The sequence below is a fragment of the Winslowiella iniecta genome, from assembly GCF_001267535.1.
Classification (GTDB): Bacteria; Pseudomonadota; Gammaproteobacteria; order Enterobacterales; family Enterobacteriaceae; genus Erwinia; species Erwinia iniecta.
The window spans coordinates 100398-158068 of sequence record NZ_JRXE01000007.1 but is presented as its reverse complement, the minus strand read 5'-3'; the positions used below and the strand labels follow the sequence as shown (position 1 = coordinate 158068).

43 protein-coding genes (1 of these 43 only partly in view) are annotated in these 57671 nt (G+C 53.9%); 18 read left to right on the top strand and 25 right to left on the bottom strand.

The features are described from left to right. A protein-coding gene (tsgA, locus tag NG42_RS06715; RefSeq protein ID WP_052898496.1) for an MFS transporter TsgA crosses the window boundary here: on the top strand, nt 1-299 show its 3' end. It extends 883 nt beyond the left edge of the window; the window shows 299 of its 1182 coding nt (coding positions 884-1182); the start codon falls outside the window, past its left edge; it ends in the stop codon at nt 297-299. Between the two features lie 43 nt (nt 300-342). Here tsgA and NG42_RS06710 read toward each other — a convergent pair whose 3' ends face one another. Together NG42_RS06710 and NG42_RS06705 are read right to left on the bottom strand one after the other, a co-directional pair. After that, entirely contained in the window at nt 343-615 is a 273-nt protein-coding gene (locus NG42_RS06710; protein ID WP_052898495.1) for a hypothetical protein, read from the bottom strand. A gap of 96 nt (nt 616-711) precedes the next feature. Next, the gene (locus NG42_RS06705) at nt 712-1995 is read right to left on the bottom strand and encodes a cytosine deaminase (RefSeq protein WP_052898494.1); all 1284 of its coding nucleotides are present in this window, start codon (nt 1993-1995) and stop codon (nt 712-714) included. Nucleotides 1996-2237: 242 nt separating this feature from the next. Between NG42_RS06705 and nirB the strand changes: the two genes are divergently transcribed. Genes nirB through cysG form a run of 3 tightly spaced genes read left to right on the top strand, consistent with a single transcriptional unit; the run spans nt 2238 to nt 6496 of the window. Further along, nucleotides 2238-4784 carry a nitrite reductase large subunit NirB gene (gene nirB / locus NG42_RS06700; RefSeq protein WP_052898493.1) on the top strand — a complete coding sequence of 849 codons (2547 nt, stop codon included), beginning with the start codon at nt 2238-2240 and terminating at the stop codon, nt 4782-4784. Then, nucleotides 4781-5107, top strand: coding sequence for a nitrite reductase small subunit NirD (gene nirD / locus NG42_RS06695; RefSeq protein ID WP_052898492.1), 327 nt, complete (start codon nt 4781-4783; stop codon nt 5105-5107). Before nirB ends, nirD begins: the two co-directional genes overlap by 4 nt. Before the next feature lie 24 nt (nt 5108-5131). Continuing rightward, nucleotides 5132-6496 (top strand): siroheme synthase CysG, encoded by a 1365-nt coding sequence (gene cysG, locus NG42_RS06690; RefSeq protein WP_052898491.1) that lies wholly within the window; start codon nt 5132-5134, stop codon nt 6494-6496. Nucleotides 6497-6584: 88 nt separating this feature from the next. On the opposite strand, the gene trpS is transcribed toward cysG, so the two are convergent. The 12 genes from trpS to pilM all read right to left on the bottom strand — a co-directional run bounded on the left by trpS (nt 6585) and on the right by pilM (nt 16676). Next, nucleotides 6585-7589, bottom strand: coding sequence for a tryptophan--tRNA ligase (gene trpS, locus NG42_RS06685; RefSeq protein WP_052898490.1), 1005 nt, complete (start codon nt 7587-7589; stop codon nt 6585-6587). Between the two features lie 18 nt (nt 7590-7607). Next, on the bottom strand, nt 7608-8285 hold the full coding sequence (locus NG42_RS06680) for a phosphoglycolate phosphatase (protein WP_052898489.1): 678 nt from the start codon (nt 8283-8285) through the stop codon (nt 7608-7610). Then, on the bottom strand, nt 8269-8955 hold the full coding sequence (gene rpe, locus NG42_RS06675) for a ribulose-phosphate 3-epimerase (protein ID WP_052898488.1): 687 nt from the start codon (nt 8953-8955) through the stop codon (nt 8269-8271). The genes NG42_RS06680 and rpe overlap by 17 nt, the downstream gene beginning before the upstream one ends. Before the next feature lie 89 nt (nt 8956-9044). Beyond that, entirely contained in the window at nt 9045-9857 is an 813-nt protein-coding gene (dam, locus tag NG42_RS06670) for an adenine-specific DNA-methyltransferase (protein WP_052898487.1), read from the bottom strand. A 100-nt stretch (nt 9858-9957) separates the two neighbouring features. After that, nucleotides 9958-10956: an SPOR domain-containing protein gene (locus NG42_RS06665; RefSeq protein WP_052898486.1), complete on the bottom strand. Its 999-nt coding sequence runs from the start codon at nt 10954-10956 to the stop codon at nt 9958-9960. An 88-nt stretch (nt 10957-11044) separates the two neighbouring features. Beyond that, the gene (gene aroB / locus NG42_RS06660) at nt 11045-12133 is read right to left on the bottom strand and encodes a 3-dehydroquinate synthase (RefSeq protein ID WP_052898485.1); all 1089 of its coding nucleotides are present in this window, start codon (nt 12131-12133) and stop codon (nt 11045-11047) included. Nucleotides 12134-12326: 193 nt separating this feature from the next. Further along, complete coding sequence (gene aroK, locus NG42_RS06655; protein WP_017802997.1) at nt 12327-12848, bottom strand: shikimate kinase AroK; 522 nt, start codon at nt 12846-12848, stop codon at nt 12327-12329. Between the two features lie 400 nt (nt 12849-13248). Then, the gene (gene hofQ / locus NG42_RS06650) at nt 13249-14496 is read right to left on the bottom strand and encodes a DNA uptake porin HofQ (protein ID WP_072133214.1); all 1248 of its coding nucleotides are present in this window, start codon (nt 14494-14496) and stop codon (nt 13249-13251) included. Continuing rightward, nucleotides 14438-14824 carry a HofP DNA utilization family protein gene (locus NG42_RS06645; RefSeq protein ID WP_053115769.1) on the bottom strand — a complete coding sequence of 129 codons (387 nt, stop codon included), beginning with the start codon at nt 14822-14824 and terminating at the stop codon, nt 14438-14440. Before NG42_RS06645 ends, hofQ begins: the two co-directional genes overlap by 59 nt. Next, complete coding sequence (locus NG42_RS06640) at nt 14814-15311, bottom strand: HofO family protein (RefSeq protein WP_053115770.1); 498 nt, start codon at nt 15309-15311, stop codon at nt 14814-14816. The genes NG42_RS06645 and NG42_RS06640 overlap by 11 nt, the downstream gene beginning before the upstream one ends. After that, a complete protein-coding gene (locus NG42_RS06635) occupies nt 15304-15849 on the bottom strand; it encodes a PilN domain-containing protein (RefSeq protein WP_053115771.1) in 546 nt (181 codons plus the stop codon). Before NG42_RS06635 ends, NG42_RS06640 begins: the two co-directional genes overlap by 8 nt. Further along, the gene (gene pilM, locus NG42_RS06630) at nt 15849-16676 is read right to left on the bottom strand and encodes a pilus assembly protein PilM (protein WP_052898484.1); all 828 of its coding nucleotides are present in this window, start codon (nt 16674-16676) and stop codon (nt 15849-15851) included. The genes NG42_RS06635 and pilM overlap by 1 nt, the downstream gene beginning before the upstream one ends. A 137-nt stretch (nt 16677-16813) precedes the next feature. On the opposite strand from pilM, the gene mrcA reads away from it, so the two are divergent. Further along, nucleotides 16814-19366 carry a peptidoglycan glycosyltransferase/peptidoglycan DD-transpeptidase MrcA gene (mrcA, locus tag NG42_RS06625; RefSeq protein ID WP_052898483.1) on the top strand — a complete coding sequence of 851 codons (2553 nt, stop codon included), beginning with the start codon at nt 16814-16816 and terminating at the stop codon, nt 19364-19366. Between the two features lie 75 nt (nt 19367-19441). Here the strand turns inward: mrcA and nudE are convergent, their stop codons facing one another. Beyond that, nucleotides 19442-20008 carry an ADP compounds hydrolase NudE gene (gene nudE / locus NG42_RS06620; protein WP_052898482.1) on the bottom strand — a complete coding sequence of 189 codons (567 nt, stop codon included), beginning with the start codon at nt 20006-20008 and terminating at the stop codon, nt 19442-19444. Between the two features lie 409 nt (nt 20009-20417). Here nudE and NG42_RS06615 point away from each other — a divergent pair, with 409 nt between their 5' ends. From NG42_RS06615 to pckA, 5 genes are all read left to right on the top strand, one after another. Further along, nucleotides 20418-22556: an intracellular growth attenuator family protein gene (locus tag NG42_RS06615; protein WP_052898481.1), complete on the top strand. Its 2139-nt coding sequence runs from the start codon at nt 20418-20420 to the stop codon at nt 22554-22556. 56 nt (nt 22557-22612) lie between these two features. Further along, nucleotides 22613-23284, top strand: a complete 672-nt coding sequence (gene yrfG / locus NG42_RS06610; RefSeq protein ID WP_052898480.1) for a GMP/IMP nucleotidase — start codon at nt 22613-22615, stop codon at nt 23282-23284. 29 nt (nt 23285-23313) lie between these two features. Beyond that, a complete protein-coding gene (gene hslR, locus NG42_RS06605) occupies nt 23314-23715 on the top strand; it encodes a ribosome-associated heat shock protein Hsp15 (protein ID WP_052898479.1) in 402 nt (133 codons plus the stop codon). 22 nt (nt 23716-23737) lie between these two features. After that, nucleotides 23738-24616, top strand: a complete 879-nt coding sequence (hslO, locus tag NG42_RS06600; RefSeq protein ID WP_052898478.1) for an Hsp33 family molecular chaperone HslO — start codon at nt 23738-23740, stop codon at nt 24614-24616. 343 nt (nt 24617-24959) lie between these two features. After that, nucleotides 24960-26579, top strand: coding sequence for a phosphoenolpyruvate carboxykinase (ATP) (pckA, locus tag NG42_RS06595; RefSeq protein ID WP_052898477.1), 1620 nt, complete (start codon nt 24960-24962; stop codon nt 26577-26579). A gap of 107 nt (nt 26580-26686) precedes the next feature. Here pckA and envZ read toward each other — a convergent pair whose 3' ends face one another. After that, complete coding sequence (gene envZ, locus NG42_RS06590) at nt 26687-28048, bottom strand: two-component system sensor histidine kinase EnvZ (RefSeq protein ID WP_052898476.1); 1362 nt, start codon at nt 28046-28048, stop codon at nt 26687-26689. Further along, complete coding sequence (gene ompR, locus NG42_RS06585; protein WP_001157751.1) at nt 28045-28764, bottom strand: osmolarity response regulator transcription factor OmpR; 720 nt, start codon at nt 28762-28764, stop codon at nt 28045-28047. Before ompR ends, envZ begins: the two co-directional genes overlap by 4 nt. Before the next feature lie 279 nt (nt 28765-29043). Between ompR and greB the strand changes: the two genes are divergently transcribed. The 3 genes from greB to NG42_RS06570 all read left to right on the top strand — a co-directional run bounded on the left by greB (nt 29044) and on the right by NG42_RS06570 (nt 33775). Continuing rightward, nucleotides 29044-29517, top strand: a complete 474-nt coding sequence (gene greB, locus NG42_RS06580) for a transcription elongation factor GreB (protein ID WP_052898475.1) — start codon at nt 29044-29046, stop codon at nt 29515-29517. Between the two features lie 109 nt (nt 29518-29626). Then, entirely contained in the window at nt 29627-31960 is a 2334-nt protein-coding gene (locus NG42_RS06575; protein WP_052898474.1) for a Tex family protein, read from the top strand. Nucleotides 31961-32077: 117 nt separating this feature from the next. Beyond that, nucleotides 32078-33775 carry an alpha-amylase family glycosyl hydrolase gene (locus NG42_RS06570; RefSeq protein WP_052898535.1) on the top strand — a complete coding sequence of 566 codons (1698 nt, stop codon included), beginning with the start codon at nt 32078-32080 and terminating at the stop codon, nt 33773-33775. A 22-nt stretch (nt 33776-33797) separates the two neighbouring features. Here the strand turns inward: NG42_RS06570 and NG42_RS06565 are convergent, their stop codons facing one another. Beyond that, on the bottom strand, nt 33798-34067 hold the full coding sequence (locus NG42_RS06565) for a YdgH/BhsA/McbA-like domain containing protein (protein ID WP_052898473.1): 270 nt from the start codon (nt 34065-34067) through the stop codon (nt 33798-33800). A 180-nt stretch (nt 34068-34247) separates the two neighbouring features. Then, nucleotides 34248-35024 (bottom strand): pimeloyl-ACP methyl ester esterase BioH, encoded by a 777-nt coding sequence (bioH, locus tag NG42_RS06560; RefSeq protein ID WP_052898472.1) that lies wholly within the window; start codon nt 35022-35024, stop codon nt 34248-34250. Between the two features lie 46 nt (nt 35025-35070). Between bioH and gntX the strand changes: the two genes are divergently transcribed. The 3 genes from gntX to NG42_RS06545 all read left to right on the top strand — a co-directional run bounded on the left by gntX (nt 35071) and on the right by NG42_RS06545 (nt 43493). Continuing rightward, on the top strand, nt 35071-35754 hold the full coding sequence (gene gntX, locus NG42_RS06555) for a DNA utilization protein GntX (protein ID WP_052898471.1): 684 nt from the start codon (nt 35071-35073) through the stop codon (nt 35752-35754). Nucleotides 35755-35812: 58 nt separating this feature from the next. After that, nucleotides 35813-36388, top strand: a complete 576-nt coding sequence (gene nfuA / locus NG42_RS06550; RefSeq protein ID WP_052898470.1) for a Fe-S biogenesis protein NfuA — start codon at nt 35813-35815, stop codon at nt 36386-36388. 274 nt (nt 36389-36662) lie between these two features. After that, a complete protein-coding gene (locus tag NG42_RS06545; protein WP_052898469.1) occupies nt 36663-43493 on the top strand; it encodes a coiled-coil domain-containing protein in 6831 nt (2276 codons plus the stop codon). Between the two features lie 39 nt (nt 43494-43532). Here NG42_RS06545 and malQ read toward each other — a convergent pair whose 3' ends face one another. Both malQ and malP read right to left on the bottom strand, forming a co-directional pair. Beyond that, entirely contained in the window at nt 43533-45602 is a 2070-nt protein-coding gene (malQ, locus tag NG42_RS06540) for a 4-alpha-glucanotransferase (RefSeq protein ID WP_052898468.1), read from the bottom strand. An 82-nt stretch (nt 45603-45684) separates the two neighbouring features. Further along, the gene (gene malP, locus NG42_RS06535; RefSeq protein ID WP_052898467.1) at nt 45685-48093 is read right to left on the bottom strand and encodes a maltodextrin phosphorylase; all 2409 of its coding nucleotides are present in this window, start codon (nt 48091-48093) and stop codon (nt 45685-45687) included. A gap of 524 nt (nt 48094-48617) precedes the next feature. Here malP and malT point away from each other — a divergent pair. Next, complete coding sequence (malT, locus tag NG42_RS06530; protein ID WP_052898466.1) at nt 48618-51335, top strand: HTH-type transcriptional regulator MalT; 2718 nt, start codon at nt 48618-48620, stop codon at nt 51333-51335. A gap of 40 nt (nt 51336-51375) precedes the next feature. Here malT and NG42_RS06525 read toward each other — a convergent pair whose 3' ends face one another. The 3 genes from NG42_RS06525 to glpE are packed head-to-tail and all read right to left on the bottom strand — an operon-like array spanning nt 51376 to nt 53358. Next, nucleotides 51376-52134 (bottom strand): DeoR/GlpR family transcriptional regulator, encoded by a 759-nt coding sequence (locus NG42_RS06525; RefSeq protein ID WP_052898465.1) that lies wholly within the window; start codon nt 52132-52134, stop codon nt 51376-51378. A 24-nt stretch (nt 52135-52158) separates the two neighbouring features. After that, complete coding sequence (glpG, locus tag NG42_RS06520; protein WP_241488318.1) at nt 52159-52986, bottom strand: rhomboid family intramembrane serine protease GlpG; 828 nt, start codon at nt 52984-52986, stop codon at nt 52159-52161. Nucleotides 52987-53028: 42 nt separating this feature from the next. Further along, the gene (gene glpE, locus NG42_RS06515; protein ID WP_052898463.1) at nt 53029-53358 is read right to left on the bottom strand and encodes a thiosulfate sulfurtransferase GlpE; all 330 of its coding nucleotides are present in this window, start codon (nt 53356-53358) and stop codon (nt 53029-53031) included. 230 nt (nt 53359-53588) lie between these two features. Here glpE and glpD point away from each other — a divergent pair, with 230 nt between their 5' ends. Then, entirely contained in the window at nt 53589-55097 is a 1509-nt protein-coding gene (gene glpD, locus NG42_RS06510; protein ID WP_052898462.1) for a glycerol-3-phosphate dehydrogenase, read from the top strand. Nucleotides 55098-55158: 61 nt separating this feature from the next. Here the strand turns inward: glpD and glgP are convergent, their stop codons facing one another. Further along, nucleotides 55159-57606 carry a glycogen phosphorylase gene (gene glgP / locus NG42_RS06505; protein WP_052898461.1) on the bottom strand — a complete coding sequence of 816 codons (2448 nt, stop codon included), beginning with the start codon at nt 57604-57606 and terminating at the stop codon, nt 55159-55161. Nucleotides 57607-57671: the final 65 nt, after the last annotated feature.

The window sequence follows — 57671 nt, the reverse complement described above, 5'->3', positions numbered from 1 at the left end:
CGATGCTGAAGTGGATCATTATGATTCTCGGCTTTAGCTCCAGCGCTATCTACACCACGATTATCACGCTGGGCTCACTACAGACTAAGGTCTCGTCGCCGAAGCTGGTGAACTTTATTCTTACCTGCGGCACCGTTGGCACCATGCTGACCTTTGTGGTCACCGGCCCGATTGTTGCCCAGGGTGGCGCGCATGCGGCACTGGCAACCTCTAACGCGCTGTACGCGGTGGTATTTGTGATGTGTATCTTGCTGGGTATGGTAACCAGGCATCGCAGCCACGGGCATGTAATGCATTAATTGCTGTTGAATGGGCGGCAGATTGTCGCCCATTATCTTCTGGCTATCGTGACAACCGGCAAGCCTGCCAGTATCCCGATAAAATAATCAACGCGGTAGACAGCATTACCAGCGCACCATGGCGCTGAAGCATAAACAACGACATAAGATGATTTAACGTCAGTATCGCCAGCACCATGCCGCCTGCAACCAGCACTGCCAGTAATTTCCAGAAAACATATTTGATAGCGTCTTCGGACTGATATGTCGCCCACTCTCTGAGCAAAATCAACACTGCCAGCAGTGGGATGATCACTGTCAGGATCTTTTTTCCCATCAGAGAATTTTCCAGAACCAGATTTCACGTCTGTGACAAGCGCAGCGGCGTCGATTTGCACATTTTGCAGAGAATACACGCCTTCTGCGCGGAACATCACCGCCGGAAGCTGACCGCTTCCACCTCATCAAGAAATATTTCACTCTGCGCTGGCTGCGTAGCGGCAATCACCCGCCCGTGACGAATGGAAAAACGCGTGGCCACCTGTCGGCGCAGCGCATCAAAACCGTTATCGGCGGGCAGAATCACCAGGTTAGCGCTGTTACCGCTCTGAATACCGTAATCATCCAGCTGTAACGTTCTGGCGCTGTGACTGGTGACCAGATTGATGCCGGCATCGATCTGGTCATAGCCCATCAACTGACAGACATGCAACCCCATATGCAGCACCTGCAACATATTGGCGGTTCCAAGCGGATACCAGGGGTCAAACACATCATCATGACCAAAACAGACGTTAATTTCCGCTTCCAGCATCTCTTTTACCCGCGTAATACCACGCCGTTTCGGATAGCTGTCAAAGCGCCCCTGCAAGTGAATATTAACCAGCGGATTGGCGACAAAGTTAATGCCGGACAGCTTTAGCAGGCGGAATAAGCGCGAGGTATAAGCGCCATTATAAGAATGCATCGCGGTGGTATGACTGGCGGTGACGCGCGCGCCCATATTTTCGCGCAGTGCGAGCGCGGCCACCGTTTCGACAAAGCGCGACTGCTCGTCGTCGATCTCATCACAGTGAACATCCACCAGCCGGTGATATTTCTTTGCCAGCGCAAAAGCGATATGCAGCGATTCCACGCCATATTCGCGGGTAAACTCAAAATGCGGAATGGCACCGACCACATCGGCTCCCAGCTGTAATGCCTGCTCCAGCAGCGCCGCGCCATTGGGATAGGAGAGAATCCCCTCTTGCGGAAAGGCCACAATCTGAATATCGATCCACGCTGCCATTTCCGCCTTCACTTCCAGCATCGCTTTCAGCGCGGTCAGGCTGGGATCGGACACATCGACATGGGTGCGCACATGTTGTATGCCGTTAGCGATCTGCCACTTAAGCGTTTGCTTCGCACGCTGTTTAACATCCTCATGGCTGAGTAGCGCCTTGCGCTCGGCCCAGCGCTCAATACCTTCAAACAGAGTACCGGACTGATTCCATGCCGGTTCGCCGGCGGTTTGCGTGGTATCCAGATGAATATGCGGCTCGACAAACGGGGGATATGCCAGCCCGCCTTCAGCATCCAGCGCATCATCACCACGCGCCATGTTCTGCGGCTGCTGAGTAATGCGCGCAATCTTGCCGCCATCGATTGCGATTTGCCACAGCCCGTCACGCCACGGCAAACGCAGATTGTTGATCCATTTCAGCTGAGCGGAAACCATGCAAAACCTCCTGAGTGATAAGCGGGACTGTTTTTAATCCTGGCATGGATTAGTCTGTTAAACGAAGCGGAATTTCAGCGGGTTGCTGATTAAAGCTGAACATAATCTGCAACTTATGATAATTACTGTAAAATCAGCAATATAACCATAAAGAGGTATATCAGGGGTCAATTGATATACGTCAATAATCCCCCTGCCCGGCGCGCTATTGTAGCGGTATAAAATAGCAATCTGAGGCAATCATGAGCAAAGTCAAACTCGCCATTATCGGCAATGGCATGGTGGGTCACCGCTTCATTGAAGAACTGATCGATAAAGCCGAACCCGGTCAGTTTGACATCACCGTGTTCTGTGAAGAACCCCGCGTGGCTTACGATCGTGTCCATCTCTCCGCTTATTTCTCTCATCATACCGCTGAAGAGCTGTCGCTGGTGCGTGACGGCTACTATCAGAAACATAGCGTGCAGCTGCTGTTGGGCGAACGCGCGATCACGATTAATCGTCAGGATAAGGTGATCCATTCCAATACCGGACGCAGCGTCCACTACGACAAACTGATATTAGCCACCGGATCTTACCCGTGGATACCGCCGATTCAAGGCTCCGAAGGCCAGGGTTGCTATGTCTATCGTACGATCGAAGACCTGAATGCCATTGAAGCCTGTGCGCGCCGCAGTAAAAGTGGCGCAGTGATTGGCGGCGGCTTGCTGGGTCTGGAAGCCGCAGGCGCGCTGAAAAACCTCGGTATTCAGACGCATGTTATTGAGTTTGCGCCGGTGCTGATGGCCGAACAGCTCGATCCCATCGGCGGTGAACAGCTGCGACAGAAAATCGAAAGCATGGGCGTACAGGTTCACACCGGCAAAAATACCCGGCAGATTGAACATCTCGCTAATGGCGCTAAAACGCTGCATTTTGCCGACGGTAGCCAGCTCGACGTCGATTTTATCGTGTTTTCCACCGGCATTCGCCCACAGGATAAGCTGGCAAAACAGTGCGAACTGCCACTGGGACAGCGCGGTGGCTTCCTGATTAATGACCAGTGCCAGACCGCCGATGCGGATATCTATGCCATTGGCGAATGCGCCGCCTGGAACCAGCGAATTTACGGTCTGGTCGCACCGGGCTATAAAATGGCACAGGTCGCCAGCGATCATCTGCTGGGCAAAAGCAATGCGTTTACCGGTGCCGATATGAGCGCCAAACTGAAACTGCTCGGCGTCGACGTCGGCGGCATCGGCGATGCGCATGGCCGCACGCCGGGTGCACGCAGCTACGTCTGGCTCGATGAAAACAAAGAGGTGTACAAACGCCTGGTGGTCAGCGCCGATAACAAAACGCTGCTGGGCGCGGTACTGGTCGGCGATACCAGTGATTACGGCAACCTGTTGCAGCTGGCGCTGAACAAGATTGAACTGCCGGAAAATCCGGAGGCATTGATTCTGCCCGCCAGTGCGGGCGGTGATAAACCCGCCATCGGCGTCGAATCGTTGCCGGACAGCGCGCAGATCTGCTCCTGCTTTGACGTGACCAAGGGCGATATCGTCAGTGCGGTAATGAAAGGCTGCCATACCGTGGCGGCACTAAAAGCTGAAACCCGTGCCGGCACCGGCTGTGGCGGCTGTGTGCCGTTAATCACGCAGGTACTGAACGCCGAGCTGAGCCGCCAGGGTATCGAAGTGAATCACCATCTGTGTGAACACTTCGCGTATTCGCGCCAGGAGCTGTATCACCTGATTCGCGTTGAAGAGATCAAAACCTTCGACCAGTTGCTGAACAAATATGGTCAGGGCTATGGCTGTGAAGTGTGTAAACCGACGGTTGCCTCACTGCTGGCCTCGTGCTGGAATCAATATGTGCTGGAACCGCAGCATGCGCCGTTGCAGGACAGCAACGATAACTTCCTCGGCAATATCCAGAAAGATGGCACTTATTCGGTGATCCCGCGCTCGCCGGGTGGTGAAATTACGCCGGAAGGATTAATTGCGGTGGGTAAAGTCGCCGAACAGTATCAGCTGTATACCAAAATCACCGGCTCACAGCGTATTGGCCTGTTTGGTGCGCAAAAAGATGATCTGCCGGCGATCTGGAAACAGCTGATTGATGCCGGATTCGAAACCGGCCATGCCTATGCCAAAGCATTGCGCATGGCGAAAACCTGTGTCGGCAGCAGCTGGTGCCGCTTTGGCGTCGGCGACAGCCTCGGTTTTGGCATCGAACTGGAGAATCGCTACAAAGGTATCCGTACTCCGCACAAAATGAAGTTTGGTGTCTCCGGCTGTACCCGCGAGTGCGCCGAAGCGCAGGGTAAAGATGTCGGGATCATCGCCACCGAGAAAGGCTGGAATTTATATGTCTGTGGCAACGGCGGTATGAAGCCACGCCACGCCGATCTGCTGGCTGCCGATCTCGATCACGACACGCTATTGCGCTATCTCGACCGCTTTATGATGTTCTATATCCGCACTGCCGATAAGCTGCAACGCACCTCGCTGTGGCTGGAAAGCCTCGACGGCGGTATCGCCTGGCTGAAAAAAGTGATTATCGACGATAAACTGCAGCTTAATGCTCGGCTCGAAGCCGATATTGCCCGTCTGCGTGAACAGGTGGTCTGCGAATGGCGCGAAACGGTTGAGCATCCTGAACATCAGGCACGCTTTGCGCACTTTATTAACAGCGCGCTGCGCGACCCGAATGTGCAGGTGGTCAACGAGCGGCAACAGCATCGCCCTGCTCGTCCGCAGGAACGCATCGCGGTAACCCTGATTGAGATGGAGGAACACCTATGAGCCAGTGGCATAGCGTCTGCGCACTGAACGATATCCTGCCCGCGACCGGCGTGTGTGCGTGGATTAATCAGCAACAGATTGCGATTTTCCGCCCGCGTCAGGACGATAAGCTGTATGCCATCAGCAATATCGATCCTTTTGCCGCCGCCAGCGTGCTATCACGCGGTATAATCGCTGAACATCAGCAGGAGCTGTGGGTCGCCAGCCCGCTGAAAAAACAGCGTTTCCGTTTACGGGATGGCTTATGCATGGAGGATGAAAGCCGCTCGGTGGCACATTTTCCGGTACGTGTTAATGACGGGCGTGTTGAGGTCTGTGCTTAATGCCTGGTTCTGCAAGGATTTGTTATGGATTACCTGCCTCTCTTCTGTCAGCTACGCGGTAAAACCTGCCTGTTGGTGGGTGGTGGTGAAGTTGCCGAGCGCAAAGCGCGGCTGTTACTGGATGCCGGTGCCGACCTGCGCGTCTGCGCCACGGCATTCGCGCCACAATTTATCCACTGGCAACAGGCAGGCAAGCTGAGCTTAACTGAACAGCCTTTCAGTGCCGGGTTACTCGACGACTGCTGGCTGGCGATTGCCGCCACCGACGATGACCAGGTTAATCAGCAGGTCAGTGCCGATGCCGATGCGCGACGTATCTTCTGCAATGTGGTCGATGCGCCGCAAAGCGCCAGCTGTATTATGCCGTCGATTATCGACCGCTCACCGCTGATGATTGCCGTCTCTTCCGGCGGCCGCGCACCGGTGATGGCGCGCCTGCTGCGGGAGAAACTGGAAGCGATGTTACCCCAGCAGCTGGGTAAAGTAGCCGCTTACGCCGGCAGCCTGCGTCAGCGGGTAAAAGCGCACTATCGCGACGGGGGTTTACGCCGCCGCTTCTGGGAAAAACTGTTCAGCAACGATCGACTGGCGCAGTCGCTGGCGAATGACCAGCATCAGCAAGTCAGCGATCTTACCGAAAGGTTGTTCAGCGAACCGCTGAACCATCGCGGCGAAGTAGTACTGGTCGGTGCCGGGCCGGGCGATGCCGGTTTGCTGACGTTAAAAGGGCTGCAACAGATGCAGCAGGCCGACGTAATAGTTTATGACCGGCTGGTTTCGGCTGAAGTGCTGAACCTGGCGCGGCGCGATGCCGAGCGTATTTTTGTCGGTAAGCGCGCCGGTTATCACTGCGTACCGCAGTCGGAAATCAATCAGATTCTGCTGGAGCAGGCGCAGTGCGGTAAACGCGTGGTGCGACTCAAAGGGGGCGATCCGTTTATCTTCGGGCGCGGGGCGGAAGAGCTGGAAGCGCTACTGGATGCCGATATTCCTTTCTCGGTGGTGCCCGGCATTACCGCCGCATCGGGCTGCTCGGCCTACGGCGGCATTCCGCTGACACACCGTGATTATGCGCAGAGCGTCCGACTGGTTACCGGCCATCTGAAGCAGGACAGTGAACTGGACTGGGCGCATTTAGCCGCTGAACAGCAAACGCTGGTGTTCTATATGGGATTATCACAGGCGGCGGAGATTGCGCATCAGCTGACGGCACACGGTATGGATGCCAGCATGCCGGTGGCGCTGGTGGAGAATGGGACATCAACCCGCCAGCGGGTAGTGAGTGGCGAACTGCATCAGCTGGCTGAGCTGGCGCAACAGGTGGCGAGCCCGAGTCTGATTATTGTTGGACGCGTAGTGGCGTTGCGCGATCGACTGCGCTGGTTTTGACCCTGATTGTGAGTTTTCAGCACCGGCGGCGAGAACGCCGAACCTGTAAGGGAGCCGTTTTCGGCTCCCTTATTACAGCAGGCACAATTTACGGCTGTGCGACAAATCCTACCGCTTCATACACCTTTTTCAGCGTTTCCTGAGCATGAGCACGCGCTTTGCTGGCACCGTCACGCATCACCTGCTCCAGATACGCTTCATCATTACGGAAGCTGTAATAGCGCTCCTGCAACTCGGTCAGCATCCCGGAAACCGCATCGGCTACCGCACCTTTCAGGTGGCCATACATTTTGCCTTCGAACTCTTGTTCCAGCTCAACGATAGTTTTACCGGTTACTGCAGAAAGGATATCCAGCAGGTTAGACACTCCGGCTTTCTCTTTCACGTCATAACGCACCACTGGTGGCTCTTCGGAATCGGTAACCGCACGCTTGATCTTCTTCACCACCGATTTTGGATCTTCCAGCAGGCCGATCACATTGTTACGGTTATCGTCAGACTTGGACATTTTCCGCGTCGGGTCGAGCAGTGACATCACGCGCGCGCCGGATTTCGGAATAAACGGCTCAGGCACTTTAAACACATCGCCATACAGCGCGTTAAAACGGTTGGCGATATCGCGGCTCAGCTCTAAATGCTGCTTCTGATCTTCGCCGACCGGAACCTGATTGGTCTGATACAGCAGGATATCGGCGGCCATCAGCACCGGATAGTCGAACAGACCGGCATTGATGTTCTCTTCGTAACGCGCGGATTTATCCTTAAACTGCGTCATACGGCTGAGTTCGCCGAAATAGGTATAACAGTTCAGAATCCAGCTCAGTTGCGTGTGCTCCGGCACATGGGACTGAACAAAGATGGTGCTTTTGCTCGGATCAATTCCGCAAGCCAGATAGAGCGCCAGAGTATCCAGCGTGGCTTTGCGCAGTGCAACCGGGTCCTGACGCACAGTGATCGCGTGCAGGTCAACGATGCAGTAGATGCAGTGGAAATCATCCTGCATCTGCACCCACTGACGTAGCGCACCCATGTAGTTACCAATGGTCAGTTCACCTGAAGGCTGTGCGCCGCTAAATACGATGGGTTTGCTCATGCTTTTCTATCCTGATAATTACAGCCCTAACGCGGGCAGAAGCTCGTTAAAATCGTCCAGAGCGAGGCTCGGATGGCTGGTGGTGATCGATTCACCATAGTTATAACCGAAGGTCATGCCAACACAGGGGCAGCCTGCCGCCTGCGCTGCCAGAATATCATTGCGTGAGTCACCGACAAACAGCAACTGCTCAGGCAACAGACCAAAATGACCTAAAACTAAGAACAGCGGTGCCGGATGCGGCTTTTTCACCACCACGTCGTCGCCGCCGATAATCAGCGAAAAGTGCTGAGCAATACCCAGCGAACGCAACAGTGGCTCGACAAACGGCGTGGGCTTATTGGTGACCAGCGCCAGCGGCAGATTGTGCTGCGCCAGCGTCGCCAGCACCGTGGCGACATGCGGAAACAGCGTACTGCCGCTCTCGACGGTCTGCGCATAATATTGATCAAACAGCGCACGTGCGTCGCGCGCCTGATCGTCGTGCGGCGATTGGCCCAATGCCCACGTCAGGGCGCGCTCAACCATAATATCGGCGCCATTGCCGATCCAGGTCGCCACCCGCTCAACGCCAGGCGCCGGAAGCTGCATCGCTTGCAGCGCCTGATCGAGTGCACTCGCCAGACCTGGCGCGCTGTCGACCAGCGTACCATCCAGATCAAACGCTAATGCGCGAATATCAGTGAAATGAGCCATGGCGCGATTTCTCCAGTTCATTGCGCATATCGTCGATCACTTTTTTGTAATCCGGATGACCGAAGATCGCCGATCCGGCAACAAACATATCCGCACCCGCCGCCGCAATTTCTGCAATATTATCGATCTTCACGCCGCCATCGACTTCCAGGCGAATATCGTAACCGCTGTTATCGATCAACTTGCGCACCTGGCGCAGTTTGTCCAGCGTGGAAGGAATAAATGACTGGCCGCCAAAGCCCGGATTCACCGACATCAGCAGAATGATATCGACTTTATCCATCACATAATCGAGGTAGTTCAGTGGCGTGGCAGGGGTAAACACCAGCCCGGCTTTACAACCGTGCTCTCTAATCAGTTGCAGCGAGCGATCCACGTGTAATGAGGCTTCAGGATGGAAAGTGATATAACTGGCACCGGCTTTGGCAAATTCCGGAATCAGGCTGTCGACCGGTTTTGCCATCAGGTGGACGTCAATCGGCGCAGTAATGCCATAGTCGCGCAGCGCTTTCAGCACCATCGGGCCCATGGTCAGATTGGGTACGTAGTGGTTGTCCATTACGTCGAAATGCACTACATCGCCTCCGGCTGCCAGGGCTTTAGCCGTATCTTCGCCAAGGCGGGCAAAATCTGCAGACAGAATTGATGGGGCCAGCAAAAATCGTTTCATCCGTTTCTCCCAATTGATGTGCCTGTGACCGGCACAGGCATAATTTCCAGGTCGGCGAACGAAACGCTCTATACCGCAGCTGTGCTGGTTTAGCTATAGAGCGCCAGTAATTCGTCCACTTTACTGCGACCACTAATACTTCTGCTGATTGACCGCCGCGCTTTCACCACATGCAGCACCGCATCCTGATACCAGAGGCGGGTTAATTCGGTGTCATGGTTGGAGATCAACACCGGAATATGGCGCTCCTGCGACAGCTTTTCCGCCAGTTCCGCCAGATGCTGCTGCTCACGCAGGCTAAAGCTGTTGGTGTGGTAGGCGGTGAAATTCGCCGTGGCCGACAGCGGCGCGTACGGAGGATCGCAATAGACTACCGAACCCGGACGCGCGTTGTTCAGGGTAACATCGTACGATTCACAGACAAAGGTGGCTTTTTGCGCACGCTCGGCAAACCAGTACAACTCATCTTCCGGGAAGTACGGCTTCCGGTAGCGGCCAAAGGGCACGTTAAATTCGCCACTGAGATTGTAGCGGCATAAGCCGTTATAACAGTGACGATTCAGCCAGGTAAACAACACCGCACGGCGATAAGCATCGCGGCTGGCGTTAAACTCGCTGCGCCGTGCATAGTAGAAGTCAGCATCGTTAGCCTCCGGAATAAACAGCTGGCGCGTATCGTTAATAAACTCAACGGTGCGGGTTTTCACGATGTTGTAGAGATTGATGAGATCACTGTTGATATCAGCCAGTATGTAGTTGTCATAGTCGGTATTAAGAAAGACCGACCCGGCACCCACAAAAGGCTCAACTAAACAGTCTCCCTGCGGAAGATGACGTCGAATATCGTCCAGTAACGGGTATTTGCCACCCGCCCATTTCAAAAAAGCGCGATTTTTTTTCATGCCGTCGTTATTACTTTTACTCTTCTGGCTGTGGATTTACCCGACAGCATATCTGCGCTTGAATTTCATCTCGGGGCCGTAGCATTACGGCCCCGACAGATTAATTAACCGATTCCTTTTTTACCTGACTGACCGGCTTGACCCATGGACTCTGGGCACGAACCTCAGCAGGCAGTGAAGAGACAGCACGTTTGGCATCGGCTGGTGTGGCGTAGGAGCCGCTAACCAGCACATACCAGGGTTGACCGTTACGCGTGGTTTTATACACGTGATAGCCATTCAGATTCTGTTTTTTCGCCCAGGCATTCAGCGTATCGGAACGTGAAGCGCTGCTCAGCTGCAAAGTATAGTTACCGCCCGGTGTCGACTGGCTGGCCGTCGCAGGTGCGCTGTTGCGGCTGGCGGTCGCTGTCGGCTTGCTGGTTTCTTTAGCTGCGGGTTTAGTGGCAGCCGGTTTCTGCGTCGCCGGTTTGTGCTGCTGGGCGTTGGCCTGATGCTGCGCCGGTTTCGCCGCCGGTTTTGACGCTGGCTGACCAGACGGATTACCGCCCGCGACCGTCGCCGGTGCAGTTGGCAATGAGCTATTGCCCGACGCGGCGTTATTGACTTCGCCCTGCTGCGAGTTAAGCGCTGTGTTCAGATCGCCAGGCAGTTCAACCCGCTGTTGATTCGCTGGAGCCTGGACTGGCTCAGCCTGAGTCGGCGTCGACGAGATCGGTGGCGCACTCAGTTGCTGACCGCTGTTGGAAGCATTCTGGCTGGATGAGTCAGTCAGCGCACCTGGCGTAGTAGCGGATTGATCGTTAGCCTGGCCGCTGATTGATGAGGAACCGGAGAGATCGATACTCTTTTCCCCGCCATTGCCATTGCTGCCGGTATTACCGCTCACTGGCTGCTGCGCTTGCTTATCATCGCTCGGGCCATTCAATGCCGAGCCAATACCAATCACTAACAGCAGCAGCACAAGGATACCGATGCCCATCATCATATGCTGACGGGAAACCGCAATCTTCGGCGCCGAAGACGTTTTACGCGATCGCGTAGGGCGACGGTCACTGGTGTCAGGTTTTAACTCGTCTTCCGGTTTAAACTCGTCCATTACAACCTCCTCCCGTTTAACAGCATACGCCGCCCACCTGGGTGGACGGCGTCTGGATCATATTCAGGCCGGCAACGCCGACGCTATTTTAAGATTTCTGGCAATCTTCAATTGCTGCCAGAACAATATCATGCGCGACACCGCCACGCACTTCGGCTTTACCGATTGCGAGAGGCAACACCAGCCGTAACTCCCCGGCTAACACTTTTTTATCGCGCATCATATGCGGTAAGTAGTCCTGCGACTGCATGCTTTCCGGACCGTTAACCGGCAATCCGGCACGCGTCAGCAAGGCAATAATGCGGTCAGTGTCCGTCGCGCTGAACTGACCAAGGCGCTCAGCCGTTCGTGCTGCCATCACCATTCCGGCGGCAACCGCTTCACCATGCAACCAGTTACCATAGCCCATATGCGCTTCAATCGCATGACCATAGGTATGACCCAGGTTCAACAGCGCACGCAGACCGGTTTCACGTTCGTCGGCCGCAACCACTTCAGCTTTCAGTTCGCAGCAGCGACGGATGCAATACGCCATCGCAGCCCCATCCAGCGCCATCAGCGCATCGAGGTTCTGTTCCAGCCAGTCGAAGAAGTCAGCATCGAGAATGATGCCGTATTTGATCACTTCCGCCATGCCTGAAGCCAGTTCACGCGGCGGTAAGCTATTGAGGCAATCCAGATCGACCACCACCGAAGCAGGCTGGTAGAAGGCACCGATCATATTCTTGCCAAGAGGATGGTTAACGGCGGTTTTGCCACCAACCGAGGAGTCGACCTGAGATAATAGAGTGGTCGGCACCTGAATAAAGCGCACGCCGCGTTGATAGCTGGCGGCGGCGAAACCGGTCAGGTCGCCAATCACCCCGCCACCGAGGGCAATCAGGGTGGTATCGCGACCATGCGGTTTTTCCAGTAGCGCGGTGAAGACCTGGTCCATAACCGCCAGGGTTTTATACTGCTCGCCGTCAGGCAAAATAACCTGATCGACTTTGATGCCCGCGCTTTCCAGCAGGTTACGCAGCGTGTCCAGATAGAGAGGAGCCAGCGTCTGGTTCGTCACCAGCATGGTCTGATCGCCCGCTTTCAGCGGCCAAAAAGAAGCCGGATCGTTAAACAGTCCGGCAGCGATGGTGATGGGGTAACTTCTTTCCCCCAGAGTGACGGTAATCCTCTCCATGACGCTGTATAACCCTATGTGCTATGCCCATTGTCTGGGCAGGTATGTACAACTGAGTTGAAATCGACCGCGCCTCAGGATTCGGCGTCAAACCAGCATGCAATACGCAATTATCAGCAATAACTGTCGCAGGCTTACTGGTTCTGACCTTATCTGAAGCCGCACGAGCCTCATTCCAACGCGTTTACACTAATCAGTTCTTTTCCAACATATTAATGATCTGATTAGCGACTACTTTGGCACTTTGATCGTCGGTGCGAATCGTCACATCTGCAATCTCTTCATACAGCGGATTGCGTTCGTTCGCTAAAGCTTCCAGCACTTCACGCGGAGGCGAATCAACTTGCAGCAGCGGACGCTTTTTATCACGTTGCGTACGTGCCAGTTGTTTCTCAATAGTGGTTTCCAGATACACCACAACGCCACGGGCGGAAAGACGATTACGGGTTTCACGTGATTTTACAGAGCCGCCGCCAGTTGCCAGCACAATGCCCTGTTTTTCGGTGAGTTCATTAATGATTTTTTCTTCGCGATCACGAAAGCCTTCTTCGCCCTCAACGTCGAACACCCAGCCCACATCCGCTCCGGTACGTCGCTCAATTTCTTGATCAGAATCGAAAAATTCCATATTGAGTTGCTGAGCTAACTGACGACCAATAGTGCTTTTGCCGGCACCCATAGGCCCAACCAGAAAGATATTGCGTTTCTCTGCCATTTTTTCGGTATTACTAAGACAATTCGTTGATGATACCCCGCGTTCAACGATGCTGCCGCTGGCGGGACATGAACTGAAACCTCATGAGCGATAGTGCGAGAGTCAGACTGAAAATTATCTCAATACTCAAGGTCGTTTGGCAACCGAATAAATTGCCTGCTCACTGCGCGCTGACATCGGCGCGTTTCAGTCCGCTTTATTTATCTGACCGATTTCACATGCATCGGAACGCTGCATTAGCGCGATATAAAACGGTTTATTGCATTTTCTGCAACCGGCACGATGGCCTAAAATTCAAAATCGCTAAACCTTGTAAGCTAATTCCGCTCTTGCGTCAAACGCATATGTTAGCAATCAATGAAAAAACGTCCAGCTAAGACGCTTTCCTGACAAAAAAGCATCATTCGTCACGGATCAGTCGTGGCGTGATAAAAATTACCAGCTCACGCCGCTTCTGCTGACGAACGTCATGACGAAACAGCGCACCCAATAGCGGAATATCGCCTAATAATGGCACTTTATCGCGCCCCGTCGAGTTCTGTTGCTGGAAAATGCCGCCAAGTGCCAGTGTCTGACCATCTTTCAGGCTAATCTGGGTTTCAATCTCCTGTTTATCGATAGTCAGTACCTCAATTTCACCGCTGTGCAGATTACGCCCAGGCACATTCTGGCTGATGCGCAATTTCAGCATAATTCGCCCATTGGGTTGCACTGACGGCGTCACCTCCATGCCCAGCACCGCTTCCTTAAATTCGATGGTTGTCGCCCCGTTGTTGCCGCTGGAAACTTCATAGGGAATTTCAGTGCCCTGTTTGATGCTGGCAGGCTGTTGATGCGAGGTAAACAGACGCGGGCTGGCGATAATTTCAATCTGATTTTCGCGCTCCAGCGCGCTGAGCTCCAGATCGAGCAGGCGGCCGTCCAGCCGCGCCAGGCTGAACCCGGCGGTAAAAGTCGGTTTGGTCACGCCAAGATCAATTCCCAACTGCGTCGAGCGCAGTGCGCGGGTGATCTGCTCTTCGCTGCTTAACCCCCAGCTGACACCCAGTTCACGCAGGTTCTCTTCACTGATCGTCACGATATGCGCTGCCAGTTCAATTTGATCAAGCGGCACATCCAGCGCACGCACCCACTGCTCGGCCTGCTGTAGCGCGGAACGGGTATCGCGCAGCAACAGCGCATTCATGCGGGTATCGACCGTCACGCTGCCACGCGGCGTCAGCAGTTTGTCCCGCTCCGCCAGCAAACTGTTATTGACCGCCGTGGCATCGGCGTACAGCAAGGTTAGCGTGCGCGTCTCCAGCGGCAGATTTCGTTGCTGTTCCTCGCTGCGCTGCGCGGCACGCTGCTGCTTCTCCTGTTGCCAGCTTTCAGGATAAACCAGCATAACGTTGCCTTCGGTTTCGATATCCAGCTTTGCCATCCGGGTGATTAATGTCAGTGCCTGTTGCCACGACACCTCTTTCAGCCGCAGCGACAGCGTGCCCTGAACGCCGGGAGCCACCATCAGATTAAGCTGCTGATAGTCGGCCAGCGCCTGTAATACCCGCTCAACCGGGGCGTCATCAAATGCCAGCGTGATCGGTGCCTCATTGGCGCGGCTGCTGGTCATCAGCAGCCACAGCATGGCGGTGATTATCCTTTTCATATAAACGTCCTTTTAGTCGCAGGCTGAATTGCCGCTCTTCACAGCTTTCCGTGGCGCGAAAGCGGATACTTTGTCCATTGATCTCACCGATCTGCCAGGGAGAAACCGGAAAATGGCTGTCCGGCACCACCGTCAGCGCCTGCCCCTGCGGCGACAGCAGCCAGCCGCGCCAGTCACTTTCACGGCCAATCACGCCCTGCAAACGCCACTGGTTCAGCGTCGGCAGCTCAGTGACGCAGCGAATCACTTGCGGAGGGACGAAAGGATCGCGCGCCTGCGCATCAGCCACCACCAGCACCATTAGCCACAGCATCCGACTACCCGTCATCACTGGCTCCCAGATTAACTGTCATCCGTAGCCGCTCGCCGCTGCGCCGTAGCTGAAACGTATCGACCGTAACCGGCGGCTGACGTGAGGCGAGATACGCCATCAACTGTTGAAACTGCGGCCAGCTCAGCTGTAGCGTGAATACACCGCCCTGCGGAGCGGGTTGCCATGCCTCAAGCACCGCACCATGCGCCAGCAACGCCACCAGTGAGAAAGCCTGCTCGCCCGCCCCTTGCAGAGAAGCCCGCAACTGCTGATTGCGCTGTTGTTGCGTCAGCAGCGCTGGCTGACTGCGTAACTGCGCCAGCTGCGTCTGATAGTGCGCCAGCCGCTGTTGGCACTGATTAATCAGCGCCTGACGCTGCTGGTACTGCGGTTGCAGCCACCATCCGGCCAGTAACATCAGTAACAGCACCGGCAACACCAGCACGCTGCCCCACTGCCAGTGAGGCGCGGCATATTGCCAGCGCAGGAGCCACTCACTCATTCGGCGTTTCCTCCTGCAGGCTGGCAAGCAGACTAAACTGCATCTCGCCTTCCGCTTGTCGCTGCACCGGGCCATGACTCACCTGCTGAAACAGCGCCTGCTGCTCAAGCTGATGACGAAAAGCGCTGATATCAGCCATCTGCTGGCCGCTGCCGCTGACGCTGAATCCCGATATCGCCTTACTGATGCTGGTAAGCCACATGCCTTCTGGCATCAGCTGCGGCAACGCCAGCGCAAACTGATACCACTGCTGATTACGCTGCCAGCGTTGTTGTTGCTGATTCTGAACCGCCAGCAGGCGTTGCTGCTCCTGCTGCGCCTGCGTCAGCTTCTGTGCCAGCGTATCGGCCAGTGCAACCGCTGCCTGTCGCTGGTTCAGCCGCTGTTGCCATAACTGATTTTCCGCCGCCAGACGACAATGCAGCAGCGTCATCACCATCACACCTGGCACCATCAACCCCGCCAGCGCCCACAGCCAGTGACGCTGGCGCACTGCCCGCTGCTGTTCGCGCCAGTTCAGCAGATTTACCCACACCATTAACAATCCTCCGGCCGCAGCGCCAGCCCTGCTGCCAGCGCAAAGCTGCCGCTGCTGTGCGGTAACGGCGGTTGCATCAGTTGCAGAGCATCCAGCGGCAGCAGGTCGCGCGCACCTTCCGGTAAACTGTCGGCTTCAGCCGCGCTGTAATAGATCACTTCGGCAGCAGGCAGATAACGCAGGCGCAGCGCGGTGTAATCAGCAGCGTCATCCAGCGTGCACCAGCCGCAAGGTTGCTGCTTATTTTCCGGCGAAAACCACAGCCAGTGATCGGCCAGCCGATGAATCAGCGTTGCTGCCGGATCAAGCGCCAGCGCCAGTGCCAGCGAACGCAGCGCCGCCGCGGTTAACTCAAATACCTGGGGCAACAGTCCGGCCTGAGCAAAACACGCCAGCCACTGTTCCAGCATTTCGCGCCGTGCCGCCGTGACGCATAGCTGGCCGGGATAGTCCGGCGATTCGCGGTAGTCCAGCGCCAGCGCATCCGGCTCAATTGGGAAAAATCGTCTCGCCGCCGCCCGCACATAGCTGCTACGCTCCGGTTCGCGTAATGGCTGGCGCGGCAGGTCGATTTGGCGCTGCAACACCAGTTGCGGCGGGAAGCCGACACGCAGGGAGATATCACGGGGAAGCTGCTTACGCCAGCATTGCAGCACCGCAGTGAGTTCGGCGGAACGTTGCAGTGCGCCGTTTCTTAACGTATCTTTCGGCAGCGCATGTTGCCACCAGTGGCGCAACTGCCAGCCGTTACGACGGCGCTGGATGCCTAAGGCACAGAGCTGTCCGTTCTGGATATCCAGTCCAATTTGCCATGTCTGAAAAGCCATTTCGCGCGATCTCCATATCGTCAGAGGTTGTTATCCGGTTTCGGGTACGAAGGATGTATCAAAGCTACTGGCTTGCCTTTATACTACCGCGCGATTGTTTATAAACTGCCCAATCGACATTAAATGGGAAATCTCAGGTGAAGTTCGTAAAGTATTTTTTGATCCTTGCAGTGTGTTGCATTTTGCTGGGAGCCGGCTCGGTTTATGGCTTGTATAAATATATTGAGCCGCAGCTGCCCGATGTGAACACGCTGAAAGACGTCCGGCTACAGACCCCTATGCAGGTCTACAGTGCTGAGGGCGATCTGATTGCGCAATACGGTGAAAAACGCCGTGTGCCGCTAACTATTGAGCAAATGCCACCAGAAATGGTGAAAGCGTTTATTGCGACGGAAGACAGCCGCTTCTATGAGCATCACGGCGTCGATCCTATCGGTATCTTCCGTGCTGCCAGTATTGCGCTGATGTCCGGCCACGCCTCGCAAGGTGCCAGTACTATTACTCAGCAGCTGGCGCGTAACTTCTTTCTCAGTCCGGAACGCACACTGATGCGTAAGATCAAGGAAGCGTTTCTGGCGATCCGCATCGAGCAGTTGCTGAATAAAGACGAAATTCTTGAGCTGTATCTGAATAAGATCTACCTCGGTTACCGTGCTTATGGCGTTGGTGCCGCGGCACAGGTCTATTTCGGTAAAAACATCGACCAGCTGACGCTGAGCGAAATGGCGATGATTGCCGGTCTGCCGAAAGCGCCGTCAACGTTTAACCCGCTGTATTCGCACGATCGGGCGGTGTCGCGCCGCAATGTGGTGCTGGCACGTATGCTGGATCAGCACTACATCAGTCAGCCGCAGTATGACGAAGCGCGTAACGAGCCCCTGGTTGCCAGCTATCACGGCCCTGAAATTGCCTTCTCTGCGCCTTACCTGACCGAAATGGTGCGCCAGGAGATGATTAAACGCTATGGCGAGAATGCTTACACTGACGGCTTTAAGGTCTACACCACCGTTACCCGTAAGCTGCAAACGGCGGCACAGGAGTCCGTGCGCAATAACGTGATGGCTTACGATATGCGTCACGGCTACCGCGGCCCCTCGAATGTGCTGTGGAAAGTCGGTGAAACCGCCTGGGACAAAGCCGAAATGCTGAAAACGCTGAAGTCGCTGCCGGTTTACGGGCCGCTGCTTCCGGCGGTGGTGACGACGGCGAACAGCGATGAAGCGACCGCGCTAATGCGCGATGGCAGCAGCGTGTCACTGGGCATGGCCGGTATGCGCTGGGCGCGTCCTTACAAATCGGACACCCAGCAGGGTGCCACGCCGAGAAGCGTGACGCAGGTGGTGCAACCGGGTCAGCAGATTTGGGTACGTAAAGTTGATAATGACTGGTGGCTGGCACAGGTGCCGGATGTTAACTCCGCGCTGGTATCACTTAATCCCAAAGATGGTGCAGTACGTGCGCTGGTTGGCGGCTTTGATTTCAATCAAAGCAAGTTTAACCGTGCAACTCAGGCACTGCGTCAGGCCGGTTCCAATATCAAACCGTTCCTGTATACCGCTGCAATGGACCGGGGCTTAACCCTCGCCTCGATTCTTAACGATGTGCCGATTTCTCGCTGGGATGCGGGTGCCGGTTCCGACTGGCGTCCGAAAAACTCTCCGGCGCGCTATGATGGCCCTATTCGTCTGCGTCAGGGCTTAGGCGAGTCGAAGAACGTGGTAATGGTTCGCGCCATGCGTGCGATGGGCGTCGATTACGCTGCGGAATATCTGCAACGCTTCGGCTTCCCGGCACAAAACATTGTCCATACCGAGTCACTGGCGCTAGGTTCCGCTTCCTTCACCCCGCTACAACTGGTACGCGGCTATGCGGTGATGGCTAACGGCGGCTTCCTGGTCGACCCTTATTTCATCAGCAAAATTGAGAATGAACAGGGTGGCGTGCTGTTTGAAGTGAAGCCCAAAGTGGCCTGCCCGGAGTGCAATCTGCCGGTGATTTATGGTGATACCAAAAAAGCGCTGGCGATGAACGAAGACAGTGTAGAGAACGTGGCGGTTTCGCAAGAAAACCGCAATGTGGCGGTACCGCAGCCACAGCTGGAACAAGTGCCGACAGGGCAGCCACAGCAGGATGGCGAGCAGCAGTATGCGCCACACGTGATTAACACGCCGCTGTCGTTCCTGATTAAAAGCGCGCTGAACAGCAATATCTTCGGCGAACCAGGCTGGATGGGAACCGGCTGGCGTGCCGGGCGCGACCTGAAACGTAATGATATCGGTGGTAAAACCGGTACCACGAACAGTTCAAAAGATGCCTGGTTCTCGGGTTACGGCCCTGGCGTTGTAACGTCGGTCTGGATTGGTTTTGACGATCACCGTCGCGATCTGGGTCGTACTACCGCTTCAGGTGCTATCCCTGACCAGATTTCTGGTTATGAAGGCGGAGCGAAAAGCGCTCAGCCGGCATGGGATAACTATATGAAGTCGGCGCTGGATGGCGTACCGGTGGAGCCGCTTACCCCACCAGAAGGCGTGGTAACGGTCAATATCGATCGCAGCACCGGTAAACTGGCTAACGGCGGCAACTCCCGTGCGGAATACTTTATCGATGGCACCCAGCCAACCGAATATTCCGTGCATGATGTCGGCACCACCCTGATGGACAACGGCGAAACTCACGAGCTGTTCTGATGGTAATGGGGCGGCAAGCACGCCGCCCCATTATGATTTCTGGCGTATCGGTGGCGATTTCGCCGCCCCTGCCTCTCAGTAATCCAGCCTGCCCTGCTTCACTAACCATTCCCGCACTAAGAACAGCGCACTGACATTGCGTGCCTCGCGAAAATCCGGTTCTTCCAGCAGCGCCAGCAAATTATCCAGCGGCCAGCGCGTCAGCGGCAACGGTTCAGGCTCATCGCCTTCCAGCTTTTCGGGATAAAGTCCCTCCGCCACCACGATATTCATCTTACTGGAGAAGTAAGAGGGTGCCATGGTCAGCTTGCTAAGCGCTTCCAGCGCCGTCGCGCCAAAACCCGCTTCTTCTTTCAGCTCGCGATTCGCCGCTTCAAACACCGATTCGCCTGGATCGATCAGGCCCTTGGGAAAGCCCAGTTCGTAATTCTCCAGCCCGACGGCATACTCCTGAATTAAAATCAGGTGGTTATCAATAATCGGCACAATCATCACTGCTTCACGACCGGAAGGGCGCATACGTTCATATACCCGGCGCGCACCATTGCTGAACGCCAGGTCGACCGCTTCAACGGTAAACAACCGTGAGCGTGCAACAGTTTCTACGTTAAGTATCTCAGGTTTCTGTAATTGTCTGGTCATCATGGCCCCAGGGAATAGCCGAATAAGGTGCATCTTCGCCATTGTTATACGAAGCGCAGAATGTGATTAGATTCCATTGTGCGATAGCCACCAGCGGAATCCAATCATCGGATGCTTTAATTTACTTTCTTATAACAAATGGTTGTAAATACTAAGAAAAAGTTTTGCATAAAACACCGTTTTCAGGGATAAAAATAGGACTATGCCGATATTTTTGTGCGTACATGCCTGGTAACATTTACGCAAGGCTACTTGTAAAACCCTTCTAATTTCATGATTTTGTGCGCAATTTTGTATATAAGGCCAGTTGCCAGATCTGCCCTGCCACGCCAAAATTAATCTTAAGATATATTGCACGCCGGAGTGAGCAAGACAGTGACGGGAGTACAGAGGCTGGGATGAGCAAAGCATGAGCACAATAGTCATTATATTGGCTGTAATGCTAACCTGTTCGATCGTGGCAGGTTGTTTCTTTTGGTACGCTATGCGGCATCGTCCGCCGTTGGCGAAACCACTGCCGTTTATCAGTCCCCCTCACCGTAAGCTCACTGATGAAGAGCGTGCGGCTGTTGAGCGCTACGTCGAATCGCTGGCGAAAAACGGTGCCAGCATACTGCCAGGCGGAACCAGCGCTACGCCGGTTAAGCTGACACTAAACTCGCAAAGCAGTAACGTCTATCCGGTCACTCGTGCGATTACCCGTTACGGGCTCTCTACTGATGAGCCGCATAAATGGCGTTATTATCTTGATGCCGTTGAAGTGCATCTGCCGCCGCTGTGGGAACAGTACATCGCCGATGAAAACTACGTTGAGTTGATCAAGACTCAGACCATCCCGCTGGTGATCTCGCTTAACGGCCATTCGCTGACCAGCTACGCCTTTGAACAGCGCGCGCTGCCACCGATGGTACGCCCGCTGGCACCTAACGCATCGATTCGCAAAGAAGAAGGCGAAAATATTGAGCTGCTCAATGTGCGTAAGGAGACGCTCGAAGAGTACAGCCTGTCGCGACCGGATGGCACCCGGGAAGCGGTAGTGATCGGTAGTGCGCTGCTGATGTTCTTTATCAGCCTGCTTGCCCCTGCACTGCTGATGCCGTGGTTGATTACCGCTGGTATCGCGATGATCGCCGTCAGTTGCTGGTTCCTGTACCGTCGTCCCACGGAAAAAGATTTGCGCGAAATCCACTGCCTGCGCGGTGCACCAAAACGCTGGGGACTGTTTGGCGAGTCAAATCAGGGCCAGATCAGTAATATTTCCCTTGGCATTATCGACCTGATTTATCCACCGCACTGGCAGCCTTACGTCGCGCACGATTTAGGGCAGACGACTGAAGTCGATATCTATCTGAATTGCCAGGTGGTGCGCCAGGGCCGCTTTCTGTCATTGCAGGATGAAGTGCGTAATTTCCCGATTCAGCGCTGGCGTAAAAATCTGGTGCTGGCCTGCGGTTCCCTGCTGGTGCTGTTGCTGCTGGTCAGCTGGATACCGCTTAGCATGCCAATCAAGCTAAGCATGGCGTGGATTAAAGGCACTGAGAGTATCAAAGTCACGGCAGTTGACGATCTGCAGAAAATTTCACTGCGGGTTGGCGACAGCTTGCATGTCACCGGTAGCGGCATGTGTTCAGTGCCCGCTAACTATCAGAGCAACCGTTCTTACGCCTTTATGCCGTTCGACTGTTCGGCGATCTACTGGAACAATGCCGCGCCGTTGCCACAGCCACAATCCGAGATTATTGATAAAGCAACCGCGTTGCAGCTGACCACCAACCAGCAACTGCACCCGCAAACCAGTACCGACCCCAAACTGAACCCGCAGCTGGCGACCGCGATTCAGAAGTCAGGCATGATTTTGCTGGACGATTTTTCTGATCTGGTGCTGAAAACCCAGGATCTCTGTAGCCAGCCGCAGGACTGCGTGCGCCTGAAGAATGCGCTGGTGAATCTCGGGAATGCGAAAGACTGGGAAACCCTGATTGGCCGGGCGAATTCCGGTGCGCTGAACGGCATGAACGTGCTGCTCCGACCGGTCAGCGCTGAAGCGCTGGAAAACCTGGTGAATACCGCCACCTCATCCTTCTTTTATCGCGAAACCCATCGCGCAGCGGAAGCGCTGAATAGCCCACCGCCGGGCGGCTTCCTGATTCTCAGTGATGAAGGCCGCCAGCTGGTCAGCCAGCCGCAGCCGCCGGTTTCGCTGTTTGACTACAATGCCCCGGAACAGTGGAGCGAGCTGCAACGGCTGTCATCAATGCTGCTGCACACGCCATTTAACGCCTCGGGTATTATCACCAGCATCACTACCGATGCGAATGGCACCCAGCACGTTGCCCTGCATAATGAACCGGATGCGATCAGTCTGTGGCGCTATCTCGGCACCAGCTTACTGCTGTTAATCGTCAGCATTATTTTGGTGGCAAACAGCCTGCTGACTCTGAAGCGAATTCATCGTAACCGCACGCGCCTGGTGGAAATTCAGCGCTATTACGAACACTGCTTTAACCACTCACTGACCTCCATTCAGGCGGTGCGGCCGCTGTTCTGACCGCTGCATAACTGTGCTACCCTGTCGCCCGGTTTTTTACCTCGCGCGGAGCACGTATGCCTGATTCCCTGAACTGGTCTGAAATTGATACCGTCCTGCTGGATATGGACGGCACCCTGCTTGACCTCGCTTTTGACAGCCATTTCTGGCTACAGCACGTGCCGCTAACGCTCAGCGGCCAGCGTGGCATTAGCATTGACGCCGCCACGCAGCTGATCAGCGATAAATATCAGGCGGTGCAGCATACGCTGGACTGGTACTGCCTGGATTACTGGAGCCGGGAACTGGATCTCGATATCCGCGCGATGACATGGGCGATGCGCGAGCGGGCGGCGATGCGTGAAGACACGCTGCCATTTCTTGCCGCATTGCGCGCCAGCGGCAAACGTACCATTCTGCTGACCAATGCGCATCCCTGGAATCTGCACGTCAAGCTGGAGCAAACCGGCCTCGACCAGCACCTTGATTTATTACTTTCTACCCACACATTTGGATATCCGAAAGAAGATCAGCGTTTATGGCAGGCGGTTCAGCAGCACACTGGCTTTGAGAATGCGCGCACGCTATTTGTTGATGACAACGAAAGAATTCTCGATGCGGCAAAAAGCTGGGGAATTGGCTACTGTTTAGGCATCAGCAATCCTGACTCAGGGCGACCGGAAATCACCTTCGCCCGACATCCGGCGATAAACGACTATCGTACCCTGCTATCCGCATTAGCGCGCTAGCGGCAGGAGATCGTTAATCAGGAGCAGCAATGAAAGAGAAAAGCCCCGAGGGCGTCCGGCTCGATAAATGGCTGTGGGCTGCACGCTTTTATAAAACCCGCGCGGTGGCGCGCGAAATGATCGAAGGTGGCAAGGTTCACTATAACGGTCAGCGCGGCAAACCGAGCAAGCTGGTGGAAGTGGATGCCGAACTGACGCTCCGTCAGGGCAACGATGAACGCACCGTGGTCATACTGGCGATTACCGATCAGCGTCGTCCGGCGACGGAAGCGCAGCTGCTGTATGCCGAAACGGCACAAAGTATTGAGAAACGCGAAAAAGTGGCGCTGGCGCGCAAAATGAATGCGCTGACGATGCCCCATCCCGACCGCCGCCCCGATAAGAAAGAGCGCCGCGATCTGATGAAATTTAAATATTCAGGCGATGAATAGATCGCAACTATGAGAGAAAACTATGTCCCATCAAGACCAAATGCATCGTTACCTGTTCGAAAATCATGCCGTCCGCGGTGAACTGGTCAACGTCTCTGACACCTGGCAAAAAATTATTGAAGGCCATGATTACCCACAGCCGGTTCAGCAACTGCTGGGCGAACTGCTGGTTGCCACCAGCCTGCTGACCGCAACGCTGAAGTTTGACGGTGATATCACCGTACAGTTGCAGGGTGATGGCGCGCTGAATCTGGCGGTGATTAATGGTAACAACCGTCAGGAAATGCGCGGCGTGGCGCGTACGCAGGGTGAAATTGCTGAAGGCAGCACGCTAAAAGAGATGGTGGGCAATGGCTACCTGGTGATCACCATTTCTCCGGAGCAGGGTGAGCGCTATCAGGGCGTGGTCGGGCTGGAAGGCGATACGCTGGCGGCCTGCCTGGAAGATTACTTTATGCGCTCCGAACAGCTGCCGACGCGTCTGTTCCTGCGTACCGGCGAAGCGGAAGGCCAGAAAGGTGCCGGCGGTATTCTGCTACAGGTATTACCGGCGCAGGATGCCAGCACGGATGACTTTACCCATCTGGCCACCTTAACCGAAACCATTAAAACTGAAGAGCTGATTACGCTGCCCGCTAACGAAGTGTTATGGCGTCTGTATCATCAGGAAGAAGTGACGGTTTACGACCCGCAGGACGTGCTGTTCAAATGCACCTGTTCGCGTGAACGCTGTGGCGAAGTACTGAGAACGCTGCCGCAATCCGAAGTGGATGAAATTCTTGCAGAAGACGGTGAGATTGATATGAACTGTGACTACTGTGGTAGCCACTATGTTTACGATGCTATCGATATCGCCGCCATCCGTAACGACTCCGCGACCGGCAGCGAGCAAGTGCATTAAAAGCGTATTTTCAGTCAGGGTGGCGTTCTCCGCCGCCCATACTGGATCCAGTAACATTTCCCGGTAACTCTCTGTTATTATCACCAGCGTCGATATTTTAACCTACCCTGGCCGACGGTTACGATGCATTCCCGCCTCAGATTGCACTGAATTACATCATTAAATCGTTTCGTGTCTCATTTCTACCGCTTCGCTCTTTCGCTGAGTCATCACAGGTGTAAACTGCGCGCGATCGTGATTATCCCTGCCCTGTTTTCAGCTTATCTGTCGATGATCACGGTCGGTGAAAGCGAAATACCCCTACACTTTGTTGCAGTAAAAAAACCGATAAAGGAGCAGTAATATGCGCGCTAATGGCCTGACCGCCCAGGACCTCGTCGCTTATGGCATCACTGATACGGTTGAGATTGTCCATAATCCCGATTATGACACCCTCTTTCAGGAAGAAACCCAACCCGGTTTAGCAGGTTACGAGCGCGGTATTCAGACGCAATCCGGCGCTATCGCCGTCGATACCGGCGTCTTTACCGGACGCTCGCCGAAAGATAAATATATTGTGCGTGATGACACCACACGTGACACCCTCTGGTGGTGCGATCAGGGTAAAGGCAAGAATGATAACCAGCCGCTGTCGCAAGAAACCTGGGATTCACTGAAATCGCTGGTGACCAGACAGCTGTCCGACAAACGCTTGTTTATTGTTGATGCGTGGTGCGGTGCTAACCCGGATACCCGTCTCAGCGTGCGTTTTATCACTGAAGTTGCCTGGCAGGCACATTTCGTGAAAAACATGTTTATTCAGCCAGATGAAGCCGGACTGGCCAGCTTTAAACCCGATTTTGTGGTAATGAATGGCGCGAAATGCACTAATCCGGACTGGCAACAGCAGGGGTTAAACTCGGAAAACTTTGTCGCGTTTAACCTGACGGAAAATATCCAGCTGATCGGCGGCACCTGGTACGGTGGCGAAATGAAGAAAGGTCTGTTCGCCATTATGAACTACCTGTTGCCATTAAAAGGCATAGCTTCGATGCACTGTTCAGCGAACGTCGGCGAAAAAGGCGATGTTGCGGTGTTCTTTGGCCTGTCCGGTACCGGCAAAACCACCCTGTCTACCGACCCACAGCGTCAGCTGATTGGCGATGATGAGCATGGCTGGGATGACGACGGCGTATTTAACTTCGAAGGTGGCTGCTACGCCAAGACCATCAAGCTCTCCGAGCAAGCGGAGCCGGAAATCTATCACGCCATCCGCCGCGATGCGCTGCTGGAAAACGTGGTGGTGCTGAGCGATGGTTCGATTGATTTCGATGACGGCAGCAAAACCGAAAACACCCGTGTTTCCTACCCAATCCATCATATCGACAATATCGTCAAACCGGTATCGAAGGCGGGTCACGCGAAAAAAGTGATCTTCCTGACTGCCGATGCGTTTGGCGTACTGCCGCCGGTCTCGCGCCTCAGCGCCGATCAGACGCAATACCACTTTCTGTCCGGCTTTACCGCCAAGCTGGCGGGTACCGAACGTGGCGTGACTGAACCAACACCCACCTTCTCAGCCTGTTTTGGTGCGGCCTTCCTGACCCTGCACCCAACGCAGTATGCCGAAGTACTGGTGAAACGCATGCAGGATGCTGACGCCGAAGCATATCTGGTCAATACCGGCTGGAACGGCAGCGGCAAACGTATTTCGATTAAAGACACCCGGGCGATTATCAATGCCATTTTGCAGGGTGAACTGAGCGACGCGGAGACACAAACATTGCCGATTTTTGATCTGCAAATGCCGGTGGCGCTGAAAGGCGTCGACAGTCAGATTCTCGATCCGCGCAACAGTTATCAGAACGCTGAAGAGTGGCAAGGCAAAGCACGCGATCTGGCGCAGCGCTTTATCAACAACTTTGATAAGTACACCGATACGCCTGCGGGTGCCGCGCTGGTTAAGGCGGGTCCACAGCTTTAAAGTCAGACTGTAGGGGCGGCGTTCTCGCCGCCCGTGCCGAAGATTTGCACCCCGCATACCATCAGGACGGGAGCCGAAAACCGCTCCCTACAAGATTCCAGCCTCCGTCAGGATGGCGTGGTGCCTGACGGCAACGCCACCGAGGTTTGTTGCGGCAGCGGCAAGTAAGCGCGGATACGTAAACCACCACGCTCACTGACGCCAATATCCAGTGCTCCCTGATGCGCATCAATAATTCGCTGCACAATCGCCAGCCCCAGCCCGGTGCCGCTGGTACTGCGGGCACTGTCACCGCGCACAAATGGCTGGAACAGATGCTTGAGCTGGTCAGGCGCAATCCCCGGCCCGTCATCTTCCACCTGGAACCAGGCACGTTGCAATTCACTGCCGCTGCTGACTTTAATCCAGCCATTACCGTAACGCGCAGCGTTAACCACCATATTGGCCACCGCACGTTTGATCGACAACGGGTTGATCTCCACCAGCAACTCGGCGGGCATCACTTCGTTTTCAATTTCGCGTTCGTAACCACTTTCTGCGGCCACCACTTCGCCTAACACGCTGTTTAAATCAGCCAGTTCGGTCTGCATCTCCTGGCCGGTACGCAGGTAGTCAATAAACTGTTCAATAATCGCATTACACTCTTCGATATCTTTGTTTATCGACTCGGCCAGATAACCATCTTCTTGCGCCATCATTTCCGTCGCCAGACGAATACGGGTTAGTGGCGTACGTAAATCATGACTGACACCAGCCATCAGCAGGGTACGGTCATCCGCCAGCTGCTTCACGCCCGCTGCCATCTGGTTAAACGCACGCGTGACCGAACGCACTTCCGAGGCTCCATACTCGCGCAGCGGCGGCGGAATAACCCCCTTTCCGACCTGCAATGCAGCATGTTCCAGTTCCACTAAGGGTCGGTTCTGAATACGAATAAACAGCCACGCTCCGCCGATAGCCAGCAGCATAATCGCCAGCGTATAGCGGAACAGCGGTGAGAAATCACCCTGATGAATTTCGGTCAGCGGCACCCGCACCCAGATATCCGGCGACAACCAGGTTTTCAGCCACACCACCGGCGAGTTTTTATTCACCTCGACCCGGACGTCGGTCGGCCCACCCAGTTGCTGCGCCATCTGATCGCTGAGGAACTTATAGTGTTGCGCCCAGCGTAATCCGCTCTCTTCCGCCGCTGCATTGGTATACAGCGAAATACCCAGTTCGCGATAAATCTCGCGCCGGAACGCCGGTGGCACTTCAAGCTGCGTACCATCTTCCAGTTGCAGCCGATCGGTCATCAGCATACGCACTTCGTATGCCAGTACCTTATTGAACTGTTGCAGGCTGGGAAGAATGGCGAAGTTAAGCACCACCAGATAGGTCGTGACCAGGCTGACAAACAGCAGGGTCACGATCAGTAACAGCGTTCGGGCAAACGAACTGCGCGGAGAGAAGCGGAATCGCCTCATGCTTTACTGCCGTCCGGCACAAAGACATAACCCAGGCCCCAGACGGTCTGGATATAACGCGGATGCGCCGGATCTTCTTCCACCATACGACGCAGACGTGAGATCTGGACGTCGATAGAGCGTTCCATCGCGCTGTATTCACGGCCACGCGCCAGGTTCATCAGCTTGTCACGGGACAGTGGCTCGCGCGGGTGGCTGACGAGGGCTTTCAGTACCGCAAACTCACCGCTGGTCAGCGGCATTGGCTCATCTTCACGGAACATCTCGCGGGTGCCGAGATTCAGTTTGAATTTACCAAAAGCAATCACCGCTTCTTCCTGTGAAGGCGCGCCCGGCAGCTCATTAGCCTGACGACGCAGCACTGCGCGGATTCGCGCCAGCAGTTCACGTGGGTTGAACGGTTTTGGAATATAGTCATCCGCACCAATTTCCAGCCCAACGATACGATCGACTTCTTCACCTTTCGCGGTGACCATAATGATCGGCATCGGGTTGCTCTGGCTGCGCAGACGGCGGCAGATAGACAGACCATCTTCACCTGGCAGCATCAGATCCAGCACCATCAGGTGGAAAGATTCACGGGTCAGCAGGCGGTCCATTTGCTCAGCATTGGCAACGCTGCGCACCTGAAAGCCCTGCTCGGTCAGATAACGCTCCAGCAGCGCACGTAAACGCATATCATCATCAACGACGAGGATTTTGTAGTTTTCTTGCATTTCGATACTCCCAAAGGCGCTATTGCCTGAGTGGCTATTCTTAAAAAAGTTGCCGTACAGTGACAGTCATTAATGGTTTATATTGTAGCCGAAATTGTTACAAAGCATATTAAACAGGGGCTTAACTTTATAATTTGCCCTGCCGGTGCGCAATTTTCCGCCGATGTCACCTTAGCCCGGCGGATTATCACAGCTTAACCCGATCGAGGTTGAAGCTCTGACAATATTCCCTCTAAAATCGCAGTAACAGCATGCCATAACCAACAGAGCTAAAAGCCGATGAAAACCAAACTCGTGACCCGTGAAGGCTACAACCGGCTAAAAGATGAGCTGGATTTTCTCTGGCGTGAAGAGCGGCCGGAAGTGACCAAAAAAGTCACCTGGGCCGCCAGCCTTGGTGACCGCAGTGAAAATGCCGATTATCAGTACAATAAAAAACGCCTGCGCGAAATCGATCGCCGGGTGCGCTATATCACCAAAAGTCTCGAATCCCTGCGTATTGTCGACTACTCACCGCAGCAGGATGGCAAAGTGTTCTTCGGTGCCTGGGTCGAGATTGAAAATGATGACGGCGATATCAAACGTTTTCGCATTGTCGGCTACGACGAAATTTTTGGTCGTAACGACTATATCTCGATTGACTCGCCAATGGCGCGCGCACTGCTGAAAAAAGAGGTCGGCGATGCCGTCACCGTTCATACGCCAGCGGGCGAAGCACTGTGGTACGTGAATGAAATCAACTACGTCGGATAGAAAATTCGGATTCTGGCGCAATCACCGCCAGGCGGCTGGCAATTTCAGCCGTCGATCCGTATAACTGTCCCCTGATCCTCAACCCTGTGATAGCAAGATAGTTGAACCGATGATGAAAGATTCGCTGAGCCGCATTATTGCAAGTGAACTTCAGGCACGGGCTGAACAAGTTGAAGCCGCTGTTCGCCTGTTGGATGAAGGGAATACCGTGCCGTTTATTGCACGTTATCGTAAGGAAGTGACCGGTGGTCTGGATGACACCCAGCTGCGCCAACTGGAGACACGTCTTGGCTACCTGCGCGAACTGGAAGATCGCCGTCAGTCCATTCTGAAATCCATTGACGAACAAGGCAAACTCTCCGAAACCCTCGCGGCCGCCATTAACGGCACGATGAGCAAAACCGAACTCGAAGACCTTTACCTGCCGTACAAGCCGAAGCGCCGCACCCGCGGACAAATCGCGATCGAAGCGGGCCTGGAGCCACTGGCAGATACACTCTGGCAGGATCCGTCACATCAGCCTGAGCAGCTGGCCGCTGAGTTTGTCGATGCCGGGAAAGGCGTGGCCGATGTCAAAGCCGCACTGGATGGCGCGCGCTATATCCTGATGGAGCGCTTTGCTGAAGACGCTGCGCTGCTGGCGAAAGTCCGTGAATATCTGTGGAAAAATGCCCACCTGGTTTCCCGCGTGGTGGAAGGCAAAGAGGAAGCGGGCGCGAAATTCCGCGACTATTTCGATCATCACGAAGCGCTGTCGACGGTGCCTTCACACCGTGCATTAGCTATGTTGCGTGGCCGAAACGAAGGCGTGCTGCAACTGGCGCTGAATGCCGATCCGCAGTTTGATGAACCGCCGCGTGAAAGCCATGGCGAACAGATCATCACTGAACACCTGAATCTGCGCCTGAACAATGCCCCGGCTGACAGCTGGCGTAAAGCGGTCGTCAGCTGGACATGGCGTATCAAGGTGATGCTGCATCTGGAAACCGAGCTGATGGGCAGCGTGCGCGAGCGTGCGGAAGATGAAGCGATCAATGTTTTCGCCCGTAACCTGCACGATCTGCTGATGGCAGCTCCTGCCGGCATGCGCGCCACCATGGGTCTTGATCCTGGCCTGCGTACCGGCGTGAAAGTGGCAATCGTCGATGCCACCGGCAAGCTGGTCGCGACCGATACCATTTATCCGCACACCGGCCAGGCGGCGAAAGCCGCCGCCGCGGTCGCCAGCCTGTGCACCAAACATCAGGTAGAGCTGGTCGCGATTGGTAACGGAACGGCATCACGTGAAACCGAGCGTTTCTTCCTCGACGTGCAGAAGCAGTTCCCACAGGTGCAGGCGCAGAAAGTGATTGTCAGTGAAGCGGGTGCATCGGTGTACTCTGCATCAGAACTGGCGGCACTGGAGTTCCCGGATCTGGATGTGTCACTGCGCGGTGCGGTTTCCATCGCCCGTCGCTTGCAGGATCCGCTGGCCGAACTGGTGAAAATCGACCCGAAATCAATCGGTGTCGGCCAGTATCAGCATGACGTCAGCCAGAGCCAGCTGGCGAAAAAACTTGATGCCGTGGTTGAAGACTGCGTAAACGGCGTGGGTGTCGATCTGAATACCGCGTCAGTGGCGCTGCTAATGCGCGTCGCCGGGCTAAGCAAAATGATGGCGCAGAATATCGTCGGCTGGCGTGATGAGAACGGTCGCTTCCGCAATCGCCAGCAGCTGCTGAAAGTCAGCCGTCTCGGGCCGAAAGCCTTTGAACAGTGTGCGGGCTTCCTGCGTATTAACCACGGCGATAACCCGCTGGATGCGTCAACGGTTCACCCGGAGGCTTATCCGGTGGTAGAGCGTATTCTGTCTGCTACCCGTCAGGCGCTGAACGAACTGATGGGTAACCCGTCTGAATTGCGCAACCTGAAAGCGGTCGATTTTACCGACGAGCGTTTTGGTGTGCCTACGGTCAGCGACATTATCAAAGAGCTGGAAAAACCGGGTCGCGATCCGCGTCCTGAGTTTAAAACCGCGCAATTTGCTGATGGCATCGACACCATGAACGATCTGCAACCCGGCATGGTGCTGGAAGGTTCCGTCACTAACGTCACCAACTTCGGTGCCTTTGTTGATATCGGCGTGCATCAGGATGGATTAGTGCATATCTCTTCACTTTCCGACAAGTTTATCGACGATCCGCATAAAGTGGTGAAGGCCGGTGATATCGTCAAAGTGAAGGTGATGGAAGTCGATCTGCAACGTAAGCGTATCGCGCTGACCATGCGTCTCGACGAGCAACCCGGCGAAAGCAACGCCCGTGCAGGCGGCAACGCGAAAAGCGCACCGCGTGACGGCGCTCGTCCGGTACAGGGCAAACCCCGCCCGAAAGCCAGTCAGACGCCAGCAGGCAATAGCGCAATGGGCGATGCGCTAGCCGCTGCCTTCGGTAAAAAACGCTAATCTGCCCGGGTGGCGTGCTGATGCTCGCCGCCCGTTCCCGGTTGCGAATTTAGTCCAACGGTCTACAGTGGAAAAGAGTGCTTTTTCATTCTTCACGCGGTGGCCCGTTGGATTAAAATGCATACTATCAACACGTTAATAGATGAAATCTACCCATCGACCTTCCCGCAGGCCAGTCGCGAGCGGCTGCTTTCCCATATCCGCGAGGCGCGCCAGTCAATAAAAACTGCCCGTAAGTCTCACTGGGATGAGAAAGATGTGGTGTTGATTACCTATGCCGATCAGTTCCGCGAAAGCGAAGCGCCAACTTTGGCGACCTTCTCCCGCTTTTATCAACAGCATCTGCACAACACCTTTAATATCGTCCATCTGCTGCCGTTCTTTCCGTGGTCATCCGACGATGGCTTTTCAGTGATTGACTACCACCGCATCGATGCCATCTGTGGCGACTGGACAGATATCGCGGAATTACATCGCCACACGCGTCTGATGTTCGATTTTGTCTGCAACCATATGTCAGCACACAGCGCCTGGTTTAAACATTTTCTGGCGCTGGATCCCGGCTGGGACGACTTTTTTATCAGTATGTCGCCCGCCACCGATCTCAGCGCGGTGACCCGCCCGCGCACTTCCCCCCTGCTGACGCCATTTGATTTTGCCAATGGTGAAAAACGCTTTATCTGGACCACCTTCAGCGCCGATCAGATCGACCTGAATTTCGGCAACCCGGAAGTGCTGATTCGCATGGTGGGCGTACTGCTCGATTACCTGAAAAAAGGGGCTGATTACGTGCGGCTTGATGCAGTGGGTTATATGTGGAAAACGCCGGGCACCCGCTGTATTCATCTGCCGAAAACCCATCAGCTGGTCAAACTGTTTCGCGCCATTGTCGATGAGGTGGCACCCGGCACGGTGATCATTACCGAAACCAATGTGCCGCATCAGGACAACATCAGTTATTTTGGTAACGGCGAAGATGAAGCGCAGATGGTGTATCAGTTTTCCCTGCCGCCACTGGTGCTGCATGCGATCCACAACGGCTCCTCACGCGCGCTGCGTCAGTGGGCCGCTTTGCTGGATTCTGGCGGCGGCACCACCACTTTCTTTAACTTCCTCGCTTCCCATGACGGGATCGGCCTCAATCCGGCGCGCGGCATTTTGCCGGAAGTAGAGATCGTCGCTTTGGTGCGCGATTTGGCGATGGAAGGCGCACTGATCTCCTATAAAAACAATCCAGACGGCAGCACCAGCCCGTATGAAATAAACGTCACTTATATGGATGCGCTGAATCAGCAGCAGGACGACGATGACACGCGTTTGCGTCGCTTTATGCTGGCACATGCGCTGCTGCTGGCTTTTCCCGGCGTACCGGCGATTTATGTGCAGAGTATTTTAGGCTCGCGCAACGATAGCGAAGGGGTAAAAGCCGCTGGTCATAATCGCGCCATTAACCGCGAGAAATTTGCCATTGCCGATATTGAGCAGCAACTGACAGCAGAGAACGGACTGCGTCATCAGATCTTTACCCAGCTCAGCGCGCTTATCCAGCTGCGTACCCGCCAGCCCGCTTTTCATCCGGATAACCCGATGGAAATTCTCGACAGCGACAACTCGCTGTTGATGCTGCGCCGCTACTCGCACGACGGGCAAGCCAGTTTGCTTTGCGTCTATAACCTGAGCAGTAAAAACGTGGAAACCCGACTACCCGAGCAGAGAAAGTATCGCGATATTGTGCGCGGAGAAGTGATTGAGGGGAGTGAAATGCTGGTGTTAGCGCCGTGGCACTATCTGTGGCTGAAAACGGGCGTGCCTTAATTCGGCATGCCCGGCGAACGGATTACTTATAAACTTCGGCTGTCGCACTGATTTTACCGTGCTCACGTCCGGCGATAACCAGGAAGTATTTCCCGCCTTTTTTATCGGCCTCTTTTGACAGCACTTCTTTCGCATCCATTGGTGAAGTGGTTTCCGCGGTAGTGGTTACTGTACCGATTTTCTCCAGCTTCATCTGTTCAACCTGCTCTTTGGTCACTTCTTCCGCTGCCAGCGCGCCGAAAGAAACAGAACCCACCACTAATGTTGCAGCAATAGTTTTTAATACATTCATATAAAGCCTCTCCATAGATCGATATTGAGATGTGCAATTACCACTTCAGAACACGTTAACAGCCAAAAAAATTATTGCCCGGCTCCGTGGACCACTCAGACTGATGAGATAATTAGCAGCCATGCCTACATGAGAAAGTATTGCTGCTATTTTCAAATTCGCCAGTTATATGACCAAATGTTACTGCGTCAGCGGCTGCGTAAAATCAATAACATGCTGGCAGAACGCCTCGGGATGGGAGATAAAAGGCGCATGCGCCGCTTTCTCTATCACGCACGATTCGCTGTGCGGCCATTGTTCATCGAGCAAACTGGCGACCTTGCGTGGTACCAGCCCGTCGAGATAACCATACAGACGCAGCATCGGCACCGTCAGCGCGACCATTTCAGCACGCAGATCGACCTGCCTGAGAATCTCCAGCCCGCCTTCCAGTACCGCCACCGACGGCATCGGCTGCGACAGCACCACACTTTTCAATACACGTGCATCCTGACGCGCCGATTCAGTGCCCAGCGTTTGCAGCGCCAGAAAGCGCTCCACCGTGCGCTGGAAATCATCACTTAGCTGCTGCTGAAAACTTTGCAGAGTGTGCGGTTTAATCCCCGGCCAGTCATCGCGGGCGGTAAAACACGGTGAGGAGGCGACGCTGATTAACGCCTGCACCCGCTGCGGATAGCGCAGCGCCAGGCGACTGGCGACCAGACCGCCCAGGGACCAGCCCAGCCAGATTGCTTTTTCCGGCATCTGCGGCAGCAGGCTGTCTACCATCTGATCAAGCGTCAGTGCGCCATAGTCGCCGCTGCGGCCAAAGCCTGGCAGGTCCACCAGGTGCAGACGAAAATGCGGGCTGAGCCGATCAATGATGCAATGCCACACTTCGGCATTCAGTCCCCATCCGTGCAACAGCACAAGATCGACTTTTCCTGTGCCTGCGGTCTGCCAGTAAAGCTGCGCCATCGGTTATTGTCCTTTTCTTTGCTATAGAGCGATTCTGGAGGCCGCTATGCTACCAATGCCGGGATGTTGTTGGCTATGTCTGATGCCGCTGGCGCTGCATCAGCACGGGATATGCAGTTTCTGTTATCGCCAGTTACCGCGTCATCCGGCGGCCTGCCCGCGCTGCGGTTTGCCAGCAGTCTGTCGCACTGAGCAATGCGGCCGCTGCCTGCGCCGCCCGCCGCCGTGGCAGGCGCTGTGCTTTGTCAGTGGCTATCAGCCACCACTCAGCTTGCTGCTGACGCAATTCAAATTTCATCGCACAACAGCACTCTCTGTGATGCTGGCGCGGCTGATTTTGCTAAGCTGGTGGCATGAACGACGGCTGCGCCCGTTAGCCAGGCCCGCCATCATCATGGCGGTGCCACTGCACCAACGACGCGCCTGGCGACGTGGATTTAATCAGGCCGACCTGCTGGCGCATTTACTGGCACACGGGTGCGGCAGCGATTATCAGCCGCAAGCACTGCGCCGTGTACGCGCCGGAAACGTGCAGCATCAGTTAAGCGCCAGTGCACGGCGCAAAAATCTGCGTGGTGCGTTCAGGCTTGAAATTGACGTTCGCGGACGTCATATCGCCGTTGTTGATGATGTGGTCACCACCGGCAGTACCGTTGGCGAAATCAGCCGTCTGTTAATGGCTGCCGGAGCCGCCAGCGTGCAGGTCTGGTGCCTGTGTCGAACCTTGTAGCGCGCCAGTGATGGGCGTATTATAACCAATTAAATGTGTTAACTATTGAGCAATCGCCATGATCCGAATTTCTGATTCTGCGCAAGAACACTTCGCAAAACTGCTGTCAAACCAGGAAGATGGCACCCAGATTCGCGTATTCGTTATTAATCCGGGTACGCCAACCGCCGAGTGCGGCGTCTCCTACTGCCCACCCGATGCAGTAGAAGCCACTGATACCGAGCTGAAGTTTGAAAAACTGTCCGCTTTTATTGATGAACTCAGCGCACCATACCTGGATGATGCTGAAATTGATTTCGTCACTGACAACCTCGGTTCCCAGCTGACGCTGAAAGCACCTAACGCTAAAATGCGTAAAGTGTCAGACGATGCGCCACTGATTGAGCGTGTTGAATATCAGCTGCAATCACAGATCAACCCGCAGCTGGCAGGCCACGGTGGTAAAGTCTCGCTGATGGAGATCACCGATGAAGGCTATGCCATTCTGCAATTTGGCGGCGGCTGTAACGGGTGTTCAATGGTCGATGTCACACTGAAAGAAGGTATCGAGAAAGAGCTGTTGCAGGCTTTCCCGGAGCTGAAAGGCGTGCGCGATCTGACCGAGCACCAGCGCGGCGAGCACTCCTACTATTAAGCATTACGCACCGATCACCTGTAGGGGCGGCGTTTTCGCCGCCCGTGCCGAGGGTTAACCCCCATCAGGAGGGGAGCCGAAAACGGCTCCCCTCCTTTATTTCAGTAACTTAGCGATAAATAACTCGTATCAGACGACAACACCACTGACAAATACTGACAATACTTTTCATTCCCGTACGAAAGATCTGTAAGGTTTCTGCCGTTTTCATAAGTCACTTCCTCCTTCTCTAATTACAGTTCCCTGATAATTTTCCAACAGGGTAGACTCAAGGATGACGCTCAAAAACCTGACACTTTCCTCCGTTACTTATTCATCCCCAAGAACCATTAACTGCCCAGCGCCAATTGAAACCGCCGTCGCTGACAACCCTGAGTTTCCGGCAATCCCTCCTGAAGCTTTAGCCACCTTATTTAACGCCATGACTCAGGCAAAAGATGTCGGGCATAACTGGACGCAGGATGAGTACGTTGGTGAATTAGCTGACCGCTGCTTCAGACTGAGCCCCTCTCTCAGGGACTGTCTGAACCAGCAAAGCGGCCTGCAACTGACAGAGCCGCAGAATGGTCAACCGAAAACCCTTTCTTCGATGGTGGCGGGCCTGCACCTGACGTCATTTGAAGCCAATAATTTGTGGAATGCACTGGAAACGATTTTCTGGGACGGACTGAGCCAGCCCGCCATTCCTGAACCTTACCCTGACGGAGAAAAAAACCAGCTGGCGCAGTCAGAAAAAAGGTTCAGCCGGATGCTAGCCGACCACACGGAGCCAGACTGGGAGATCAGCGAAGCATTAAGCGCTTTATTTGGCCAGGAAGAGGTCGTTACACAAGGAAATATGCCCGCAGATTCACTGGATACCGTCTGGAAAAAAGATCTTGCGATGCTACAAGAGTTTCGCAAATTGGGGCAGAACCACGCGTTTCTGTTGCTGGACAAACGCCCGCTGGAGGCCAGTGCGCAACAGCTCTCCCGGGTGGCAGACAGACCACATAACGGCGTTATCGGCGAGGCGGCTGCCGCACTGCGTGATATCTGCCTGAAGTTAGTGAGCAACCAGCCAGCGGAGACGGGAGACCAGAAAAAGTCTATGCGTGAAGTCATCGAAAAACTGACCGCAATGTCTGCCTCACTGCTGAACGCAGACGCGGTGCTTTCTGAAGCCCGCGAATACTATGCCAGCGGTAAGAATGGCGATACCGCTACCCTGCCCGTCAGGCTGAACGAAGCCAAAGCCAGCCTCAGACATGCATGGAAAGAGCTACAGAATACTGTCACCTGGATAGGCCAGCAAACCGATCACGAATGGAGCAAGCGTTTTCTCAGTAATCTGAGAGTGAGCTACGCCAGGCTCGAGATAAAGTCGCTGAGGACATTAAAGGCGCTTAAGGAGGCAAAAAGCCAATCTGGAAAAGATTTGCAGGCAGAGAAAGTCCGCATGGAAAAAGAAGCCGGAACCTTATCCCTTCTGGCAGAGAAAACGTCCAGGCCGGTTATCCGTGTGGCGGCAGAAGCGCTAAAAAACTGCTGCGACCTTGCAGGAAGTGTCATGCGCCAACAACCGCGTGACTCTGTTCTGCCAGAGATAAAGAAAACCGCTGAATTGCTGTTTGAACTCTCTGAGTCACTACAAAGTGCCGATATCACGCTGCCAGCGGCCCGTGCGTTACTGAAATCCGGCGCCGAGCCAAAAGCGCTCAATCGTATGGCAGACCAGTTGGAAACGCAGAGAAAAGCGCTTGATAACACGCTGACGTTACTCAACTCGTATGCCGGCGCGATGGAAGAAGCGCTGCCAATGGGGAAAGCATTGTCTCCCGGAGAACAATCACTCAGTAAACTTATCAACAAAATCCGCACCCAGGAGGAACGGTTTCTGCAGGTCGATGATGCGCTGAAAAAGGTAAAGCACGACTTAAGACCTCAGAAAAGCGCCGGGGAAATCGTCATGAAGAAAGCCGCCGAAGGGGCTGAATTTGCGAAAATCCAGCTGTCCCAAACATTTTCTGCCATAAAACACACGTTCCGGCTGGCGGCCCGCACTGCTGATCTGGGTGTCAGACACGTTGCCCACAGCGAGAAACAGAAGGGCGACCGCCCTGACTCAGTGGAAACCCAACGATTTAATGGCCTGTTGAGCGCGACAGCCTACGGGCCGCTCAGCAACATACAAAAACTCTGTGAGCAGGCAGAAAAACTGGCGGCGGCAACCAAAAAAGTGGGGAAATCTGACGGAGTACGCGACAGAAACAAGCAATACGGCGTGCTGGTCAAAGGGGAAAACAAGAATGCGCCGGGCACCACCCAAGCGGAGCGACTGGTAAAAAAACTGGCAGCACTCAATGAACCACGGGATGCGGTACATGCTGCGCTGAAGCGCGTCACGGCAGAGATCGATCAAACACAAAAAGATCTGACCTTACTGGAGCGGCAATATCCGCAGCAATTCACCGAATTAAACGCGTTCCGCAAGCAACTGCTGAACGCGGAAAAAACCTGCACCGAGGTGGTAAAAACCCTCGATAACCAGGTAAAAATGCTACAGGGAGAGAGCGAAGCGGCAATCCCCCCGGCTTTCGCCGGGACATTTAAAAAAATGCGCACCAGTATGGATGCCGTGCAAGACGCTATCACCGCTGCGGTTAAGCGCTGGGAAGAACTGCCCGAAGCGGCGCAGGAACTGCTGAGCGATACCGAAATCGCGGTGAAAAAGGTCGTTTCAACCACCAGTCAGGCGGCAGAGTTGTTAAATCATCAAAAGCCGGATGCAGAAAGCTTCGAAGCTGCCGCCGCAGAGGCGGTGAGCGCCCTGGAAGATCCAGCATTGATTTCTGTTGAGCTGACCGCCGTGGCGGGCTTTATGGCTATCGTCGAGGATCTTCATCGGGCTTGCCAGCTTTTGCGGGACATTAAACGGGAAGCCGGTAGCTGGAAAAAAGCCAATGTTGCCGCTGCGCCACATCAGCCAATCCCTCTTCCGGTCGAAAACGATTTCCGCAAGGCCTGCAAGAAGATAATGGACGCCGTATATCAAGCCGCCAATGCCAGGGGGGCTGTCGAAAGTAGCATTACCCACATTACCGGAAGTCGGCTGGAAGTCTTTTCGCCTGATGCGCGTATCATCAAACATCTTGCCGGGATACTTGCCGGGCAAACAGCGGCCCTGAATCACAAATTTTTACCGGAAGAGCGGGAGAACTATGCGGGAGCGGTTGACGGAAGTATTAATGACATTGCCCAGCATTTCCGCAAATCCGGCGACCCCACTGGGGACAAATTCGCGCTCCGACTGAAAAAAGAGTATCTGAGAGAACTGGAAGGCAAGGTCGTGTTGCCGCAAAGCACCCGCGAGGTGTTAGAGCAAAGCCAGACGTGGGCAGAATATATGGTGCAATCAGGCGCCAAAAACCTCCAGTCACGGCTGATTTATACCGCAGCAAGTCAGGCAGTAGACGCCGCGCTGAGTAGCGCCCTGCCCGCGATCTCAGGTACGGCCGCCCTTCGAGCAATAGCCAAGTTTGTGATAACACCCTTACCTTTAACTATTGAGCTTGGGAAACTGGATAAGTCGCTTATGCCGGGAGATGCCCTGCCGCGCAATGCGAAAAGCAATATGATCGCCAACTCAGTGGGCATCGCGGCAACAAGATTGCTGTCGCCTTTGCTGCCGCCGATGGTCAAGATGATGCAGGAGGGGGCATTAACCGGAATCCAGCTCTGGCGTGACGGATCAGTCGAAGTCTGGGATAAGCTGAAAGAACGTTTGCCAGAAGATATTGCGGGTGCGATAGCCCTCCGCCCGGTCAATGAAGCAATAAAAAGTGCCTTTGCCGGAAAATTAACGCCAGAGGATATGCCGCTAATACAGCAGCCGTCGGAGACAAAGATTGATGTGGCCACTGAGCTGAAGCAGAACCAACAACTTTATCAGGAATTGAAGCAATATCTATATCAGTACGATGCCGTTATGATCACCAAAGATGGGCACAGAATCGAAGCGCGAGCGTCAGCAGATGAGGCAGGAGAACCAATATTATGTTTAGATGGTAAGCCATTGATTTACCCGAACGGAATGCAGAATAAGGTTGCTGATGACGGCATTGAGCAATCAGCAGAATCAGGCAGAAAGGAAAATAGCAGGAAGACACGGGGGCTGTTTGGCAGAGCCCATAAAATCGTCAAGGACTATAAGAAAACAGAAGAAAAAAAAGTGATGACCCTGGCGTATAACAATAATGCCAAAATTACGACACAAACAGGGCAGGTATTGACGGTAGATAAGGTACAAGACGGTTCGGAAGACTTGATATATATTGCTGATGGAAAGCGGATACTAACAAAAGCGCAAGCCTTGAGCGAATATATCGCGCTGGCCAATAAGTTAAAACTGTCGACGAGTATGAACCTTTCGGCAGAAAAGACGGCAAGCGATATTTATAACAGAGCTTACCCACATGAGTTGAATATAAAAAAGATAAGTCAGCAGTCACTGACTGATATTTTCAGGGAAAATAATGAGCATACGTTGACCCCGAATTCAATAGTAAGAATTAAAATACAGAGATTCGACACTGATGGTTATTTAGATGAAGGCTATTACAAAACGGCCAGCCTTTATGATATTGCCCGCGGCGCTTTAGTCGATCCATCAGGAAATGGCCATATTACCGTCGAGGGGCTGCCCCCTACCATTGCATCTATTTTTCACACCTATCCTTATATTGGCAGGCAAACATTTTCTGTCACTACCATGCTCAATGATAAAATTCAGGATAAAATATCAGAATTTGAGACCAATGATTCTTCAGTATTCCGTGGTCAGGTCTGGAAGGGTAGTACTAAAAACATACTAACGGAGATGAGTAAAACAAAAAAAATACCAGAACTCAAAATGGCAGCCGATTCAGAGATAAAATCCGGGCATGTCACTTTTAGGTATTCTGATGAAAAAATACCAATGCCGGGCATCATTGCCATTCCAAAAACCAATGGCAATACGATTTTGGTTAACCTTCTGACCCGGGAAACACTGGAAGTCAAAATTGATAAGCAATATGATTCAGATAAGAGCGCGCATCACGAAGATGCCAAAAACCTTAAAGCGTTTTTGCTGCCTAATTTTGACCTCAGAAGAAGCCAACTTTTCAGAGAATCAGATGAAAATTCAAGTGCTTTTCATTCAAAGTTAACAAGTTTGAATGGAAATAATTATTATCATCAACCTGGCGCAGACCTGTATAATTATGTCAGTCCGCTGAATGTTAATATGGTTAATTCACTGGATGAGCTGGGCAGCCAGTTGTCAGCGTCAGAAATAACAGCAATTAAGTCAAATGCTGAGTTTTTGATTACCACAGAAGGGGAAATATGGGCAAAAGCGCTGATTGCACAGGGTCAGAAATTTGTTAATGGCCTGGCGATGCTCGCTGCGCCGATTTCCGGCGTACCTGCCGTTTCTGCCTTTAATATCGGTTTGACTTTTCTCTCACATTTACTTGCGGCGGGAGAAATAAGTCTGGCCGATGACAGCAAAAAAGATGCGCTTAAAAAAGATTTGCTGATGGATATCGCGCTTTCTCTTCCGGGTCATGCCGGAGATACCGCTGAGATAATCAACCGCTTTAAAAAGATGAAAAAAGCCATTCCGGTGGTGTTCGATCCATTTTGGCAAAAGTTAGATAACGCGGCACCTCAGCCGGCAGTGTTAAAACCTGCCATAAGTGTTACCCCTCAACGAGTAACAGCTTCAACATTACCAGACAAGGTACTTGACGAGCATTTTGAGATCCCAGACTCTGTTTCTCCACATTTAGGAAATCGCTATATTTTACAAGTTGGTGAAACAGGCAAAAAAAAATGGAGAGCCTTTGAAGGATATGCAAAAAGCTCCATCACGCAGCATAATATTCCGCGAAGTAATATTTATGGTGAGTTAGGTACTAATCGTCCAAATTCTTTTTTACAGAGACCCGACAGCACCACCTTTTCGGGTTTAACTATGAATGACAGGCTGGATGTTCCGGTGCACGGCAGCATACTGGCCCCCTCCAGTTCCAAAGTAAAAGGCATCCAGGGTGCAGAAACATTTGTATACTATTCCCCTGAAGCATTAGCTAAGAAATTATATAGTTATGGTTTACGGCAAGTGGGTATCCTACGCCTTGAATCCTGTAATGTCGGCTCCGGGGATTATGTTACAGCATTCAAGAAAGAGCTGGATAAGCTTGGTATTAAAGTGGGTTATCTGGCTGCGCCAAATGGTTATTTAACGGCGTCGAATTTACCTTATTTGCATATCAGACCGATATGGCAGTTAGATTTTAAGCACCCATGGAAAGTGATTGAAGTTGATTCAACCGTCAATTTACCGGGTAAGAAAATAGATGCCAGGGTTAATACCAGCGATATCGTGATCAATTTCAGCAAGCTTGAAGAGGCTGAAAAAATCAGTTATCTGACAAAAATTGGCCTGGATTTAGACGAAGCCAAAAACCTGATAAAACACATTGGCAGCACAGAAGTGTGGAAAATTATTCGTGCAACCATTCTCAATTCAAACTCTCTGGATTTACCAGATGATATCACCATTGCGATAAAATCATCTTTGCAGGATGAGCTAATAAAGCGAGGTATGAGTGTAACTTTATCGCAAAGCGAGGAGGCGGAAAAAGCAGATACAGAAAAAAGCACGCCGGTGGCGCCTGACAGTTTTCATCTTTCAGGTGGGGAAATCATTCTTAATCGCTTCCAGAGTTTAAGCGAGATTTCTAAAGAGTTTCAAGCCAAATACGGCAATATCATCAATTTCCACGGCAAATTGCAGCAGGCAAATCCTGCTGTGGTGGTTGATGACATAAGAAAGCGTGGGCTTCCTGCCGGAACAAAATTAAAGCTACCACCGCTGGAATTATCCAAAAACTCAGCCTACATCACGAAGGGATATGAAACCTTTAACCTTGTGGCGCTTCAATATGCAACCTCTTCAGGCTCATATGATGCCGAAATACAGAGTAAAGTAGAGTCACGAAATTTACCGCTTTTGCGTCAACATCGCTACGCTAAAGATATTGTCCTGCCAGTCGGTACACGTATTGTCTTACCTTAAACTTAACACGGGCGTTGTTATCACCGCCCGTGTTAACAATTACCCCTTACGCCGCCGGTCGAGATCGTTAATCAGGCGATTAATAGGGGCATCGGCGAACATCGCTTCCAGCGTCATACTGAGCTTACGCCGCCAGTTGGGATATTGATCGGTCGTGCCCGGTACATTCACCGGTTTTTCCATATCCAGCCAGTCTTCCGGCTGTAAACCCAGCAGCGCACTGTGACTGTCGGCGATATAACGCTGCATACCGCGATTCAGCTCGGGCGTCATTGGCAGTCTCAGCGCACGTTTACCCAGCCGTTTTGGTACACAGCCGTGCTGATGCAGGGCATCGAGCAACGCCTGTCGCTGCTGCTGACGATTTTCATACAGCCCGCGCAAAATGTCTTTGTCAGGATACAGCCCCAGCTCCTCACCAAGGGTCAAATCACCGGCGCTCCAGAAACCGCGCAGCGTCGGTAAGTCGTGGGTGGTGGCGCTGGCCATCGACTGCGCTGGCCAGGCATCCGGCGCACGATAACATTCGGCCGACTCCTGTTCGAAATAGAGCACTTTCCACGAATAAACGCCGCTGTCGCGCAGTTTGCCGATAATCTCCACCGGCACGGTACCGAGATCTTCGCCGATGACCATACACTGATTACGCTGGCTCTCTAACGCGAGGATCGCCATCAAATCCTCCACCGGATAATAGACGTAGGCACCGTGGTCGGCGGTTTCGCCATACGGAATCCACCACAGCCGCAGCATCGACATCACATGGTCAATACGCAACGCACCACAGCTGGCCATATTGGCACGCAGCAGGTCGATAAACGGCTGATAACCGCGCGCCGCCATCACGTGGGGATCCATCGGCGGCAGACCCCAGTTTTGTCCCAGTGGACCTAAGATATCCGGCGGTGCACCGACCGAGGCTTTCAGGCAATAGAGTTCCCGGTCACACCAGGTTTCCGCCCCGCCTTCGGCCACGCCGACCGCCAGATCGCGATACAGCCCGATGGACATATTACGCTGCTGACTCTGCTGCCAGCACTGGTCGAACTGACGATTCGCCAGCCACTGCAACCATAGCCAGAAACGCACTTCCTGCTGATTTTTCTGGCAGAAAGTCTGTACGGCTGCGTTATCGGCATGCTGATACGCTTCCGGCCATACCGGCCATCCCCAGCGCTGCGCATCTTCTTTCAGCATCGCTGCATGCATGGCGTCGTAAGCCGCCTGGTAAAACAGGCTACCGCCGCCAAGGGTGATAAAGCGCTCAAAATCGGCGCAGGTTTCGTCCTGCTTATCGCGGGTGGAAAACTGCTGCCAGGCAAGGCGCAGCGCGGCAATTTTCAGGTCACTGACCGTCTGATAATCGACCCATTCACTGTCTCGCGCGCGGCTCAGCGCCTGCTGAGTAGCACTCTCCTGCCACCAGCGTTGCGCCGCTTCACTCTGCTGAAAATCCGTTACCTGTAAAACATCGATATAAATCACATTCAGCCAGCGACGCGAAGAGGGGCTGTACGGGCTGGCACTTTCCGGGTTGGCCGGATAGAGCGAATGGATTGGATTGAGGCCGATAAAATCACCGCCGCGATCGGCAATCTGATCCAGCATCATATGCAAATCGCCAAAATCGCCAATGCCCCAGTTTGTCTCGGATCGCACGGTATACAGCTGGACGCAGGCTCCCCACAGCTTTTTTCCGTCACGCAATGTCTGTGGCTCAAAGCAGCGCTTCGGCGCGACAATGATTCGGCATGGCCACTGCTGCTTGCCCTGCGTCAGGGTTAGCTGGTGGTAGCCGGTTGGCAGCCGGGAGGGCAATGTCAGGGTCTCGCCCGCCGCAATTTCGCCCTGATACGGCTTGCCGCTTTCAGTCTGCAACTGCCAGTGAAAATCCCCCTTGCCGCCCACCGGTAGCGTCAGCTTACCGGTGCCGCTGAGTACTTTGGCCGCCGGCAGCGGCGCAGCGCTGACTGGCTTCGGATTGCCCATCGCCGCCAGCAGACGCTGTTTCGTCGCGTCGGCAATCGCCTCTGGCTGACCTTTCGCATTGATATAGCTGGATGCAATACCGGCCGCTGTCGCCGCCTTATTAAGTTGTTTTGAATCCATCATTCACCTTGACCTGCCCATCAGGCGTCATTGTCGCAGCGAGCCGGATCAGCGCCCGACTCGCCAGTAAAACAGCCTGAAATCAGCCCTGCCGTTTGGCCTGCCAGATACGCTGCTGATAGTCGCGGATTGAACGATCTGAACTGAACATCCCGGTACGCGCGGTATTCAGAATCGCGGTACGGGTCCAGGCTTCCTGATCGCGCCACAAGGCTTCAACCCGCTGCTGCGCCGCACAGTAATCGGCGAAGTCTGCCAGCACCAGCCACGGATCGCCGCCTTTGGTCAGGCTGTGCAGCAGCATATCGAACGCGTGTTTATCGCCATTGCTGAAGAAGCCGTTTTCCAGCTCTTTCAGCAGGCTATCAAGATGTTTATCCTTCTTGCGCAGTTTTAGCGGGTCATAGCCTTTCGCTTTCAGCGCTTTCACTTCATCAACGGTATTACCGAAGATAAAGATATTCTCTTCACCCACCTGCTCGGCAATTTCGACGTTCGCGCCATCAAGCGTACCAATGGTCAGCGCACCGTTTAGCGCCAGCTTCATATTGCCGGTACCGGAAGCTTCATAACCTGCGGTGGAGATCTGCTCAGAAAGATCGGCGGCCGGGATCATCAGTTCCGCGGCGGTAATGCGGTAATCCGGGATAAACACCACTTTCAGGCGATCGCCAACCAGCGGATCGTTATTGATCTTCTCGGCGACTTTATTGATCGCATAGATGATATTTTTTGCCAGGTAGTAGCCCGGCGCGGCTTTCGCGCCAAACAGGAATACGCGCGGCACCATATCGCTTTTCGGGTTATCGCGTAGCTGGCGGTAGCAGTGCAGAATATGCATCAGCCCAAGGTGCTGACGCTTGTACTCATGCAAGCGCTTAATCTGGATATCAAACATCGCATCCGGATTCACCGTGATACCGGTTAGCTGATGAATATAGCTGGCCAGCCGGGCCTTGTTGTCATGCTTAATCTGGCGATAACGCTGACGGAAGGCGGCATCATCAGCCAGCGGCTCCAGCCCTTTCAGCGCATCCAGATTGTTCGCCCATTCCACTTGTAACGTGTTATCAATCAGCGACGCCAGCGCCGGGTTACACTGTTTCAGCCAGCGACGCGGCGTGATGCCGTTGGTGACGTTATGGAATTTATTCGGCCACAGCTGGTGATATTCCGGGAACAGATCCTTGACCACCAGCTCAGAGTGCAGCGCCGCGACACCGTTAACCGCAAAGCCGCTGACCACGCACAGGTTCGCCATCCGTACCTGCTTGTCATACACCACCGCCAGCTTCGCCCATACCGCTTCATCGCCTGGCCACTGTTTGTCGACCAACTTTTTAAAGCGCTTGTTAATCTCATGGATGATCATTAAATGACGCGGCAGCAGGCTGCGTACCAGCTTCTCATCCCAGCGCTCCAGCGCTTCCGGCATCAAGGTATGGTTGGTGTAGGCGAACACTTTACTGGTAATGGCCCATGCCGCATCCCACTCAAGCTGATGCTCATCCAGCAGCACCCGTAACATCTCCGGGATGGCGATGGTCGGATGAGTGTCATTCAGCTGAATCACTTCGTAATCGGCCAGTTCGGCGATGGCGCGTCCCGCCTGGTGATGACGACGCAGAATATCGGCGACTGAACAGGCACACTGGAAATATTGCTGCATCAGGCGCAGGCGTTTGCCCTCCTGATGATTGTCGTTGGGATACAGTACCTTGGTCAGTTTGGCGGCATCAATGCCCTGCTGCTCGGCCTGGAGAAATTTGCCGTCGTTAAACAGCGAGAAGTTAAACGGATGCACATGGGTTGCCTGCCACAGACGCAGCGGCTGCGCCACGCCATTGCGGTAGCCAATCACCGGCAGATCCCAGGCCTCACCACGCATCACAAAGCCGGGCTGCCAGCGATACCGACCGTCGTCACCCCGCACCACCTTACCGCCAACCGACACATCCACATCCAGTGCGGCATTATGGCGGAACCACGGGTAAGAGTGACGATGCCAGTCATCCGGCGCTTCCTGCTGATGACCATCATCAAATGACTGTCGGAACAGGCCATACTGATAATTCAGGCCATAGCCGATCGCCGACTGCCCTACCGTCGCCATTGAATCAAGGAAGCAGGCAGCCAGACGCCCGAGACCACCGTTACCCAATGCCGGGTCAACCTCCTCCTCCAGCAGTTCAGTCAGGCTGATCTGCTGGTCGGCGAGCACCGCCTGCACGTCATCATACCAGCCAAGGTTCAGCAGGTTATTGCCGGTCAGACGACCAATCAGAAACTCCATCGAAATGTAGTTAACATGACGTTGCTTTTTATCCGCTTTCGCCACCGGCTGGGCGGCAAGCAACTCTGCCAGCGCTCCGCTCACCGCCTGCCAGCGTTGATGGCTGGTCAGATCCTGCAACGAAGTCAGACCCAGATGTTGCCACTGGCGCGTCAGCGCTGCCTCAAAACGTGCCTTATTAAATTTTTGCTGCGACATAAATCTCTTCCGGTAAGTGAATAGTTTCGCGAAAAATTGATGCGCACATGCTGACGGTTGCGTTATCGCACAGCATCATCCTGTGAGGGGCTTAGACGGGGATGAGTTGCAGGGCGTAGCCATAAATGTGATCGCCAGCACTTAATTTAAGACGGCAATGCGAAAAAAAGCTCATTACTGGCCGCAATGAACAAAAAAAACTGCCGGCGATGCGGGTTTGAACGGTGAGCCGTTTTCGACTGCCGTCAGGGTGCTAACCTTCGGCACGGGCGGCGAGAATGCCGCCGCTACATATAAAACGTTGATAAAATTGATGACCACAGTTGATTATTTCGTAATGGGCGAGTCAGAAAGCTCTATGAAATATTAAAATTTGCGTAAGGAAGTGTGATGAGGTGCAACATAATGAATTCTCATTATCGCCCGTTCTTGCAATAGCCTGCCGACTGGCGGAATGTACTTAATTACACGCTGTAAAATAATTCCTTTTGTATCCTCCTATTTCGCACAGTGAAGTGTAAGCCATGCTGATACCATCGAAACTCAGCCGTCCATCGCGGCTTCAGAACACCATTGTTCGGGAGCGTTTGATTGCAAGGCTCACGAACATTAATTTTTATCGTCTGGCGCTGGTCACCAGCCCGGCAGGATATGGCAAAACCACGCTGGTTGCTCAGTGGGCCGCGGATAAAAGCGATCTGGGCTGGTACTCTCTGGACGAGAGTGACAACTATCCCGAACGCTTCGCCACCTATTTTATGGCGGCAATCCAGCAGGCGACCGGCGGCCACTGTGTTCGCAGCGAGGCGCTGGCGCAAAAGCGTCAGTACGCCAGCCTGAGCGCCCTGTTTTCCCTGCTGTTTGTCGAACTTTCTGAATGGCACCGTCCGCTGTTTCTGGTGATAGATGACTATCATCTGCTGACTAACGATGCCATTCATCAGGCGATGCGCTTTTTTATCCGTCATCAGCCGGAAAACCTGACGCTGGTGATCCTGTCGCGCAACTTGCCTTCACTGGGCATTGCTAATCTGCGGGTGCGTGAGCAACTGCTGGAAATTAACAGCCAGTCGCTGGCCTTTACCCACGGCGAGGCGAAACAGTTCTTTGATTGCCGTTTGCAGCAGCCGATTGATGCCACTCACTCCCAACGTCTGTGTGATGAAGTGGCCGGATGGGCGACGGCACTGCAACTGATTGCGCTGTCGGAACGCCAGTCCAATACTCCCACGCACCAGTCGGCACAGCGGCTGGCGGGCATCAATGCCAGTCATCTGTCCGATTATCTGGTTGATGAAGTGCTCGACTGCGTCGATGAGGCCACGCGTAACTTTTTACTGCGCAGCTCCGTGCTGCGTTCGATGAATGATGAGCTGATCGCCCGTATTACCGGCGAAGAGAATGGTCAGTTGCGTCTGGAAGAGACCGAGCGGCAGGGGCTGTTTTTGCAGCGGATGGATGACAGCGGCCGGTGGTTTAACTTCCATCCGCTGTTTGTCAGTTTTCTGCGTCAGCGCTGCCAATGGGAACTGGGTAGCGATCTGCACCAGCTGCATCGCGCGGCGGCGGAGGGCTGGATGGCGCTCGGGTTTGCCGGCGAAGCGATTCACCATGCGCTGGCCGCAGAAGATACTTTGTTGCTGCGCGATATCCTGCTTCAGCACGCCTGGTCACTGTTCAATCACAGTGAACTGGCGCTGCTGGAAGAGGGTCTGAAAGCGCTGCCGTGGCAGTTGCTGGTGGAAAATCCACGACTGATCTTATTGCAGGCCTGGCTGGCGCAAAGTCAGCATCGTTACAATGAAGTTAACCTGCTACTGGCACGCGCTGAGCAGGAGATGGCGATGCAAAAGGTCGCTATTGATGCGGTGCTGAGCGCCGAGTTTGATGCACTGCGCGCGCAGGTGGCGATTAATGCCGGTAAGCCCGATGAAGCGGAGTTGCTGGCCACTCAGGCACTGAATACGCTGCCGCTGGCAAACTATTACAGCCGTATTGTTGCCACTTCGGTTAAGGGTGAAGTGCTGCACTGCCATGGCGAATTAAGTCAGGCGCTGATAATGATGCAGCAAACCGATCAGATGGCGCGTCAGCATGATATCTGCCACTACGCGCTCTGGGCGCTGTTGCAGCAGAGCGAAATTTTGATTGCTCAGGGATTCCTGCAAACCGCTTTCGAAACCCAGCAAAAAGCCTTTGATCTGATTGATGAACAGGGACTGGAACAGTTACCGATGCACGAATTTTTGCTGCGCATCCGCTCACAGCTGCTGTGGTCATGGTCGCATCTTGATGATGCCGAGGCCGCCGCGCGCAACGGGCTGGAAGTGCTGGCTAACTTCCAGCCGCAGCAGCAATTGCAATGTCTGGCGATGCTGGCGAAATGCGCTCTCGCACGAGGCGATATGGACAATGCCCGTCGTCATCTTAATCGCTGTGAAAACTTGCTGGGTAACGGCCAGTATCACAGCGACTGGGTGACTAACGCCGACAAACCGCGCGTCATTTACTGGCAGATGACCAATGATAAAGTTGCTGCGGCTAACTGGCTGAGACTGACGCCAAAACCGGCGGATGCCGACAACCATTTTCTGCAAGGTCAGTGGCGCAATATCGCCCGCGCGCAGATTCTGCTCGGGCAATATGATGAAGCCGAAGTGGTGCTGGATGAGCTGAATGAAAATGCGCGTCGCCTGCGTTTAATCAGCGATCTCAACCGTAATTTACTGCTCAGCAACGCACTTTACTGGCAGACCGATCGGAAAAGCGAGGCGCAGAAAGCCCTGATCGAGTCGCTGTCGCTGGCTAATCGCACCGGCTTTGTCAGCCATTTTGTGATTGAAGGCGAAGCGATGGCGCAACAGCTGCGGCAGTTATTACAGCTGAATACGCTGCCCGAGCTGGAACAGCATCGTGCGCAGCGGATTTTACGCGATATCAACCAGCATCATCGGCACAAGTTCGCCCATTTTGATGAGACCTTTGTCACCCGGCTGTTAACTCATCCGCAGGTGCCGGAACTGATTCGCACCAGCCCGCTAACCCAGCGCGAGTGGCAGGTGTTAGGGCTGATCTATTCCGGCTACAGCAACGACCAAATCGCCGGCGAACTGGACGTCGCGCCAACCACGATTAAAACGCATATTCGTAATCTGTATCAGAAGTTAGGGGTGGTGCAGCGTCAGGAAGCAGTGCAGCAGGCGCAGCAGTTATTGCATTTGATGGGAATGGGTGTGGCGTAATGACTGACGGGCGGTGTTCCCACCGCCCGCAATCACTGATTCAGCACAGTTCCAGATGAACGTCATGCTGCTCAATCACTTTCATCACGCCCGGCGGTGGCGGCTCATCGGTATACAGATGGTCGATCAGGCTCATATTACCGAGGTTCACCATCGCATTACGACCAAACTTAGAATGGTCGGCCACCAGCATCACACAGCGCGAGTTCTCGATGATCGCACGCTTGGTGCGCACTTCATGGTAATCAAACTCCAGCAGCGAACCGTCCATATCGATGCCGCTGATCCCCAGAATGCCGAAATCGAGACGGAACTGAGAGATAAAATCGAGCGTCGCTTCTCCCATAATACCGCCATCACGGGTACGCACTTCGCCACCGGCCAGAATCAGACGGAAGTCCGGCTTGGACATCAGCAGCATTGCCACGTTGAGATTATTGGTCACCACCCGCAGATTATTATGGTTCATCAGCGCATGGGCGACAGCTTCCGGCGTGGTGCCGATATCAATAAATAGCGTGGCGCCATCGGGAATCTGGCTGGCCACCCGCTGAGCGATGCGCGCCTTTTCCGCTGACCACATCATTTTACGATCCTGCCACGCGGTATTTTCGGAGCTGGAAGGCAGCGCCGCGCCGCCATGATGACGCTGAATTTTATTCTGATCGGCCAGATCGTTCAGATCGCGGCGGATAGTTTGCGGGCTGACAGCGAAATGCTCCACCAGCTCTTCAGTACTGACATATCCCTGACGACGAACCAGATCGATAATGGCGTCGTGACGTTGCGTTTGCTTCACAAAAATCTCCGGACATTAACCTTTTTATTTGCGTACATGCCGCGTATCAACCAATGCCATTGCCAGCCCCACCAGCAGGCCGGTAACGTGCGCAGCATTGGCAATTGATAAGCCGAACACGCCGAAGTATCCAATAACCAGCCACAGGATAGCGAAAGCCATCAAACCGCGCTCAAGGTAAATTCCACTTTCGGGATCGCGCTCGCCTCGCAGCCACGCATAACCCATCAGTGCATAGACCACGCCGGATAAGCCGCCAAACCACACGCCGCTAAATTTTGCCTGCATCCAGCCGCTGAGCAGCGCCGAAATCAGCGTAATCACCACCAGTTTGCCGCTGCCAATACGCTTCTCTACCGCGCCGCCGAGATACCACCACCACATCAGATTGAATAAAATATGCAGCAGTGAGAAATGCAGCAAAGCATGGCTGAACCAGCGCCACAGCTGGAAATACTGGCCTTCTCCGGCTGGCCACGCCAGCCACGACATCACGGCGCGATCGCCGAGCAGCTGCATCAGAATATAGACGGCCACGCAGGCAATCATCAGCGTCATGGTCAGTGGCCCGGCGCGCTGGCGAATATTATCGAGCAGCGACACGCTGGAATACTGTAAGCCACTGGCGATATTGCCCGACTGCCAGCTGGCATCCTGATAACGCGGATGCAGCGGATCGCGGATAAACTGCTGAAGTTCGTTTTCGACCATCGCGGCTTGCGATTCATCCTGCAACAGGATATTCCAGCTGCCATCCTGATGTTCAATACGCAGGGTGACGCCGCGCGTCACCATATAGTCGACAAACGCCTGCGCCAGACGCGGATTGTTAAAATGAGTAATACGCATCATTGTTGCTGTCAGCCCTTGTGCTTGCCTGTATTAGGAGAAAGATTAACGCGTTCCCGCTTCAACCTGCTGCGGAAACGCCGCACGCCAGGCGTCAAAACCGCCGTCAATGCTGTAAGCCTGATCAAACCCCTGAGTCAGCAGATATTGCGCAGCACCTTTACTGCTGTTGCCGTGATAGCACATCACCAGCACCGGCGTATTGAGATCGGCCTGCTGCATAAAGGTGTTAAGTGAAACGTTAGTCAGATGGAAGGCACCGCTGGCATGGGCGGCTTCAAAGCTTTGTGGGTCGCGGATATCAACCAGCCGCGCCGCGCCTTGTTCCAGACGCTGTTGGGCCTGCTGCACACTGATACATTCAAATTGTTCCATGGTGTTTTCCAGTCAATAACGAAACGAATTGACGCTATTGTAACCTGAACCCGGCCGGCAATAACCAGACAAATGTTATGGCTACCAGGCTTTTATGTCGCTAATTATGTTACCTGCATCACGCATAAATGTTTTTATTCGGTTAACACTAGCATCGATGTTGGTTTCCGACTAATATAATGTTCGAAAACGAACATAATTGAGCTATTCCGAACATCGGAGGAGATGACGTGGAAACCAAAGACTTGATCGTAATCGGCGGCGGCATCAACGGTGCCGGCATTGCAGCAGATGCTGCAGGACGCGGACTGTCTGTGCTAATGCTGGAGGCGCAAGATTTGGCCTGTGCGACCTCTTCCGCCAGTTCAAAATTAATTCACGGTGGCCTGCGCTACCTGGAACACTATGAATTCCGCCTGGTCAGCGAAGCGCTGGCTGAACGCGAAGTGCTGCTGAAAATGGCGCCGCATATCGCGTTTCCAATGCGCTTCCGTCTGCCGCACCGCCCGCATCTGCGCCCAGCGTGGATGATCCGTGTTGGCCTGTTTATGTACGACCATCTCGGCAAGCGCACCAGTTTACCGGGCAGCAAAAGTTTGCGTTTTGGCTCAGATTCGGTGCTTAAACCTGAAATCGTGCGCGGTTTCGAATATTCCGACTGCTGGGTCGACGATGCGCGCCTGGTTGTGCTAAATGCTCAGGAAGTGGTGAAACGCGGCGGTGAAGTCCGTACCCGCACCCGCGTTACCCGTGCATGGCGCGAAAAAGGGCTGTGGATGGTAGAAGCAGAAGACGTGGACAGCGGTAAAACCTTTACCTGGCGCGCCAAAGGTCTGGTGAATGCTGCCGGTCCGTGGGTCAAGCAACTGTTCGACGATAGCCTGAAGCTGAAATCGCCTTACGGCATCCGTCTGATTAAAGGCAGCCATATTGTGGTGCCACGCGTTCATACGCAGAAACAGGCTTATATTCTGCAGAACGAAGATAACCGCATCGTGTTTGTGATTCCGTGGATGGACGAGTTCTCAATTATCGGTACCACCGACGTGGAGTACAAAGGCGATCCGAAGAGTGTCAAAATTGATGACAACGAGATCGACTATCTGCTGAACGTGTTTAACGCTCACTTTAAGAAAGATCTGGCGCGTGACGATATCGTCTGGACTTACTCCGGCGTGCGTCCGCTGTGTGATGACGAGTCCGACTCACCGCAAGCAATTACCCGCGATTACACGCTGGATGTGCGCGATGACGAAGGCCAGGCACCGCTGCTTTCCGTGTTTGGCGGTAAGCTGACGACGTATCGTAAGCTGGCGGAACATGCGCTGGAGAAACTGTCGAAGTATTACCCGACTATCGGTCAAGCCTGGACGCGCAACTGTGTGCTGCCGGGTGGTGATATCGCCGGTAGCCGTGAAGATTATGCTGCCAGCCTGCGCCGTCGTTACAGCTTTATCACTGAGGAGATGGCGCGTCACTATGCGCGGACTTACGGCAGCAACACCGAAAAGCTGCTGAAAGATGCTACCAGCCTTGAAGATTTAGGTGAGAACTTTGGTCACGACTTCTACGAAGCCGAGCTGCATTACCTGGTGCAACACGAGTGGGTGCGTGAGCTGGATGATGCTATCTGGCGTCGTACCAAACAGGGTATGTGGCTGAACGAGCAGCAGCAAGCGCGCATCAGCGAATGGCTGGCTACCCATCAGAAAAAACCGGCGTTATCGCTGGCGTCATAAACCCCCGCTCTGACCATAGGGGCGGCGTTCTCGCCGCCCTTCTTCCAACCAATACCCTTTTCTACAATCTTATCGGCGAGATATGCCATATCTCATCGGCATACTCCTGAATGGTACGATCCGACGAGAAGTAGCCCATATTGGCGATGTTGTAAGCCGCGCGGCGCTGCCACTCTTCCGGATGGCGATAGAGCTCATCCACCTTATCCTGTGTATCAACATAGCTGCGGTAGTCAGCCAGCAATTGATAGTGATCGCCAAGATTCACCAGCGAATCAAACAGGTTGCGATAGCGACCCGGTTCCTGCGGGCTGAACACGCCAGTGGCGATTTGCGTCAGCGCCTGGCGTAACTCAGGATCTTCATCATAGTACTGATGTGAGTTATAGCCGTTGCGTCTCAGCTCCTCGACCTGCGGCGTGGTATTGCCGAAGATAAAGATATTTTCTTCTCCGACGTGCTCCAGCATTTCGACGTTTGCGCCGTCCAGCGTGCCAATCGTCAGCGCGCCGTTGAGGGCAAACTTCATATTGCTGGTGCCGGACGCCTCAGTCCCTGCCAGCGAGATCTGCTCGGAAAGATCCGCCGCCGGAATAATGATCTGCGCCAGACTGACACCGTAGTTCGGAATAAACACCACTTTCAGTTTATTCTTCACCTGCGGATCGCTGTTGATCACCTTGGCCACGTCATTGATTAAATGAATAATATGTTTGGCAGTGTAGTAAGCCGACGCGGCTTTACCGGCAAAGATATTGACGCGCGGCACCCAGTTAGCAGTCGGATCGGCTTTAATGCGGTTATAGCGCGTAATGATATGCAGCACATTTAGCAGCTGACGCTTGTACTCGTGGATACGCTTAATCTGCACATCGAACAGCGCATTAGGATCGAGCACCACGTCGAGATTTTTTGCCACCCAATCCGCCAGCCGTTTTTTATTGTTCAGCTTGGCGTTGGCGATATCCTCGATAAAGGTCGGATAATCGATATGTTGCTTAATTTCACTCAGCTCACCGAGATCGGTACGCCAGGTGCGACCAATCGCCTCATCCAGCACACTGGACAGCGGCGGGTTAGCCAGCGCCAGCCAGCGACGCGGTGTTACACCATTGGTTTTATTGCAGAAACGGCCGGGGAATATTTTGGCGAAATCGGCAAACAGCGACTGCACCATCAGGTTTGAGTGCAGCTCTGAAACGCCATTCACCTTATGACTGATCACCACCGCCAGCCACGCCATACGCACCTGACGACCATTATTTTCATCAATAATTGAGATACGTGACAGCAGATCCCAGTCGTCGGGATAGTGCTCCTGAACGGTTTTCAGGAAGTAGTCGTTGATATCAAAAATAATTTGCAGATTGCGCGGCAAAATTTTGCCAATCATATCGACCGGCCAGGTTTCCAGCGCCTCACTCATCAGCGTGTGGTTGGTGTAAGAGAAAACCTGACAGGTCACTTCAAACGCCTCATCCCAGCTAAATTTATGCTCATCAATCAGCAGGCGCATCAATTCAGGGATCGCCAGCACCGGGTGAGTATCATTGAGGTGAATCGCGATTTTATTGGCAAGATTGTCGAAGGTCTGATGCATCGTCCAGTGCCGATGCAGAATGTCCTGCACCGTGGCCGACACCAGAAAATACTCCTGACGCAGACGCAGTTCCCGCCCCGAGTAGGTCGAGTCATCGGGATAGAGCACCCGCGACACGTTCTCCGAGTGGTTTTTATCTTCTACCGCAGCGAAGTAATCCCCCTGATTAAATTTACCAAGGTTAATTTCGTTACTGGCCTGCGCGCCCCAAAGCCGCAAGGTATTGGTCGCATCCGTATTGTAGCCGGGGATAATCTGGTCGTAAGCGGTCGCCAGCACTTCCTCGGTTTCGACCCAGCGCGCCTTACTGCCTTCATGCTGAATACGGCCACCAAAGCGCACTTTATAGCGGGTGTTAAAACGCTGAAATTCCCACGGGTTGCCATACTCCAGCCAGTAATCCGGTGACTCCGCCTGACGGCCATCGATAATATTCTGTTTAAACATGCCGTAGTCGTAGCGGATACCGTAGCCGCGCCCCGGCAGGCCGAGCGTTGCCAGCGAGTCGAGGAAACAGGCAGCCAGTCGGCCTAAGCCGCCATTGCCCAGTCCCGGATCGTTCTCCTCTTCTATCAGCTCGGCCAGGTCAAAGCCCATCTCTTCAAGCGCCCGGTTAATATCATCATAGATACCCATCGCCAGCAGCGCATTCGACAGGGTGCGTCCGACCAGAAACTCCATCGACAGGTAGTAAACCTGGCGCACATCCTGTGACAACTGGGCACGATTAGAACGCAGCCAGCGCTCCACCATTCGGTCACGTACTGCCAGCAGCGTTGCGTTAAGCCACTCATGTTTATTGGCAATGGAAGGATCTTTACCCAGCGTAAACATTAACTTATAGGCAATTGAATTCTTCAGCGCTTCAACACTGAGTGTCGGTGAGGCGTAGGTGAATGGTGCGTTCATATCAAGTATCCCCTGTGCTGTTTACAGCAAGCGTTGATAAAGATCGCGGTAGGCACGTGCGGCCA

Bases quoted from the DNA above. Each gene is read 5' to 3' on its own strand.
- aroB (WP_052898485.1), bottom strand. From the start codon at position 12,133: ATGGAGAGGATTACCGTCACTCTGGGGGAAAGAAGTTACCCCATCACC.
- nudE (WP_052898482.1), bottom strand. From the start codon at position 20,008: ATGACCAGACAATTACAGAAACCTGAGATACTTAACGTAGAAACTGTT.
- nirB (WP_052898493.1), top strand. From the start codon at position 2,238: ATGAGCAAAGTCAAACTCGCCATTATCGGCAATGGCATGGTGGGTCAC.
- malP (WP_052898467.1), bottom strand. From the start codon at position 48,093: ATGTCGCAGCAAAAATTTAATAAGGCACGTTTTGAGGCAGCGCTGACG.
- envZ (WP_052898476.1), bottom strand. From the start codon at position 28,048: ATGAGGCGATTCCGCTTCTCTCCGCGCAGTTCGTTTGCCCGAACGCTG.
- glpG (WP_241488318.1), bottom strand. From the start codon at position 52,986: ATGATGCGTATTACTCATTTTAACAATCCGCGTCTGGCGCAGGCGTTT.
- nirD (WP_052898492.1), top strand. From the start codon at position 4,781: ATGAGCCAGTGGCATAGCGTCTGCGCACTGAACGATATCCTGCCCGCG.
- NG42_RS06575 (WP_052898474.1), top strand. From the start codon at position 29,627: ATGATGAAAGATTCGCTGAGCCGCATTATTGCAAGTGAACTTCAGGCA.
- NG42_RS06710 (WP_052898495.1), bottom strand. From the start codon at position 615: ATGGGAAAAAAGATCCTGACAGTGATCATCCCACTGCTGGCAGTGTTG.
- NG42_RS06665 (WP_052898486.1), bottom strand. From the start codon at position 10,956: ATGGACGAGTTTAAACCGGAAGACGAGTTAAAACCTGACACCAGTGAC.
- glgP (WP_052898461.1), bottom strand. From the start codon at position 57,606: ATGAACGCACCATTCACCTACGCCTCACCGACACTCAGTGTTGAAGCG.
- NG42_RS06615 (WP_052898481.1), top strand. From the start codon at position 20,418: ATGAGCACAATAGTCATTATATTGGCTGTAATGCTAACCTGTTCGATC.
- NG42_RS06570 (WP_052898535.1), top strand. From the start codon at position 32,078: ATGCATACTATCAACACGTTAATAGATGAAATCTACCCATCGACCTTC.
- trpS (WP_052898490.1), bottom strand. From the start codon at position 7,589: ATGAGCAAACCCATCGTATTTAGCGGCGCACAGCCTTCAGGTGAACTG.
- glpE (WP_052898463.1), bottom strand. From the start codon at position 53,358: ATGGAACAATTTGAATGTATCAGTGTGCAGCAGGCCCAACAGCGTCTG.
- bioH (WP_052898472.1), bottom strand. From the start codon at position 35,024: ATGGCGCAGCTTTACTGGCAGACCGCAGGCACAGGAAAAGTCGATCTT.
- NG42_RS06680 (WP_052898489.1), bottom strand. From the start codon at position 8,285: ATGGCTCATTTCACTGATATTCGCGCATTAGCGTTTGATCTGGATGGT.
- gntX (WP_052898471.1), top strand. From the start codon at position 35,071: ATGCTACCAATGCCGGGATGTTGTTGGCTATGTCTGATGCCGCTGGCG.
- rpe (WP_052898488.1), bottom strand. From the start codon at position 8,955: ATGAAACGATTTTTGCTGGCCCCATCAATTCTGTCTGCAGATTTTGCC.
- nfuA (WP_052898470.1), top strand. From the start codon at position 35,813: ATGATCCGAATTTCTGATTCTGCGCAAGAACACTTCGCAAAACTGCTG.
- greB (WP_052898475.1), top strand. From the start codon at position 29,044: ATGAAAACCAAACTCGTGACCCGTGAAGGCTACAACCGGCTAAAAGAT.
- NG42_RS06705 (WP_052898494.1), bottom strand. From the start codon at position 1,995: ATGGTTTCCGCTCAGCTGAAATGGATCAACAATCTGCGTTTGCCGTGG.
- aroK (WP_017802997.1), bottom strand. From the start codon at position 12,848: ATGGCAGAGAAACGCAATATCTTTCTGGTTGGGCCTATGGGTGCCGGC.
- hofQ (WP_072133214.1), bottom strand. From the start codon at position 14,496: ATGAAAAGGATAATCACCGCCATGCTGTGGCTGCTGATGACCAGCAGC.
- NG42_RS06545 (WP_052898469.1), top strand. From the start codon at position 36,663: ATGACGCTCAAAAACCTGACACTTTCCTCCGTTACTTATTCATCCCCA.
- cysG (WP_052898491.1), top strand. From the start codon at position 5,132: ATGGATTACCTGCCTCTCTTCTGTCAGCTACGCGGTAAAACCTGCCTG.
- hslO (WP_052898478.1), top strand. From the start codon at position 23,738: ATGTCCCATCAAGACCAAATGCATCGTTACCTGTTCGAAAATCATGCC.
- dam (WP_052898487.1), bottom strand. From the start codon at position 9,857: ATGAAAAAAAATCGCGCTTTTTTGAAATGGGCGGGTGGCAAATACCCG.
- ompR (WP_001157751.1), bottom strand. From the start codon at position 28,764: ATGCAAGAAAACTACAAAATCCTCGTCGTTGATGATGATATGCGTTTA.
- malQ (WP_052898468.1), bottom strand. From the start codon at position 45,602: ATGGATTCAAAACAACTTAATAAGGCGGCGACAGCGGCCGGTATTGCA.
- NG42_RS06645 (WP_053115769.1), bottom strand. From the start codon at position 14,824: ATGACGGGTAGTCGGATGCTGTGGCTAATGGTGCTGGTGGTGGCTGAT.
- malT (WP_052898466.1), top strand. From the start codon at position 48,618: ATGCTGATACCATCGAAACTCAGCCGTCCATCGCGGCTTCAGAACACC.
- hslR (WP_052898479.1), top strand. From the start codon at position 23,314: ATGAAAGAGAAAAGCCCCGAGGGCGTCCGGCTCGATAAATGGCTGTGG.
- NG42_RS06565 (WP_052898473.1), bottom strand. From the start codon at position 34,067: ATGAATGTATTAAAAACTATTGCTGCAACATTAGTGGTGGGTTCTGTT.
- NG42_RS06640 (WP_053115770.1), bottom strand. From the start codon at position 15,311: ATGAGTGAGTGGCTCCTGCGCTGGCAATATGCCGCGCCTCACTGGCAG.
- NG42_RS06635 (WP_053115771.1), bottom strand. From the start codon at position 15,849: ATGGTGTGGGTAAATCTGCTGAACTGGCGCGAACAGCAGCGGGCAGTG.
- pckA (WP_052898477.1), top strand. From the start codon at position 24,960: ATGCGCGCTAATGGCCTGACCGCCCAGGACCTCGTCGCTTATGGCATC.
- yrfG (WP_052898480.1), top strand. From the start codon at position 22,613: ATGCCTGATTCCCTGAACTGGTCTGAAATTGATACCGTCCTGCTGGAT.
- pilM (WP_052898484.1), bottom strand. From the start codon at position 16,676: ATGGCTTTTCAGACATGGCAAATTGGACTGGATATCCAGAACGGACAG.